The organism is Streptomyces sp. NPDC048191, assembly GCF_040652655.1.
In the GTDB taxonomy this organism is placed as follows: domain Bacteria; phylum Actinomycetota; class Actinomycetes; order Streptomycetales; family Streptomycetaceae; genus Streptomyces.
Genome location: NZ_JBEZMO010000013.1, coordinates 123539 through 181209, shown reverse-complemented (window position 1 = coordinate 181209; position 57671 = coordinate 123539). Strand labels below are relative to the sequence as shown.

At 70.2% G+C, this 57671-nt stretch carries 51 protein-coding genes (1 of these 51 cut by a window edge); 14 read left to right on the top strand and 37 right to left on the bottom strand.

Annotation, left to right across the window (positions count from 1 at the left end; translation table 11 throughout):
* Positions 1-992 carry the 5' portion of an ABC transporter permease/substrate binding protein gene (locus AB0D93_RS22255; RefSeq protein WP_362121826.1) on the bottom strand. Its footprint begins 823 nt before the window's first position, so 992 of the gene's 1815 nt are visible here — the first part of the coding sequence; its start codon is at positions 990-992; its stop codon lies beyond the left edge, outside the window.
* Positions 985-2061 carry a glycine betaine/L-proline ABC transporter ATP-binding protein gene (locus tag AB0D93_RS22250; protein WP_362121824.1) on the bottom strand — a complete coding sequence of 359 codons (1077 nt, stop codon included), beginning with the start codon at positions 2059-2061 and terminating at the stop codon, positions 985-987. Before AB0D93_RS22250 ends, AB0D93_RS22255 begins: the two co-directional genes overlap by 8 nt.
* A 122-nt stretch (positions 2062-2183) precedes the next feature.
* On the opposite strand from AB0D93_RS22250, the gene AB0D93_RS22245 reads away from it, so the two are divergent.
* On the top strand, positions 2184-3113 hold the full coding sequence (locus AB0D93_RS22245) for a 5'-3' exonuclease (RefSeq protein ID WP_362121822.1): 930 nt from the start codon (positions 2184-2186) through the stop codon (positions 3111-3113).
* Between the two features lie 112 nt (positions 3114-3225).
* Positions 3226-4071, top strand: coding sequence for a siderophore-interacting protein (locus tag AB0D93_RS22240; RefSeq protein ID WP_362121820.1), 846 nt, complete (start codon positions 3226-3228; stop codon positions 4069-4071).
* Between the two features lie 35 nt (positions 4072-4106).
* Here AB0D93_RS22240 and AB0D93_RS22235 read toward each other — a convergent pair whose 3' ends face one another.
* Positions 4107-5045: a 5'-nucleotidase gene (locus tag AB0D93_RS22235; RefSeq protein ID WP_362121818.1), complete on the bottom strand. Its 939-nt coding sequence runs from the start codon at positions 5043-5045 to the stop codon at positions 4107-4109.
* A 93-nt stretch (positions 5046-5138) separates the two neighbouring features.
* Positions 5139-5720, bottom strand: coding sequence for a GNAT family N-acetyltransferase (locus AB0D93_RS22230; protein ID WP_362121816.1), 582 nt, complete (start codon positions 5718-5720; stop codon positions 5139-5141).
* A gap of 66 nt (positions 5721-5786) precedes the next feature.
* On the opposite strand from AB0D93_RS22230, the gene AB0D93_RS22225 reads away from it, so the two are divergent.
* A complete protein-coding gene (locus tag AB0D93_RS22225) occupies positions 5787-6737 on the top strand; it encodes a pseudouridine synthase (protein ID WP_362121814.1) in 951 nt (316 codons plus the stop codon).
* 74 nt (positions 6738-6811) lie between these two features.
* Here the strand turns inward: AB0D93_RS22225 and AB0D93_RS22220 are convergent, their stop codons facing one another.
* The 16 genes from AB0D93_RS22220 to AB0D93_RS22145 form a co-directional block, all read right to left on the bottom strand.
* The gene (locus AB0D93_RS22220) at positions 6812-8302 is read right to left on the bottom strand and encodes a cytochrome P450 (RefSeq protein WP_362121812.1); all 1491 of its coding nucleotides are present in this window, start codon (positions 8300-8302) and stop codon (positions 6812-6814) included.
* A gap of 46 nt (positions 8303-8348) precedes the next feature.
* A complete protein-coding gene (locus tag AB0D93_RS22215) occupies positions 8349-8969 on the bottom strand; it encodes an ATP/GTP-binding protein (protein WP_362121810.1) in 621 nt (206 codons plus the stop codon).
* Complete coding sequence (locus AB0D93_RS22210; protein ID WP_362121808.1) at positions 8950-9378, bottom strand: DUF742 domain-containing protein; 429 nt, start codon at positions 9376-9378, stop codon at positions 8950-8952. Before AB0D93_RS22210 ends, AB0D93_RS22215 begins: the two co-directional genes overlap by 20 nt.
* Positions 9375-9779, bottom strand: a complete 405-nt coding sequence (locus AB0D93_RS22205; protein ID WP_362121806.1) for a roadblock/LC7 domain-containing protein — start codon at positions 9777-9779, stop codon at positions 9375-9377. The genes AB0D93_RS22210 and AB0D93_RS22205 overlap by 4 nt, the downstream gene beginning before the upstream one ends.
* Positions 9776-11446 carry an ATP-binding protein gene (locus AB0D93_RS22200; protein WP_362121804.1) on the bottom strand — a complete coding sequence of 557 codons (1671 nt, stop codon included), beginning with the start codon at positions 11444-11446 and terminating at the stop codon, positions 9776-9778. The genes AB0D93_RS22205 and AB0D93_RS22200 overlap by 4 nt, the downstream gene beginning before the upstream one ends.
* Before the next feature lie 428 nt (positions 11447-11874).
* On the bottom strand, positions 11875-14727 hold the full coding sequence (locus AB0D93_RS22195) for a DEAD/DEAH box helicase (RefSeq protein WP_362121802.1): 2853 nt from the start codon (positions 14725-14727) through the stop codon (positions 11875-11877).
* Positions 14728-14812: 85 nt separating this feature from the next.
* The gene (gene tatC / locus AB0D93_RS22190) at positions 14813-15766 is read right to left on the bottom strand and encodes a twin-arginine translocase subunit TatC (RefSeq protein ID WP_362121800.1); all 954 of its coding nucleotides are present in this window, start codon (positions 15764-15766) and stop codon (positions 14813-14815) included.
* A 47-nt stretch (positions 15767-15813) separates the two neighbouring features.
* Positions 15814-16092, bottom strand: a complete 279-nt coding sequence (gene tatA, locus AB0D93_RS22185) for a Sec-independent protein translocase subunit TatA (protein WP_362121798.1) — start codon at positions 16090-16092, stop codon at positions 15814-15816.
* A gap of 260 nt (positions 16093-16352) precedes the next feature.
* Entirely contained in the window at positions 16353-16547 is a 195-nt protein-coding gene (locus AB0D93_RS22180; RefSeq protein ID WP_362121796.1) for a hypothetical protein, read from the bottom strand.
* Between the two features lie 10 nt (positions 16548-16557).
* Positions 16558-16851, bottom strand: coding sequence for a hypothetical protein (locus AB0D93_RS22175; protein ID WP_362121794.1), 294 nt, complete (start codon positions 16849-16851; stop codon positions 16558-16560).
* A gap of 68 nt (positions 16852-16919) precedes the next feature.
* Positions 16920-17912 (bottom strand): WYL domain-containing protein, encoded by a 993-nt coding sequence (locus tag AB0D93_RS22170; RefSeq protein WP_362121793.1) that lies wholly within the window; start codon positions 17910-17912, stop codon positions 16920-16922.
* Positions 17913-17926: 14 nt separating this feature from the next.
* Entirely contained in the window at positions 17927-18880 is a 954-nt protein-coding gene (locus AB0D93_RS22165) for a WYL domain-containing protein (RefSeq protein ID WP_362121791.1), read from the bottom strand.
* Positions 18881-19048: 168 nt separating this feature from the next.
* Complete coding sequence (locus AB0D93_RS22160; RefSeq protein WP_362121789.1) at positions 19049-19420, bottom strand: FKBP-type peptidyl-prolyl cis-trans isomerase; 372 nt, start codon at positions 19418-19420, stop codon at positions 19049-19051.
* A gap of 85 nt (positions 19421-19505) precedes the next feature.
* A complete protein-coding gene (locus tag AB0D93_RS22155) occupies positions 19506-20510 on the bottom strand; it encodes an FKBP-type peptidyl-prolyl cis-trans isomerase (RefSeq protein WP_362121787.1) in 1005 nt (334 codons plus the stop codon).
* Positions 20511-20653: 143 nt separating this feature from the next.
* Complete coding sequence (pafA, locus tag AB0D93_RS22150; protein ID WP_361250545.1) at positions 20654-22015, bottom strand: Pup--protein ligase; 1362 nt, start codon at positions 22013-22015, stop codon at positions 20654-20656.
* Positions 22016-22024: 9 nt separating this feature from the next.
* Positions 22025-23284, bottom strand: coding sequence for an MFS transporter (locus AB0D93_RS22145; RefSeq protein ID WP_362121785.1), 1260 nt, complete (start codon positions 23282-23284; stop codon positions 22025-22027).
* 120 nt (positions 23285-23404) lie between these two features.
* Between AB0D93_RS22145 and AB0D93_RS22140 the strand changes: the two genes are divergently transcribed.
* Complete coding sequence (locus AB0D93_RS22140) at positions 23405-24430, top strand: LacI family DNA-binding transcriptional regulator (protein WP_362121783.1); 1026 nt, start codon at positions 23405-23407, stop codon at positions 24428-24430.
* Between the two features lie 85 nt (positions 24431-24515).
* On the opposite strand, the gene prcA is transcribed toward AB0D93_RS22140, so the two are convergent.
* The 6 genes from prcA to arc all read right to left on the bottom strand — a co-directional run bounded on the left by prcA (position 24516) and on the right by arc (position 30657).
* Positions 24516-25268 carry a proteasome subunit alpha gene (gene prcA, locus AB0D93_RS22135; RefSeq protein ID WP_362121781.1) on the bottom strand — a complete coding sequence of 251 codons (753 nt, stop codon included), beginning with the start codon at positions 25266-25268 and terminating at the stop codon, positions 24516-24518.
* Between the two features lie 63 nt (positions 25269-25331).
* Entirely contained in the window at positions 25332-26177 is an 846-nt protein-coding gene (gene prcB / locus AB0D93_RS22130; protein WP_362121779.1) for a proteasome subunit beta, read from the bottom strand.
* A complete protein-coding gene (locus AB0D93_RS22125; protein WP_362121777.1) occupies positions 26129-26641 on the bottom strand; it encodes an endonuclease VII domain-containing protein in 513 nt (170 codons plus the stop codon). Before AB0D93_RS22125 ends, prcB begins: the two co-directional genes overlap by 49 nt.
* A 113-nt stretch (positions 26642-26754) precedes the next feature.
* Positions 26755-26973, bottom strand: coding sequence for a ubiquitin-like protein Pup (locus AB0D93_RS22120; RefSeq protein ID WP_362121776.1), 219 nt, complete (start codon positions 26971-26973; stop codon positions 26755-26757).
* A gap of 173 nt (positions 26974-27146) precedes the next feature.
* Positions 27147-28658: a depupylase/deamidase Dop gene (gene dop / locus AB0D93_RS22115; RefSeq protein ID WP_362121774.1), complete on the bottom strand. Its 1512-nt coding sequence runs from the start codon at positions 28656-28658 to the stop codon at positions 27147-27149.
* A gap of 232 nt (positions 28659-28890) precedes the next feature.
* Positions 28891-30657: a proteasome ATPase gene (gene arc / locus AB0D93_RS22110; protein WP_362121772.1), complete on the bottom strand. Its 1767-nt coding sequence runs from the start codon at positions 30655-30657 to the stop codon at positions 28891-28893.
* 522 nt (positions 30658-31179) lie between these two features.
* Here arc and AB0D93_RS22105 point away from each other — a divergent pair.
* On the top strand, positions 31180-31482 hold the full coding sequence (locus AB0D93_RS22105; protein WP_362121770.1) for a ferredoxin: 303 nt from the start codon (positions 31180-31182) through the stop codon (positions 31480-31482).
* A 39-nt stretch (positions 31483-31521) separates the two neighbouring features.
* Here the strand turns inward: AB0D93_RS22105 and AB0D93_RS22100 are convergent, their stop codons facing one another.
* The 3 genes from AB0D93_RS22100 to AB0D93_RS22090 form a co-directional block, all read right to left on the bottom strand.
* Positions 31522-32097, bottom strand: coding sequence for a hypothetical protein (locus AB0D93_RS22100; protein ID WP_362121768.1), 576 nt, complete (start codon positions 32095-32097; stop codon positions 31522-31524).
* Positions 32098-32340: 243 nt separating this feature from the next.
* Positions 32341-33243, bottom strand: coding sequence for a tRNA (adenine-N1)-methyltransferase (locus AB0D93_RS22095; RefSeq protein ID WP_184971000.1), 903 nt, complete (start codon positions 33241-33243; stop codon positions 32341-32343).
* An 80-nt stretch (positions 33244-33323) separates the two neighbouring features.
* Positions 33324-35444, bottom strand: a complete 2121-nt coding sequence (locus AB0D93_RS22090) for a site-2 protease family protein (RefSeq protein ID WP_362121766.1) — start codon at positions 35442-35444, stop codon at positions 33324-33326.
* Positions 35445-35786: 342 nt separating this feature from the next.
* On the opposite strand from AB0D93_RS22090, the gene AB0D93_RS22085 reads away from it, so the two are divergent.
* Both AB0D93_RS22085 and AB0D93_RS22080 read left to right on the top strand, forming a co-directional pair.
* On the top strand, positions 35787-36593 hold the full coding sequence (locus AB0D93_RS22085) for a PD-(D/E)XK nuclease family protein (protein WP_362121935.1): 807 nt from the start codon (positions 35787-35789) through the stop codon (positions 36591-36593).
* A 14-nt stretch (positions 36594-36607) separates the two neighbouring features.
* Positions 36608-37279 carry a response regulator transcription factor gene (locus AB0D93_RS22080; protein ID WP_228618649.1) on the top strand — a complete coding sequence of 224 codons (672 nt, stop codon included), beginning with the start codon at positions 36608-36610 and terminating at the stop codon, positions 37277-37279.
* A 78-nt stretch (positions 37280-37357) separates the two neighbouring features.
* On the opposite strand, the gene AB0D93_RS22075 is transcribed toward AB0D93_RS22080, so the two are convergent.
* The 4 genes from AB0D93_RS22075 to metH all read right to left on the bottom strand — a co-directional run bounded on the left by AB0D93_RS22075 (position 37358) and on the right by metH (position 45456).
* Positions 37358-38938 (bottom strand): ABC transporter substrate-binding protein, encoded by a 1581-nt coding sequence (locus AB0D93_RS22075; protein ID WP_362121763.1) that lies wholly within the window; start codon positions 38936-38938, stop codon positions 37358-37360.
* Between the two features lie 93 nt (positions 38939-39031).
* The gene (locus tag AB0D93_RS22070; protein WP_362121761.1) at positions 39032-40636 is read right to left on the bottom strand and encodes an ABC transporter substrate-binding protein; all 1605 of its coding nucleotides are present in this window, start codon (positions 40634-40636) and stop codon (positions 39032-39034) included.
* Positions 40637-41068: 432 nt separating this feature from the next.
* On the bottom strand, positions 41069-41770 hold the full coding sequence (locus AB0D93_RS22065; protein WP_362121759.1) for an HAD family phosphatase: 702 nt from the start codon (positions 41768-41770) through the stop codon (positions 41069-41071).
* A 170-nt stretch (positions 41771-41940) separates the two neighbouring features.
* The gene (metH, locus tag AB0D93_RS22060) at positions 41941-45456 is read right to left on the bottom strand and encodes a methionine synthase (protein ID WP_362121757.1); all 3516 of its coding nucleotides are present in this window, start codon (positions 45454-45456) and stop codon (positions 41941-41943) included.
* A gap of 282 nt (positions 45457-45738) precedes the next feature.
* Here metH and AB0D93_RS22055 point away from each other — a divergent pair, with 282 nt between their 5' ends.
* The 6 genes from AB0D93_RS22055 to AB0D93_RS22030 all read left to right on the top strand — a co-directional run bounded on the left by AB0D93_RS22055 (position 45739) and on the right by AB0D93_RS22030 (position 53001).
* Positions 45739-46503 carry an IclR family transcriptional regulator gene (locus tag AB0D93_RS22055; protein WP_362121755.1) on the top strand — a complete coding sequence of 255 codons (765 nt, stop codon included), beginning with the start codon at positions 45739-45741 and terminating at the stop codon, positions 46501-46503.
* 370 nt (positions 46504-46873) lie between these two features.
* Positions 46874-47668 (top strand): MIP/aquaporin family protein, encoded by a 795-nt coding sequence (locus AB0D93_RS22050; protein ID WP_362121753.1) that lies wholly within the window; start codon positions 46874-46876, stop codon positions 47666-47668.
* A gap of 63 nt (positions 47669-47731) precedes the next feature.
* Positions 47732-49270, top strand: coding sequence for a glycerol kinase GlpK (gene glpK, locus AB0D93_RS22045; protein WP_362121751.1), 1539 nt, complete (start codon positions 47732-47734; stop codon positions 49268-49270).
* Between the two features lie 49 nt (positions 49271-49319).
* Positions 49320-50936, top strand: a complete 1617-nt coding sequence (locus tag AB0D93_RS22040; RefSeq protein ID WP_362121749.1) for a glycerol-3-phosphate dehydrogenase/oxidase — start codon at positions 49320-49322, stop codon at positions 50934-50936.
* Between the two features lie 243 nt (positions 50937-51179).
* Entirely contained in the window at positions 51180-51851 is a 672-nt protein-coding gene (locus AB0D93_RS22035) for a FadR/GntR family transcriptional regulator (protein WP_362121747.1), read from the top strand.
* A 166-nt stretch (positions 51852-52017) separates the two neighbouring features.
* Complete coding sequence (locus AB0D93_RS22030) at positions 52018-53001, top strand: PAC2 family protein (RefSeq protein ID WP_362121745.1); 984 nt, start codon at positions 52018-52020, stop codon at positions 52999-53001.
* A gap of 68 nt (positions 53002-53069) precedes the next feature.
* On the opposite strand, the gene mshC is transcribed toward AB0D93_RS22030, so the two are convergent.
* From mshC to AB0D93_RS22010, 4 genes are all read right to left on the bottom strand, one after another.
* Positions 53070-54299: a cysteine--1-D-myo-inosityl 2-amino-2-deoxy-alpha-D-glucopyranoside ligase gene (gene mshC / locus AB0D93_RS22025; protein ID WP_362121743.1), complete on the bottom strand. Its 1230-nt coding sequence runs from the start codon at positions 54297-54299 to the stop codon at positions 53070-53072.
* Between the two features lie 102 nt (positions 54300-54401).
* Entirely contained in the window at positions 54402-55226 is an 825-nt protein-coding gene (locus AB0D93_RS22020; protein WP_362121741.1) for an SCO1664 family protein, read from the bottom strand.
* Positions 55190-55780 (bottom strand): DUF3090 domain-containing protein, encoded by a 591-nt coding sequence (locus tag AB0D93_RS22015; protein ID WP_362121738.1) that lies wholly within the window; start codon positions 55778-55780, stop codon positions 55190-55192. Before AB0D93_RS22015 ends, AB0D93_RS22020 begins: the two co-directional genes overlap by 37 nt.
* 108 nt (positions 55781-55888) lie before the next feature.
* Positions 55889-56575 carry a histidine phosphatase family protein gene (locus AB0D93_RS22010; protein ID WP_362121736.1) on the bottom strand — a complete coding sequence of 229 codons (687 nt, stop codon included), beginning with the start codon at positions 56573-56575 and terminating at the stop codon, positions 55889-55891.
* A gap of 62 nt (positions 56576-56637) precedes the next feature.
* On the opposite strand from AB0D93_RS22010, the gene corA reads away from it, so the two are divergent.
* Positions 56638-57630, top strand: coding sequence for a magnesium/cobalt transporter CorA (gene corA / locus AB0D93_RS22005; protein WP_362121933.1), 993 nt, complete (start codon positions 56638-56640; stop codon positions 57628-57630).
* The last annotated feature ends 41 nt before the right edge of the window (positions 57631-57671 follow it).

Below are 57671 nucleotides of genomic sequence, written 5' to 3'. Positions count from 1 at the left end.
TTGCCGACGTCCGTGCCGGAGGCCTCGGAGGTGCCGGTGGAGGAGCCGAAGACCCCCATTCCGCCCGCGACGAGTGCGAGGACGACCACGCCGACGACGGCGACGGCCGGGCGCGGGCGGTGGGTCCACGCGCGCGTGGGCGCCTTGGCGGCGGCCCGGCGGCCCAGCGGGGAGAGCTGGGTGCCGAGCGCTCCGGTGACGCGGTCCAGGTAGATGGCGAGCACGACGATGCCGACGCCGGCCTCGAAGCCGTACCCGATGTCGAGCTGGCCGATGGCCTCGTTCACGGCACCGCCGAGGCCGCCGGTGCCGACCATGCCGGCGATGACGACCATGGACAGGCCCAGCATGATCACCTGGTTGACGCCGGCCATGATGGTCGGCAGGGCGAGCGGCAGCTGGACGCGCCACAGGATGTCGCGCGGGGTGGTGCCGAACGCCTCCGCGGCCTCGACCAGTTCGGCGTCGACCTGGCGGATGCCCAGCTCGGTCATGCGGACACCGGGGGCGAGCGCGAAGATCAGGGTGGCGACGACGCCGGCGGCGGTGCCGAGGCCGAAGAAGAGCATGGCCGGGATCAGCAGGACCATCGACGGCATGGTCTGGAGCAGGTCCAGGACCGGCCGTACGGCCGCGCTGACCGCCTTGGAGCGGGCCGCCCAGATGCCCAGCGGGACCGAGATCACCAGCGCGATCACGGTCGCCACGAGGACCAGGGCGAGCGTGGACATGGCCCGGTCCCACAGGTCCAGGGAGTCGACCAGCGCGAATCCGGCGAAGGCGAGGACGCCGGCGAGCAGTCCGCGCAGCCACCAGGCGATGACGGCGAGGATGCCCGCCATCAGCAGCGGGGCGGGCGCGCCGAGGACGGCGTCGATGCCGTTGTACATGCCCTCCATGACCGCCTTGACGGCGTCGAAGAGCCAGGAGAGGTGGCCGACCAGCCAGTTGACGCCCGAGTCGACCCAGTCGCCGAGATGGATCCTAGGCACGGCTGGTCACCTTTCCGTCCGGGTTGTCACAGGATGCGGGACCGGCCGTCTCGTCGCCGAGGAAGCCGACCAGCCGCTGCCTCGGCACGACACCGATGACCCGGTTCGCCTCGTCCACCACGGAGACGCGGTGCGACAACCGGGCGCTGATCGCGCAGAGTTCCACGAACGGCGTCTCGCGGGTCGCGGTCTCGCAGCCGCACAGGGGGGCGTCGCCGGTGACGGAGGTGTCCATCAGGGCGCCCGCCGTCAGCACGCGGGAGCGGTCGACGTCCTGGATGAAGGAGGCGACGTAGTCGTTCTCCGGACGCAGCAGGATGTCCTCGGCGGTGCCGGTCTGCACGATCCGGCCGTCGCGCATCACCGCGATGCGGTCGCCGAGGCGCATGGCCTCGTTGAGGTCGTGGGTGATGAAGACGATGGTCTTCTTCAGGGTCTTCTGCAGTTCGAGGAGCTGGTCCTGCATGTCGCGGCGGATCAGCGGGTCCAGGGCGCTGAAGGACTCGTCCATCAGGAGCAGGTCGGCGTCGGTGGCGAGGGCGCGGGCGAGGCCGACGCGCTGCTGCATGCCGCCGGACAGTTCGTCGGGCCAGGAGCCCTCCCAGCCGGCCAGGCCGCACAGGGCGAGCGCCTCGTCGGCGCGGCGCTCGCGCTCGGCGCGGGGCACGCCCTGCACTTCCAGGCCGTAGGCGGCGTTGTCGCGGACGCTGCGGTGCGGGAACAGCGCGAAGTGCTGGAACACCATGCTGATCTTCCTGGAGCGCAGCTCGCGCAGGTCGCGGGCGCTGAGCGCGGTGAGATCCTGGCCGTCGAAGCGGACGCTGCCCGCGGTCGGCTCCAGCAGGCCGTTGAGCATGCGCAGCAGGGTGGACTTGCCTGAGCCGGACAGGCCCATGACGACGAAGATCTCGCCCGCCTCGACACGGAAGGAGGCGTCGATGACGGCGGCGGTGGTGCCGTCGGCGCGCAGCTCCTCCCGGTCGGCGCCCTGCCGCAGGCGTTCCGCCGCTTGCTCCGGTCGTCTGCCGAACACCTTGAACAGGTGCTCGGCCTCAAGCCTCGGTTGCACGCGTGCCTCTCGTCTCGGGGACATGACAGAGGCGGCGCCTCCCCGGGATCGACATGGTCAAACTTTTAAGTGGTTCACCTCACATCACCGTGGCTGTCAGTGCCGTACGGCATGATGCGAGCGTGACCGGACGACTCATGCTCCTCGACACCGCATCGCTGTACTTCCGCGCCTACTTCGGCGTCCCGGACTCCGTGAAGGCGCCGGACGGCACCCCCGTGAACGCCGTGCGCGGGCTGCTGGACTTCATCGACCGGCTGGTCAAGGACCACCGGCCGCAGCAACTGGTGGCGTGCATGGACGCGGACTGGCGGCCGCAGTGGCGGGTGGACCTCATCCCCACCTACAAGGCGCACCGGGTCGCCGAGGAGCACGAGGGCGCGCCGGACGAGGAGGAGGTGCCCGACACCCTCTCCCCGCAGGTGCCGGTCATCGAGGAGGTGCTGGACGCGCTCGGGATCGCCCGGGTCGGCGTCGCGCGGTACGAGGCGGACGACGTGATCGGCACGTTCACCGCGCGCGCCGTGGGGCCGGTCGACATCGTCACCGGCGACCGCGACCTGTACCAGCTGGTGGACGACACACGCGGGATCCGGGTGCTGTACCCACTGAAGGGCGTCGGCACGCTGCAGCTGACCGACGAGGCGGTGCTGCGCGAGAAGTATGGCGTCGACGGGCGAGGGTACGCGGATCTGGCGCTGCTGCGCGGCGACCCGAGCGACGGCCTGCCGGGCGTGGCCGGGATCGGTGAGAAGACGGCCGCGAAGCTGCTGGCCGAGTTCGGCGACCTGGCCGGGATCATGGCCGCGGTGGACGACCCGCGGGCCAGGCTCACGCCGTCGCAGCGCAAGCGGCTCACCGAGGCCCGTCCGTATGTCGCGGTCGCGCCGAAGGTGGTGCGGGTGGCCGACGACGTGCCCCTGCCGGACGTGGACACGACCCTCCCGCACACCCCGCGCGACGCGGCCGCGCTGGAGCAGCTGGCCAAGCGGTGGGGGCTGGGCGGCTCCCTGCAGCGGCTGCTGACCACCCTCGCCGGGGGAACCGGGTGACGTCGAGCGGAATTTTCCGGCAAAGGGCTCTCATCCAGGAGCCGGGAAAGAGGTGTTGCACAGGAGCGAGGTGCTAACTTAGGTAAACCTAACCATTTTGCAGGAGGTCGTGATGGCAGAGCGTCCGGGACGGAAGCCGCGCAAGCCCCGCACCGCTCAGGTGGTCCGCACCGAGCGGCTGAGCCCGCACATGCAGCGGGTGGTGCTCGGCGGGGAGGGCCTGGCCGACTTCGCGGCGGACACCTGCACCGACCACTATGTGAAGCTTCTCTTCGGCCCCGACGGCGTGAGCTACCCGGAGCCCTTCGATCTGGAGCGGATCCGTGCGGAGTTCCCGCGGGAGCAGTGGCCGGTGACGCGGACGTACACCGTGCGCGCCTGGGACCCGCAACACCGCGAGCTGACCCTGGACTTCGTGGTCCACGGCGACGAGGGCCTGGCCGGACCGTGGGCGACGCGGGTGCGCCCGGGTGAGACCGTGCGCTTCATGGGCCCCGGCGGCGCCTACGCCCCCGACCCGGCGGCCGACTGGCATCTGCTCGCCGGTGACGAGAGCGCGCTGCCCGCGATCGCGCGGGCCCTGGAGACGCTTCCCGCCGGCGCCCGTGCGCACGCCTTCGTGGAGGTGTCCGGCCCCGGCGAGGAGCAGAAGATCGACTCCGACGCGAAGGTCGTCTGGCTGCACCGCGGGGACCGGCCGGTCGGCGAGGCGCTGGTGGAGGCCGTACGGGGGCTCGAGTTCCCCGAGGGCCGGGTGCAGGCGTTCGTGCACGGCGAGGCGGGCTTCGTGAAGGAGCTGCGCCGGCTGCTGCGGGTCGAGCTCCAGATCCCGCGCGAGGACCTGTCGATCTCCGGCTACTGGCGCCTGGGTCACGACGAGGACGGCTGGCAGGCCTCCAAGCGGGAGTGGAACGCCCGTATCGAGGTCGAGCAGGAGGGCGGCGCGGCGGCGGCCTGAGGGGTGGCCCGAGCGGTGGTCCGAGGGGGCCGCTCTCAGCGGGCCGTCTCGTTGATCCTGCCGAACGGGATGTGCACGCTCGGCGTGGTCAGGGACGTGCTCCGCAGGTGGGTCACCTGGTCGTCGAAGAAGATGTGCGGCCGGAGCACCTTCATCACCGCGCCTTTCTCGATGCCCCCGAGGAAGAAGGCACCGTTGACCGTCACGCCCCACTGCTTCAGGCTGCGCACGGCCCGCTCGTGCGCCGGCGCGGCACGCGCGGTCACGAGGGAGACGTGGACCCGGCTCGGGTAGTCCGGGTCGGTCCTGCGCCGCTCCTCCTCCCGGCGCTGTATCCGGTTCACCCCGGCGAGGAAGTCCCGCAGCGGGCCCGGGTCGTGCGGGGTCGCCGCGTTGCGGGTCTCGTGCGCGCGGAACTCCTCCAGGCCGCCGGACTGGTACACCTGCTCGGCGGCATCACTGGCGAGCACCCCGTCGAAGTCGAACGCGATCCGCAGTTCCCGGTCCGCCGGGTCGTCCGCGTACGCCGATCCGAGCACATGCCCGGCCGGCAGGCCGGCCGCGACCGCCTCCCGTACGTCGTCGCCGTTCGCGGACAGGAACAGGGACATGTTCAGCGCGGTCATGAACGCGTAGGGCGCCCTGCCCTGCATGAACACGGCGCGGCTGACCGGCAGTTCATGGGCCTCGATCGACCGCATGACCCGCAGGCCCGTGTCGGGGTCGTTGCGGGAGAGGATGATGACCTCGACGAGCGGATCGTCCGGCTCACCGAGGTCGTTCAGCGACAGCAGCCTACGCAGGAACCCGAACGCGACGCCGGGCCGGAGCGTGTGGTCCACGTGCTGCTCCTGGTAGGCCCGGTAGGCCTCCTCGCCCTGCTCGCGGAAGACGGCGTCCGACTCCCGCAGGTCGAACAGGGCGCTGGAGGCGACTCCGACGACGAGTCGGTTCGCGAGGTCATAGGCCGGCATGCGCTCCATCTTCACAGGCAGCCGCGGGAAGGTGTCCGTGCCGAGGAAGGACTTCCGAGCAGGAGGGCGGCCGGCACGAGGACCGGGCACCGGTCAGTCGCCCCGCACGCGTGCGTGCAGGTGCATGTCGTGCCAGCCGTCGGGGTGGAGCAGGGCGCTGCGCCTGGTGCCCTCGACGGCGAAGCCCGCCTTCGCGGCGACCCGGCAGGAGGCCTCGTTGGCGGTGGCGTGCGAGAGTTCGAGGCGGTGCAGGCCGATCTCCTCGAACGCCCAGCGGGACAGGGTGGTGGTGGCCCGGACCGCGACCCCCCGGCCACGCGCCCGAGCCACCGTCCAGTAGGCGACCTCGGCGACGCCGTCGCCGAGCAGGATCTCGCGCAGCGCGACCCGGCCCAGCAGCTCGCCGGTGTCCGCGTCCGCCACGGCCCACTGGGCCTCCCGCTCGTGCTGCCAGCCCTCCTGCCAGCGCGCGATCCAGCCGGCGACCTCCTCCTCGGAGTCCGCGGCCCTGATGTGCCACTGGTGCATCAACGGGTCCTGGAAGGCGGCGTGCACGGCGGGCGCGTCCTCGGCCCGCCAGGGCCGCAGCCGCAGGCCGCCGCCGGCACAGAGGGTGGGCTGGGAGAGACGGGCGAGGGTTCCGGCCGGCACGACCGGGCTGGTGAGATACGGCATGATCCGCATCCTGCCGATCATCCGGCCGTCGTCGCACCCGGTTTCCGCCTCGTACCCTGGACCCCGATGAGACGTCGCACACCGCCCCCGCCCGCCCCGCTCCCCCAGCGCGACGGTGTCGATCCCGTGCGGGTGCGGCTGCCGCACCACGGGACGTGGGCCACCGTGCGGGAGCACCTGGTGGAACGGCTGACGGGGGCCGGGCCCGGCGTGGTGGCGTCGATGTTCGAGGCGGGGCTGATCGTCGGCGCCGACGGGCGGCCGGTCGCCCCGGACGCGCCGTACGAGCCGGGGATGTTCGTGTGGTTCCACCGCGAGCTGCCCGCCGAGGTGCCGGTGCCGTTCCCGGTGGAGGTCGTCCACCGGGACGCGCACATCGTCGTGGCCGACAAGCCGCACTTCCTGGCCACGACCCCGCGCGGCAGTCATGTGACGCAGACCGCGCTGGCCCGGCTGCGGCGCGAGCTGGGCATCCCGGCACTGAGCGCGGCGCACCGCCTGGACCGGCTGACCGCGGGGCTGGTGCTGTTCACGGTGCGGCCGCAGGAGCGCGGTGCGTACCAGACGCTGTTCCGGGACCGGCTGGTGCGCAAGGAGTACGAGGCGGTCGCGCCGTACGACCCCTTTCTGGCCCTGCCCCGGACCGTGCGCAGCCGGATCGTGAAGGAGCGCGGGGTACAGGCGGCCCGGGAGGTCGAGGGCGAGCCGAACGCCGAGACGTACGTGGAACTGGCCGGGCACCGAGGCGGGTTGGGCCGCTACCGGCTGTTCCCGGCGACGGGTCAGACCCATCAGCTGCGGGTGCATCTGAACGCGCTCGGCGTGCCCGTCCTCGGCGACCCGCTGTATCCGGAGGTGACCGGCCCGGTGCCGGCCGGTGACTTCCGGCGTCCGCTGCAACTGCTCGCGCGCAGGCTGGAGTTCACCGACCCGGTCACCGGCGCGGAGCACACGTTCGTCAGCTCACGCGTGCTCCAGGCCTGGGAGTCGTACGACAGCTGGGCCGGGCGGGCCTGAGGGGCCCGCCCCGGTCGCGGCGGTAGCCGCATCCCGGACACAGCCCCCCGGCCGGCGCCGCACCGACCGTCCGGTCACTCGCCGCGCCACCAGTGAAGGAACCGCTGCCAGACGCCCCGTGGGCGGGGTGCCGGTTCCGGAGCCGTGGGGTAGGGCTCGGGCAGGGCGGGGCGGGAGCCGGCGGTGCGCGGTTCGAGGGCCTGGGCCTGGTCGGGGCGCGGGCCGGCGGCCTGCCGGGTGGTGCGCTGCGGCGGGACGGCCATCGGCCTCGCCGGGACGTTGACGTCCTGCTGCGGCTTCGGCTCGAAGCGCACGGGCAGGGACACCAGGTGCCGGGAGGCGATGGACGAGCGCCAGCGCAACTGCTCTTCCGGGCAGTCGAGTTGGATGTCGGACAGCCGCACCAGCAGGGCGTCGACGCCGACGTCGGCGATGGCGCGGCCGATGTCCTGGCCGGGGCACTCGTGCGGGCCGCCGCCGAAGGCGAGGTGGGAGCGGTTGCCCTGCATGTTCGCGGACAGGTCGGGGCGGATGCGCGGGTCGAGGTTGCCCGGTGCGGGCGCGAAGAGCAGGCCGTCGCCCTTGCGGATGCGCTGCCCGCCCAGCTCGGTGTCCTGCTTGGCGTAGTAGCCGAAGACGGTGCTGAACGGCGGCTCGTCCCACAGGGACTGCTCGATCGCCTCCGGCACGGTCATCTGGCCGCCGCTGAGCTGGGCACGGAAGCCCGGCTCGGTGAGGACCATGCGCAGCGCGTTGGCGAGGAGGTTCGCGGTGGCCTCGTAGGCCGCGAAGAGGACGAGACGCAGGTGTTCGCGGACCTCGTCGTCGCTGAGTCCGGCCGGGTGGGTGACGAGGTGGCTGGTGAAGTCGTCCTCGGGCTGGGCGCGGCGCCGGCTGGTGAGCCGGCTCAGCGCGTCCATGACGTAGGTGTGGCTCTGGATGGCGGTCTCGGTGCCCTTCAGGGCGTCCCGCGCGGCGTGCACGATCCGGTCGTTGTACTCCTCGGGCATGCCGAGGATCTCGCACATGACGGCCATCGGCAGATGCTCGGCGAACTGGGAGACCAGGTCGGCCCGGCCGCGTTCGCAGAAGCTGTTGACCAGGCCCTGGGTGTAGCGGCCGATGTGGCGGCGCAGGGTGCGGTGGTCCATGGTGGACATGGCCGCGGTGACCGCCGCGCGCAGCCGCTGGTGCTCGTCGCCCTCGGCGTGCGAGCAGATCGGCTGCCAGGCGATGTGCGGCATGAGCGGGTGGTCGGGCTTGACCGAGCCCTCCGCCAGCGGGCTCCAGATCCGGCTGTCGCGGGTGTACAGCGAGGGGCTGCGCACCAGATGCAGGTTCTCGGCGTGCCCGAGGACCACCCACATCGGTACGTCCTCGTGCAGCAGCACGGGTGCCACGGAGCCGTACTGCTCGCGCAGCCGCTCGTAGAGGTCGCCCAGGTCCGCGGCGTCGGGGCCGTAGAGCCGGTGCAGCCCGCCGGGGCCGAGGCCGTGCGCGGGGCAGCCCGGCGGCGGGCCGGGGGTGGTGTCGGTGTCGGTCGGCGAGGAGTGTTCAGACGTCACGGTGTCGCTCCGGAACGAAATGGTGTGGGGGCGGATCGGCTGCGGATCAGGCGAGGGCGCGGGACAGGGCGATCGAGTGCAGGAAGCGCATCAGCGTCATCAGCACGTCCTTGCTGGAGGCCCGGCGGCGTACGTCGCAGTCCATGATCGGGATCTCCGGGGTCAGGTCGAGCGCGGTGCGCAGTTCCTCGATCGGGTAACGGGGCGCGTCGGGGAAGGAGTTGACGGCGACGACGAAGGGCACGCCGCGTTCCTCCAGCCGGCCCATGACGTCGAAGCTGACCTCCAGGCGGCGGGTGTCGACGAGGACGACCGCGCCGAGCGCGCCTTCGAACAGCCCGTTCCACAGGAACCAGAAGCGCTCCTGGCCGGGGGTGCCGAAGAGGTAGAGCACCAGCTTGTCGGTGATGCTGATGCGGCCGAAGTCCATGGCCACGGTGGTGGCCGTCTTGGACTCGGAGCCGTAGTTGTCGTCCACGCCGATGCCGGCCTGGGTCATGGTCTCCTCGGTGGTCAGCGGCCTGATGTCGCTGACGGAACCGACCATGGTGGTCTTGCCGACGCCGAAACCGCCCACGATCACGATCTTGACCGCGGTCTCGGCCGTGTGCGGGAGATGGTCCTCGGTGCGCGGGCCGGGGATGGTGTCAGAGCCGTTGAAGTCCATGCATCACCGCTTCGAGGAGTGAACGGTCGGGGACCGCCTGGCGGACGACCGGGGCGCGCACCTGTACCAGTTCGGCCGTGATCAGCTCGGTGATCAGGACGGTCATCGCGCTGAACGGCAGGTTCAGATAGGCCGAGAGCTCGGCCACGGACAGGGGGTTGGCACACAGCCGCAGCACCGCGGCCTGCTCCGGTGAGGCGGGCGGCTGGGGCGCGTCGCGCGCCACGATCAGGGTCACGAGGTCGAGTTCGGCGCGTGCGCCGTCCTCGGATCCGGCTACGGTGTAGAGCCGTTCGGGGTTCTTCGGCTCGGGCTCGCCGTCCGCCGGCCCGGGCTCCGGCGGCTGGGGGCGCGGCTGCGGGGGCTGCGGGGGTTTCGGCTCTCGCCGTTTGCGTCGTGGAGGAGTCATACGCTCTGCCCGTTCCGCCGGGGCGGACTGGAGAGATGGGCGCCGATCCGGACGACCAGGTCGCGCATCATGCCGCTCATCCGGCCCGGCTCGCAGGTCACGTCGGCCAGCACGGCGAGGTAGGCGTTGTCGCCGGCGTTCATGAGGTAGAAGTAGCCGCCGTCGATCTCGAAGACCACGACCTGCATGTCTCCGGCGCCGGGGAGTTCCTTGATGATGGCGCCGGCCAGGCTCTGCACGCCCGCGCAGGCGGCGGCGACCCGGTCGCACGCGTCGGGGTCGCTGCCGTAGCGGGCGATGCGGAGTCCGTCCGCGGAGAGGACCACGATCATCTCGATGCCGGGCACGCCGTCGTTCAGCTGCTTCAGCATCCAGTCGATGTTGCCTCGCTGCTGGATCACTTGAGGTCCCCCTCGTCGTCGGCCTCGGTGGTGCCCTCGACGGGCGCGTCCGCGTAGTCGTTGAGCAGGTGCACGTACTTTTCCGGGTGCCTCGTGAAGTCGGTCAGTTCCGGCCCGGTGGCGCCCTCGGGCATGCCCTTGCGCAGGCCGTTCCAGAAGTCCTCGATCCCCTGGCCGATCGGCCGCTCCATGAGCTTCTTGCGCTGGGGGTCGATCTCGGGTTCGGGTTCGGGCTTCGGCTGCGACCAGACGGTGGGCCTGCCCTCGCGCTCGGCCTGTTCGATCTCGGCCTTCTCGGCGAAGCGCTGGCTGATCGGGGTCTTCATCCGGCTGCGGCGCTGCGGCAGCCCGCCCGCCGTCCACTCGGTGACCACCGGGACGTCGTCCTCCATGGAGATCCCGGCCGGGATCTTCGGGCTGGTGGGGCGGCGGCGCTTCGGCGGGCGCTTGGGGCCCTCGACGGCTCCGAGCGCGGGGATCGGGGTACCGGTGGCGCCGATGCCGTGGGCGGCGCCGACTCCGGGCTCGGTGGTGGTCATCACGCGCGGCACGATCAGGATCGCGCGGACACCTCCGTAGGCGGAGGCCCGCAGCGAGACCTCCATGTCGAACATCTTGCACAGGCGGCCGACGACGGCGAGGCCGAGGCGCGGGTTCTCACCGAGGTTGTGGGCGTCGTCGCCGTTCTTCGCGTCCTCGATCATCTTCTCGATGCGGGCGCGGGACTCCTCGCTGAGGCTGACGCCGGCGTCCTCGATCTCGATGACGACGCCGGTCTGCACCTCGGCCGCCGTGACGTGCACCTTCGTCGACGGCGGCGAGTAGCGGGTGGCGTTGTCGAGGAGTTCGGCGGCGGCGTGGATGACCGGCTCGACGGAGGTGCCCTTGATGTTGATGTTGACGATCGAGTTCAGCTGGATGCGGCGGTACTCCAGGATGCGCGACATGGCGCCACGCAGCGTGCTGTAGAGGGAGACCGGCAGGGGCCACTGACGGCCGGGGCGGCCGCCGCCGAGGACGGAGATGGTGTCGGCGAGACGACCGATCAGCGAGGTGCCGTGGTCGATGCGCAGCAGGTCGTCGAAGACCTCGGGGTTGCGGCCGTGATCCTCCTCCATCTCCCGCAGTTCGTTGGACTGCTGGTGGACGATGGCCTGGACGCGGCGGGCGATGCTCACGAAGGACTGCTCGGTGGCGTCGCGCATGCTGATCTCGTACTCGGCCCCGCGCATCGCGGCGCGGAACAGCTGGCGGTACGAGTCCGGCAGGCTGCGCAGTTCGGGGTCGACGTCGTAGCCCTTGAGCATCACGTCGCGCAGCGGCTCTCCGACGCGCAGCCGCAGCAGGCCGTGGGGGATGACGTCGGTGGCGAAGCGCTCGATGAGCTCGTCGTGGGCGGCGATCCGGTGCTCCAGATACGCGCTGTGACGGGCGTGCTCGGCCTGTTCCTCGCGGAGCCTGCGGCCCCGGCGGGCGGCCTCCCCGCCCGTGGCGAGGACCAGCAGCAGGCCCAGCGCCCCGACCGCGCCGACGGCGATCCGGGCCGAGGGGGACGACACCAGGGCGACAGCGGCCCCGGTCGCGGCGGCCATCACTATGGCCGGGGGCAACAGCACGCGCGCATACGGACGTTCACGGCGACCGGGAGGCTTCTGAACACTCACCATGGATGCCTTCTGAGACGAATCGGCTGGGTGTCGGGAGAGCTTTTGGGGGGAAGATTCATGGAACTGTCGGGATCTGTCGCATGTTTGGGAACAGGCGCACGAATTCACCTCAACTCGGTGCGCCGCGGGCGAGCTTAGTCCGACCGGATCATCGCCGTGTCATATTCGGCAAGCACCTGAAATCGCCGGTATGACAGGAGTACCCTCGGCCCCATTTACACGCTGGGCTGCCATTCGAACACGTTCGGTCACGGCGTACGGGCATGCGAAAGTGACTCACCGTGATGAGTGAAAGCGAAGAGGGAAGCCGCCCTTTGGGGCACCGGGCAGCCGCAACTCCCTGAAGGGGCGCGGGGCTGTGTATATATGCGGCTCCGCCGGCGCGGGCGCGACCCGCCACAGTTCACCCGCGCCCGCGAATCCTCAGGTCACCCCACGGACGAGTAGGCGACCACGCCCCGCAGCAACTGATCAACAGCCTTGCGCGCGGCCTTCGCCACGGTCGAGCCCTCCACGGGGGAAGCCGCTGAGATCTGGCCCAGCACGTCGATGACCTGCTTGCACCAGCGCACGAAGTCCCCCGCGGGCATCTCCGCCTCGCGCAGCACCTCGTCGAGCCCCTTGCCCGAGGCCCACATGTACGCGGCCCAGGCGAAGCCGAGATCCGGCTCGCGTTGACCGACGCCCTCGGTCTGGTTGATCCGGAACTCCTCCTCCAGAGCGTCCAGCCGGCCCCAGATCCGCACCATCTCCCCGAGCGCGGCCTTCGCCCTGCCCGAGGGCAGCTTGGGTGCCATCGCGTCGTCGCCGACCCGCGCCTCGTACACCAACGCCGAGACGCACGCCGCGAGTTCGGCCGGGCCGAGGCCCTCCCAGACCCGCTCGCGCAGGCACTCGCTGGCCAGCAGGTCCAGTTCGCCGTACAGCCGGGCGAGCCGTTTGCCGTGCTCGGTGACCTCGTCGGCGCGCAGGTAGTCCAGCTCGGTCAGCAGCGCCACGATCCGGTCGAAGGTGCGCGCGATCGTGTTCGTACGGCCCTCGATACGGCGCTCCAGCTGCGAGGTGTCGCGCAGCAGCCGGTGGTAGCGCTCGGCCCAACGGGCGTGGTCCTCACGGTCGTTGCAGCCATGGCAGGGGTGCGCGCGGATGGCGGTGCGCAGGCGGGCGATCTCGCGGTCGTCCGCGGCCTGGGAGCGCTTCTTGCGGGCCCGCTCCGGCGGGATGTGCCCGGCCTTGGTGCGCAGCGCGGAGGCGAGGTCCCGGCGGGACTGCGGGGAACGCGGGTTGAAGGATTTCGGGATCCGCATCCGGTCCAGCGGCTCGACCGGCACCGGGAAGTCCATCGACGCCAGCCGTTTGACCTGCCGTTCGGCGGTGAGCACCAGGGGGCGCGGGCCGTCGTGGTGGTCGAAGCCGCGGTGGCCGGTGGAGCGGCCGGCGGGCAGGCCCGGGTCCAGCACCAGGGCCAGGCCCGCGTACTTGCCCGTGGGGACGTGGATGACGTCGCCCGGCTTGAGCCTCTCCAGGGCCACGGCCGCCTCGGCGCGCCGCTGGTTGGCGCCCTGCCGGGCCAGCTCGGTCTCGCGGTCCTTCAGTTCGCGGCGCAGGCGCGCGTACTCCTCGAAGTCGCCGAGGTGGCAGGTCATGGAGGCCTTGTAGCCCTCCAGGCCCTCCTCGTTGCGCTGCACCTGCCGGGAGATGCCGACGACCGACTTGTCGGCCTGGAACTGCGCGAAGGAGGTCTCCAGCAGCTCGCGCGAGCGGTGCCGGCCGAACTGCTCGACCAGGTTGACCGCCATGTTGTACGACGGCTTGAAGCTGGAGCGCAGCGGGTACGTGCGCGTGCCCGCGAGGCCGGCGAGGTGCTCGGGGCTCATGCCGCGCTGCCACAGCACGACCGCGTGGCCCTCGACGTCGATGCCCCGGCGGCCGGCGCGGCCGGTCAGCTGGGTGTACTCGCCGGGGGTGATGTCGGCGTGCTGCTCGCCGTTCCACTTGACGAGTTTCTCCAGCACCACCGAACGCGCGGGCATGTTGATGCCGAGCGCGAGGGTCTCGGTGGCGAACACCGCCTTGACCAGGCCGCGTACGAACAGCTCCTCCACGACCTCCTTGAAGGTCGGCAGCATGCCCGCGTGGTGGGCGGCGATGCCGCGCTCCAGGCCCTCCAGCCATTCGTAGTAGCCGAGGACGTGCAGGTCCTCGGGCGGGATGGCGGCGGTGCGCTCCTCGACCAGGGCGCGGACCTGTTCCCGCGCCTCCTCGTCGTTGAGTCTCAGGCCCGCGTACAGGCACTGCTGGACGGCGGCCTCGCAGGCGGCGCGGCTGAAGATGAAGGTGATGGCCGGGAGCAGGCCCTCGGAGTCCAGACGCTCGATGACCTCGGGCCGGCCCGGTGTCCACACGCGCGAGCGCTGTCTGCGCTCGCGCTCCCGGTCGGCCTCGCGCATCGCCCGGCCGCGGCGGCGGTCCTGGTACGAGGGTCTGGTGGCCTCCATGCGGGCCAGACGGACCAGGTCGGGGTTGACGGCCTTCTTGTGGCCCTCCCCCTCCTCGAACAGGTCGTACATCCGGCGCCCGGCGAGGACGTGCTGGAACAGCGGCACGGGCCGGTGCTCGGCGACGATCACCTCGGTGTCGCCACGGACGGTGTCCAGCCAGTCACCGAACTCCTCGGCGTTGGAGACCGTCGCCGACAGCGACACCAGGGTCACCGACTCGGGCAGGTGGATGATCACCTCTTCCCAGACGGCGCCGCGGAAGCGGTCGGAGAGGTAGTGCACCTCGTCCATGACCACGTAGCCGAGGCCGAGGAGGGTCTGGGAGCCGGCGTAGAGCATGTTCCGCAGGACCTCGGTGGTCATCACGACCACCGGGGCGTCGGAGTTCACGCTGTTGTCGCCGGTGAGGAGGCCGACCTTGCCGGTGCCGTAGCGACGGCACAGGTCGGCGTACTTCTGGTTCGACAGCGCCTTGATGGGTGTCGTGTAGAAGCACTTCTTGCCCTGCCCGAGGGCGAGGTGGACGGCGAACTCGCCCACGATCGTCTTGCCCGAGCCGGTGGGGGCGGCCACCAGTACGCCCTTCCCCGCTTCGAGTGCCTCGCAGGCCTCGATCTGGAAGGGGTCGAGGCCGAAGTCGTACATCTCGCGGAAGGACGCGAGCGCGGTGGCCTGCTCGGCTGCCCGCCTGCGGGCTGCCGCGTACCGCTCGGCCGGTGAGAGGTCCTCTGTCATCGTGCTTTCGAGCGTACCGGGACCCACTGACAACAGGACGATCATTATCCCGATCATTTGCCTCGCGACACGCGCGACGCCCCCGTCCACCAGGGCGGGGGCGTCGCGCGTGGCTCGGTGAGGCGCGGGGTCAGGTCACGTCGTCGTAGCCGTTGACCCGGTCCGGGCCGGCCGGCTGCTCGGGCAGGGCCCGGCTGGCCGGGACGGGCTCGACCGCGCCGATGTCCTCGGGGGTGAGGTCCAGCTCGGAGGCCTCGTCGTCGTCGGGCCCCTCCGCCTCGCGGCGGCGCTTGCGCTTGTCGTTCGCCAGGGAGAACAGCACCGCGCCGAAGTACAGCACCCAGATCGGTCCGGCGAGGGCCAGCATCGACAGCGGGTCGGTGCTGGGCGTGGCCACGGCCGCGAAGACAGTGATGCCCAGGATCATGCCGCGCCACCAGCCGAGCATGCGGCTGCCGGTCAGGATCCCGGTGAGATTGAGCATGATCAGCAGCAGCGGCAGCTCGAAGGAGAGACCGAAGACGATCACCATGCGCGTGACCAGCTGGAGCAGGTCGTCCAGCGGCAGCAGGTTCTTGATGTTGCCGTTCGGCGTGAAGTCGATCAGCACCTTCGCCGTGGTGGGCAGCACCTTGTACGCGAAGAACGCGCCGGCGAAGAACAGCGGGGCCCCGGTGAAGACGAAGGCGTAGGCGTACTTCTTCTCGTGCCGGTGCAGTCCCGGCGCGACGAACGCCCACAGCTGGTACAGCCAGATCGGCGACGCGGCCACCACGCCCGCCATCAGCGAGACCTGGAGGGCCAGCGTGAACGGGGCGAGGAGCCCGTTGATGGTGATCTCCGCACACTGGTGATTGCTCTTGGCCTTCGCCAGTTGTTCGAAGGTCTCCGCGCAACCGACCGAGTCGAGGATCGGCTTGGTCAGGAAGTTGATGATGTCGTTGTAGAAGAAGGCGGCGACGATCGTCACGACGACGATGGCCAGCAGCGCCTTCGCGAGCCGGTTGCGGAGCTCACGGAGGTGATCCGCAAGAGGCATCCGCCCCTCGGGATCCTTCTCCTTCTTGCGGGCAGACTTGAGCAACCCACGTCCTCATCTCGTGCGGGAGGCCGGGGACTTCCGGCCCTGCGTCAGCGCTGGGTGGTGTCCGTGGGCTCGTTGACCGGCCGCGAGCTGGTCACGTCGCCGGGGGCCGCCTGGATGGTGCGCTGCGACGGAGGCTGCTCGTTGGAGGCGGGCGCCTGGGCGGAGGTGTTGGACTCCTCCTTCATCGCCTTGGCCTCGCTCTTCAGGATCCGCGCGGACTTGCCGAGCGAGCGGGCCATGTCCGGAAGCTTCTTCGCGCCGAACAGCAGGACGATGACGACGAGGATGAGAATGATCTCGGGGGCTCCGAGCCTTCCGAACATAAGTCTTTACCTTCTCACCGAGGCGGCTGGGGTGGGGTGCTGTCCGACCGGTCGGACATGTGTCCGATGGTCGTGCTCGCAGCGATCGTAACGCTCAGGGGTAAACGTGAGGCAATCCCCGTGCGTACTCCCGGTCCACGATGCGGGCCTCGTTCTCCGCACCGCGACAAGCAGCCTACCTGTCCCCATGGGCGGCGTGACAGGGCGAAGTGACGCAAAGCGCTTGCGTCGCGGGACTCACAGAGGCCCCCCGGCCACGCTCACAGGGCGTCCACGGCACGGGCCGCGCTGCCTGCCGCCCGCTCCAGGTCCTCGGCCGCCCTGTTGATACGGCGCGCGGAGTCCGTGACCTGCTGCCCGAGGCGCCGGGCCTCCAGGAAGACCCGGACGGCGAGCACCCCCAGCACCGCGAGACCCAGGAAACCCACCGCTACCGCGCACATCGGCCAGAACATGACGTCGAGACTAGACGGTGGTGTGCAGCCGCAGGGTGCGGACCCCGCCGCCGGTGAGCAGCTCGACGATGCGTTCCCCGGCGGGCTTGCGGACGGCGGCACCGCACTCGGGGCAGGTGAACGAGTAGAACGTCGTCCGCCTGCTGGCACCGATGGCGAGACGCAGCGCGCTCGCGGTGAGCTCGAAGCGGCCCCGGCAGTCCGGGCAGCCCGCCCTGAACATCACGGGGACCACTCTTCTCATCCCGGCGAAGGCGGCCGCCACCGTCATCTCATCCGCACCGGACACCGGAGACTCGCTCACAGGCCTCGCTCCTCTTCTCTGGTCGTCCACCAGCGATGCGCCGCGTTCGCCCGGGGCGCCGCAGTGGCTCACCGCGGCCCCGCCGTGTCGTACGCCGCGAGGGCCTCCGCCGCCGCGCTGCGGGCGCTCGCGGCCAGCTCGGGCGGGGAGACGATCCGGCCGTCGGCACCGAGCCGCAGCGCCAGGCGCCGCAGGGAGGCCGGATCGGGGGTGCGCAGAGTGATACGCAGCCCGCCGTCGGGAAGCTCATCGGCGCTGTCGTGCGGGTAGTACTCGGCCACCCAGCGGCCGCCCGGGCCGACCTCGACCACGACCTCCGGGTCCTCGGCGGCCGGCTGCACCAGCCCCTCGGAGAGGTCGCGCAGCTCTATCTCGGGCGGCGCGGACGGCTCGTCCAGGATCCTGATCTCGGCGACCCGGTCGAGCCGGAAGGTGCGCCGGGCCTCGGAGCGGCGGCACCAGGCCTCGACATAGGTGTGGCCGACGCTGACCAGGCGGATGGGGTCGATCTCCCGCTCGGTGACCTCGTCACGGGCCGGCGAGTAGTAGCGGATCCACAGCCGGCGGCGCTCGGAGATCGCCCGGTCGACGTCGGCGAAGACCCCGCCCTCGGACTCGAACGTCACCGACAGCCGGGAACTGGCACCGGCGGCCTCCCCGGCGGCGGCCTCCACCTTGGCCGTGGCCCGCAGCAGGGCCTGGCGGTCGCCCTCGCGCAGGCCCGGCAGGGTCGAGACCGCGCGGGCGGCCACCAGCAGCGCGGTGGCCTCGTCGGCGGCCAGCCGCAGCGGCTCGGCGGCCTCCTCGCCCAGCGCGGCCGGGTTGTGCCACCAGATGCGCTCGCCGTCGGTGTCGATGTCCAGCAGGTCACCGCCGCGGAAGCTGGTACCGCACATCGGCAGCAGATCCAGGTCGGCGACCAGTTCGTCCTCGGTGATGCCGAAGGCACGCGCGACGTCGGCGATCCGCGCGCCGGGGCGCTCGCGCAGATACGTCACCAGGGAGAGCATCCGCCGGGTCTGGTCGATGGCGTTCACGGGCCTGACCGGTTTGCCTGCCACAGTCCTGCTCCCCCTCAGCCCTTGGCCACGGCACGCAGCCGGTCCACCACGTCCGCGCGCAGCTCGGGCGGCTCCAGGACCACCACGTCCGGCCCGAACTCCACCAGCCAGGCGTCCAGGCCGTGCCCGTACGGAATCTCCAACTCGTCCCAGCCGTCGCCGAGTTCCCGCACCTGGGACGCCTTCGCCCGAAGGGGGTAACCGGCACCGGAACGCAGCCGGATCAGCGCCGTGCCGTCGGCGATCTCGCCCGCCCAGCTCGCGACGGTCTCGCGCACGGTGACCACGTCGGGCACGGGAGCGGTGAAGCCGGTGCCGCGCGAACGGACCCGGCCGGTGATCCGGGACAGCCGGAAGACCCGCTCGGCACCCCGGTCCCGGTCGAAACCGGCCAGGTACCAGTGCCCGCGCCAGCACTCCAGCGCCCACGGCTCCACGTGCCGGGGCTCGGGACGGGCGGCGGAGGCCTTGCGGTAGTCGAAGAGGACCGGGCGGCGGTCGCGGCAGGCCAGCATCAGCGGCTCGAACGCGGCCTCGTGCACCGGGATGCGCGGTTCCAGGGCGCCGTGCGCCTCGTACGGGTCGACGTCCTCGGGGAGCCCCGCGGCGCGCAGCTTCTGCAGGGCACCGCTGGCGGCGCCGGCGAGGCGGGCCTGCTGCCACACCTTCGCGGCGAGACCGAGCGCCGCCGCCTCCTCGGCGTCCAGGGTGATGGGCGGCAGGCGGTTGCTGTCGCGGCGGGCCAGATAGCCGACCTCGCCGTCGAGGTTCTCCACCGTCTCGATGACCAGACCCAGCTCGCGCAGGTCGTCCTTGTCCCGCTCGAACATCCTGTTGAAGGAGTCGTCCGAGCCCGCCTCGAGGTAGGCCTCGACGGACGTACGCAGCTCGCGCTTGCTGAGTGGCCGCCGTGTGCCGAGCAGACACAGCGCGAGGTTCATCAGCCGCTCGGCCTTGGCAATGGCCATCGACGCCCTTCGCCTTCCCTATGGTGCTTCCGACCGATGACCGTACCGCTCCTCAGCACGGTGACAAAAGCCGAGGGCCCATGCCCGGACAGGCATGGGCCCCAGGTGATCGGTTCCGGTCGGATACGGCCGGCCGATCAGGTGTGGATCAGGTGGACCCGGCGGGGATCAGACACCCAGCAGGTCCACCACGAAGATCAGCGTCTCGCCCGGCTTGATCGCCGGAGTCGGGCTCTGGTTGCCGTAGGCGAGGTGGGCGGGGATGGTCAGCTGGCGGCGGCCACCGACCTTCATGCCCTGCACGCCCCGGTCCCAGCCCGCGATGACACGGCCCCCGCCCAGCGGGAAGCGGAACGGCGTGCCCCGGTTCCAGCTGGCGTCGAACTCCTCACCCGTGCTGAAGGCGACACCCACGTAGTGCACGGTGACGTTCTGGCCCGCCTGCGCGACCGGACCGTCACCCTCCCAGATGTCCTTGATCTCCAGGTCCGCCGGGGGCTCGCCACCCGGAAAGTCGATCTCGGGCTTGTCGATGCTCACGTCAAAAGCTCCTGCTTGTGTACGACACGAAACGCCGACAGTCTTTCATCTCCGCACCCCCGCCGCCCGCAACGGACACCACCGGCTACATCGCCGCCAGGATGTCCACCGTGAACACGAGCGTCGAACCCTTCTTGATCACACCACCGCTCGGCGGCGTGTTGCCGTACCCCAGCTCCGGCGGCACGACGATCAGCACCCGGCTGCCCACCTTCTTGCCGGTCAGACCCTGCGCCAGACCCTTCACGGCCTGCTGCATCTGCTCCAGCGCGAACTCGCTGAGCCGGCCCGAGCCGTACGTCCGCTGGAACGTCTTCCCGCCGTCCCAGACCAGCCCCTGGAACTGGCACAGCACCGTCTGATCGGACTTCAGCTCGGGACCGTCACCCTCCAGGACGTAGGCCGACACGAGCTTCTTCGGCGGCGCCGCCTTCGGGATGGTCACCTTGGGGACGGCGCCGTCGGTGTTGGTGGCGACCTTGGGCAGCGCGGCGTCGGTCTGCGCCACCGGCTTGCCCCGCGCCGAGCTCTTCGAGTTGAACGACTCGATCAGATCGATGACGAACACCAGCGTGTCCGTGCCCTTGATCCCCGCCTGCGCATTCCCCGACGTGCCATAACCCCAGGTCGGCGGCACCGCCATCAGAACCCGGCTGCCCGTCTTGCGACCCGCGAGGCCATACCGCCAGCCGTCGATGATGCTGCCCTGGGCCAACTGCATCACCAGCGGACGCTTGCGGTCGTAGGAGTTGTCGAAGACCTTGCCGCTGGTCCAGATCTGGCCCAGGTAGTTCGCCTGGATGAAGTCGTTCTCCGCGACCGTACGGCCACTGCCCGCGATGACCGTCTTCACCGCCAGGTTCTTCGACGGCTCACCCGGCCCCTTGGCCACCGTCGGCTTCTCACCGAACTTCGCGCCCGCCGTGATCGCCGGCAACGGGCCGTCCACGATCTTCGGCGGAGGAACCGTCGACACCGAGGGCGACGGCGAGGCACTGGCCTTGCTGGAGGAGGACTTGCCGTCACCGCAACCGGCTAGCGTGACCAGACCTGCGGGTACAGCGGCGAGGAGGACTGAACGTCGGCGCACGGAAGAGCCTCGTAATCGGTCGATCTTGTGGTTGGCGTGCGCGCAACTCTACGACGTGAGGAGGGCGCCGTACGTGAAACGTACGACGCCCGTGTGGCGCTCCGGCATTTCACGCCCGAAACGCTTGACTCACCAGCTTTTCGCTACATTCCGGCGATCAGCTTCTCCACCCGGTCGTCCACCGAACGGAACGGGTCCTTGCACAACACCGTCCGCTGCGCCTGGTCGTTCAGCTTCAGGTGCACCCAGTCGACCGTGAAGTCCCTGCGCTGCTCCTGTGCCCGCCGGATGAAGTCACCGCGCAACCGCGCCCGAGTGGTCTGCGGCGGAACCGACTTGCCCTCGAAGATCTTCAAGTCGTTGCAGACCCGGGCGGCCTGACCCTTCTTCTCCAGCAGGTAGTACAGGCCACGACGACGGTGGATGTCGTGGTAGGCGAGGTCTATCTGAGCGACCCGCGGATGCGACATGGTCATGTTGTGCTTGGCCCGGTACCGCTCGATGAGCTTGTACTTCATCACCCAGTCGATCTCGGTGGCGATCCGGTCCAGCTCCTCGGTCTCGATCGCGTCCAGCGTACGGCCCCACAGCTCCAGCACCTGCGCGACCGTACCCGTGCGGATCCCGCGGCGGTCGCAGAAGTCCACCGCCTTGTCGAAGTACTCCCGCTGCACCTCCAGCGCCGAGGCCTCCCGGCCGCTCGCCAGCCGCACCTTGCGCCGGCCGGTGATGTCATGGCTGACCTCACGGATCGCCCGGATCGGGTTCTCCAGCGTCAGATCCCGCATCACCGTGCCCGCCTCGATCATGCGCAGCACCAGGTCCGTGGCACCGACCTTCAGCAGCATCGTCGTCTCGGACATGTTCGAGTCACCGACGATGACGTGCAGCCGGCGGTAACGCTCCGCATCCGCGTGCGGCTCGTCACGCGTGTTGATGATGGGCCTCGAACGGGTCGTCGCCGAGGACACGCCCTCCCAGATGTGCTCCGCGCGCTGGCTCACGCAGTACACCGCACCACGCGGCGTCTGCAGCACCTTCCCCGCCCCGCACAGCAACTGCCTGGTGACCAGGAACGGGATGAGGATGTCCGCGAGCCGGGAGAACTCCCCGTGCCGCGCCACCAGATAGTTCTCGTGGCAACCGTACGAGTTGCCCGCCGAGTCGGTGTTGTTCTTGAACAGGTAGACGTCGCCCGCGATTCCCTCCTCGTGCAGGCGTCGTTCCGCGTCCACCAGGAGTCCTTCGAGAATGCGCTCGCCGGCCTTGTCGTGGGTGACCAGTTCGATCACGTTGTCACATTCGGGTGTCGCGTATTCCGGATGTGAGCCCACGTCGAGATAGAGCCGGGCGCCGTTTCGCAGAAAGACATTGCTGCTGCGGCCCCATGACACGACACGGCGGAAGAGGTACCGCGCCACCTCGTCAGGAGACAGGCGCCGCTGTCCCCTGAACGTGCACGTGACGCCGTACTCGTTCTCCAGCCCGAAAATGCGGCGGTCCATGACTGAACATTACGCCCGATCCCCTGAGCTGAAACGGGGTTCGACAGCACGATTTGGATCATTTTCCGATGAAGACGCAACGACCCCGCCCCGCGCGGGAGCTGCGAGGACCCGCCCCGTGGCCAGCAACACCAGCAACGACACCGCCCCCGCCGCACCCGGAACCGCGAAACCCCACACCGTGCCACCCGCCTGGACCACCGGACCCGCCACACCCGTCCCCACCGACGCACCCACGGTGAACGTCGTCACAAGCCACGAGAACGCCTCGGTGACCGTCCCGCTCGGCGCATGCCGGTCCACGATGATGAACGCACAGGCGATGCAGGGCGCCAGGAAGACCCCCGAGACCACCGAGAGCACCACCATGGCCACCGCACCCGGCGTCAGCATCAACGGCAGATAACACACCGCCAGAAGCGCCACCAGCACCCGCAGTCGCCGCTCCGCCGAACCCGCCCACCGACGAGCCCCGTACACCGTGCCCCCGACCAGCGCCCCCAGCCCCAGCCCCGCCATCATCCAGCCGTACACCGCGTCACCGCCGTGACCATCGGCGTACGACACCGACGCCACCGTGATCGAGCCCAGCGCGATACCCACGAACAGGAACGCGCCGAGCAGCGCGAGCAGCCCCGCGGAGCGCAGCGCCCCCAGCCAGTGCGCCTCGCGCGGAGCCGACCGCCACGCACGCGAGGGCGGCGAGACCACCACCGACAGCGCCCCCAGCACACCGAGCACGTTCAGCACCAGAAGGGCCGCGCGCTCGTCCCACAGCGACACGCACAGCGTCACCAGCAGCGGCCCCACCGTGAACATGATCTCCTGCGCGATCGCGTCCATCGCGTACGCCGTGTGCACCTGCTCCTCACGGCCCAGCACCGACGGCCACAGGGCCCGCAGACCCCCCTCCAGCGGAGGCGTGAACAGGCCCGCCGCCGCCACGGCCGCGTACGCCAACGGCAGCGGATCCGTGCCCGAGAACGCGAAGACCGTCATGCACAGCGCCGCGAGGACGGCCGCGGGCAACTGGACACGCGGCTGACCGTGCAGGTCCACCAGCCGACCCAGGACCGGCTGGCCGACGGCGTTGGCGACGCCGTAGACCGCCGCCAGCGCACCCGCGAGGCTGTAGGTGCCGCCCTCGGCACGGACGAAGAGCACCAGGGCGATCGCGGCCGTGGCGTTCGGCAACCGCCCCACAAGAGTGCCGGTGAGCAGCCGCAGCGCATGCCTCGCCCGGAGTATCTCCAGATAGCCCGTGGCCATGTGCTGCCCTCCAGCGGCTCCACCGGACCGGCGCGACGACCCGACGTTTTACGTATAACTAGCTCTCCCATACGTACCATGTGCGCTGTTCACACGTCCAGACGAAGGAGCAGCCCGACGGTGGCACGCAGCAGCACGCGCCCGACCAGCCGGGACGTCGCCCAGGCGGCCGGGGTCTCCCAGGCCGCCGTCTCCCTCGTCCTCGGCGACAAATGGCGCGGCAGGGTCTCCGAAGCCACCGCCGAACGCGTCCGCGACGCCGCCCGCGAACTGGGCTACCGCCCCAACCTCGCCGCCCGCAACCTCCGCCTCGGCCACACCCGCACCGTCCTGCTGGTCGTCCCCGCCCTGACCACCGAATTCTTCGCAGGCGTCTACACCGGCGCCGCCCGCGTCGCCGCCGACAACGGCTTCGGCGTCGTCCTCTACCCCTCCCCCGAAGGCATCGGCCCCGCCCGCGACCCCTTCGCCTCCGCACAAACCGCCCTCGACGGCGTTCTCGCCTCCTCCATGGCCGCCGACGCCCTCACCGCCATCCGCGGCGACCAGCTCCCCCTCGTCATGCTCGACAGCGACCCCGAGGGCAGCCTGGGCGCCGCCACCGTCAACCTCGACATCACCGACGGCATCCGCCAGGTCACCCAACACCTCCTGGACCTCGGCCACCGCCGCATCCTGCACCTCGCCGCCGACGTCCCCTCCTGGACCTTCCACGTACGCGCACGTGAACTGGCGACCCGCATGGCAGCCGCCCCCGGCACCCGCATACACACCGCCCGGGCCCCCATCTCCATCGAGGGAGCACTGGCCGCCACCGAGGCCGCGCTCACCACACCCGGCCCCCGGCCCACCGCCGTCGTCTGCGACGACGACAAACTCGCCGCCGGCGCCTACAAAGCACTACGGCGCCTCGGCCTGCGCGTACCCGACGACGTGTCCGTCACCGGCGTCGACGACCTCGGCCTCGCCACCGCCATCGACCCCGAGCTGACGACCGTACGACTCGACGCCGAACTCTTCGGCGAACGCGGCATGCAGGCCCTCCTGGCCGTCCTGGAGGGCCGCGAACCAGCAGGCGGGGACATCCCGGTCCACCTGGTCGTACGCGGCTCCACGGCCCCACCACGGACCGCATGGACCCCGTGATGCCCGGTGACTGAACGCCGTGTGCCCCGGCCGGGAAAACCGGCCGGGGCACACGAAACAGGCGATCTGGAGCGACCAGGGCGGGTCACTCCTCCTCGGAGCCGTCCTCCTCGGCACTCTCCGCCTCCGAGACCGCACCGTCCGCCGCCAGCAGACGCGACAGCTGACGACCCACGATGCGCTTGAACTTCCGCTTCTGCGGACGCGTACGGTCCAGCACCGCCACCTCCAGCCGCTCCGCGGGAATCTCCCGCTCACTCCCGTTCGTGTCCCGGGACAGAGCCTGCACCGCCAGCTTGAGCGCCTCCGCCAGGCTCATACCGTCCTGGTGACGCTGGTCCAGGAAGCCACTGATCTGCTCGGCATTGCCACCCACCGCGACCGAGCCGTGCTCGTCCACGATCGAACCGTCGTGCGGCAGCCGGTAGATCTGGTCGCCCTCCGGGGTCTCCCCCACCTCCGCCACGACCAGCTCCACCTCGTACGGCTTCTCAGCCGCCGAGGAGAAGATCGTGCCGAGCGTCTGGGCGTACACGTTCGCCAGACCACGGGCGGTCACATCATCACGGTCATAGGTGTAACCACGCAGGTCGGCGTAGCGGACACCACCGATGCGCAGGTTCTCGTACTCGTTGTACTTACCGGCGGCCGCAAAACCGATCCGGTCGTAGATCTCGCTGAACTTGTGCAGCGCACGGGACGGGTTCTCACCGACGAACACGATGCCGTCGGCAAACTGCATGACCACCAGACTGCGGCCACGGGCAATGCCCTTCCGGGCGTACTCCGCCCGGTCGGCCATCGCCTGCTGGGGGGAGACATAGAACGGCGTCGACACCGGTTATCCGTCCCTTTCTGTCATGGTCACTGGATCACCTTGATAAGAAACCGGGGCCCGCACTCAGAGCAGGGCGGCCTTCGGACCGTCCGGCTCCTCCAGACGCCTCTGGAGCACCGCACGAGCGACGTCGGAGGACTCCTCCTCCGACAGCCGGCGGAAACCGTCCTCGGTGATCACGGTGATGATCGGGTAGATCCGGCGGGCGACATCGGGACCACCGGTCGCCGAGTCGTCGTCAGCCGCGTCATAGAGGGCCTGCACCACCAGCGTGGTCGCCTGCGCCTCGCTCAGGTCGTCACGGAACAACTTCTTCATCGCACCGCGAGCGAAGATCGAGCCCGAGCCCGTCGCCGCGAAGTTCTGCTCCTCGCTGCGGCCACCCGTGACGTCGTAGGAGAAGATGCGGCCCTTCTCCCGGTCCAGGTCGTACCCCGCGAAGAGCGGCACCACGGCCAGACCCTGCATGGCCATGCCCAGGTTGGACCTGATCATCGTCGACAACCGGTTCGCCTTGCCCTCCAGCGACAGCTGCGCACCCTCGACCTTCTCGAAGTGCTCCAGCTCCAACTGGAAGAGCTTGACCATCTCCACCGCGAGACCGGCGGTGCCGGCGATACCGACGGCCGAGTACTCGTCCGCCGGGAACACCTTCTCGATGTCCCGCTGGGCGATCACATTCCCCATGGTCGCCCGACGGTCACCGGCGAGCACCACGCCCCCCGGGAAGGTCACCGCCACGATGGTCGTGCCGTGCGGCGCCTCGATCACCCCCTGCGTGGGCGGCAGCTGCCGGTTGCCGGGCAGCATCTCGGGCTGGTGCTCGGACAGGAAGTCCATGAAGGAGGAGGACCCTGGCGTCAGGAAGGCAGCTGGTAGACGCCCGGTGCCACGAGAGTTGGCTTCCACAAGTTTCCTTCCAGATAGGCGGCGGCTCGGCGTGCGGCCACGGGGTCGTCACGCAACTTGCCGATGGCCGAATTGCAGTTGAAGCACAGTACGCCTCGGACCCTACCCGTCTTGTGGCAGTGATCCACATGCGCGGGCGGTGCTTCCAGGCAGATCGCGCACAGGCCTCGCTGGGAAGCGACCATCGCGTCACGCTGGGCTTCGGTGAGGCCGTAGTTTCGCTTGAGATGGTGCTGCCGACCCTTTAGCGCCTTGCACGCCTTGCAGAGGGTTGCCAGACCGTCTGAGGCGCTGCTGTTTCGCGTCCACTCCCTGTGCGGTTTGATCTCGCCGCAGGTACGGCAGTACTTGTGCTCCGGGGGCACATCCACTCTTGGACGAACGTTGCGTCCCCTGGCCACCTGACGCTGCTGGTGGTATTCCGATGCGCACTCTCGGCAATAGGCCTGGAGCCCGTCACGCATCGCCTTGTTTCGCGCGAACGCCGCCCGCGGCTTGTGCTGCCTACACCGCGAGCAGCGCTTCACGCCTTCTTCGCTCCCCAAGCCAGATCCCCCTGCAACCTTCGATTCGAAGGCTACTGGCCGCCTTTCTGAACGAAGCTTCGAACGAAGTCCTCTGCGTTCTCCTCGAGTACGTCATCGATTTCGTCCAGGACGGAGTCCACGTCGTCCGACAGCTTCTCCTGCCGCTCCTTGAGGTCCCCCTGGGCCTGCGCGTCCTGCGCCTGCTCCTCGACCTCTTCGGTGTCGCGTGTGGCCTTCTGCTGTCCGCCGCCGGTGTCCTTGGTTGCCATATCCCTCACCCCGCTCAGTTCGCCTGCCGATCGGTGATGATCAGACCCTACAAGCCGGGTCCGACATCGGCCCCGCAGTTTCTCCAACGTACGGGGGCCACCTCGATGATTCCCGGACGGCGGGATTTCCACCCTGCCCGCCCGGGCCGCACCGAGTACCCCCCTTGGCCCACTCAGCCGCCTGACAGGACCCTGACCAGGTCTTCCGCGGTGCGGCAGCGGTCCAGCAGTTCCTTGACGTGATTTCGCGTTCCGCGTAGTGGTTCCAGGGTTGGGACGCGCTGCAGCGAATCGCGGCCGGGGAGGTCGAAAATCACCGAGTCCCAGCTCGCGGCCGCGACGTCGTCGGCGTACTGCTCCAGGCAGCGGCCCCGGAAGTAGGCGCGGGTGTCCTCCGGTGGCTTGGTGCGGGCCTTGTCGACCTCGGACTCGTCCAGGAGGCGCTTCATGCGGCCGCGGGCCGCGAGGCGGTTGTAGAGGCCCTTCTCGGCCCTTACGTCGGCGTACTGGAGGTCGACGAGGTGGAGGCGGGCGGCGTCCCAGTCGAGGCTGTCGCGCCGGCGGTAGCCCTCCATGAGTTCACGCTTGGCCACCCAGTCCAGTTCGCCGGCGAGGCTCATGGGGTCGTGCTCGAGCCGGGTGAGGGTGTCCTCCCAGCGGGCGAGGACGTCCTTGGTCTGGTCGTCGGCGTCCGCGCCGTAGCGCTCCTCCACGTACTTGCGCGACAGCTCGTAGTACTCCATCTGGAGCTGGACGGCGGTCAGGGTGCGGCCGCTGCGGAGGGTGATCAGGCGCTTCAGCGACGGGTCGTGCGAGACCTGGTGGAGTGTGCGGACGGGCTGGTCGACCGCGAGGTCCACCGCGATGAAGCCGTCCTCGATCATGGACAGGACCAGGGAGGTCGTGCCCAGTTTGAGGTAGGTGGAGATCTCGGAGAGGTTGGCGTCGCCGATGATCACGTGGAGGCGGCGGTATTTCTCCGCGTCCGCATGGGGTTCGTCGCGGGTGTTGATGATGGGCCGCTTCAGCGTCGTCTCGAGGCCCACCTCGACTTCGAAGTAGTCGGCGCGCTGGCTGATCTGGAAGCCGTGTTCGTGGCCGTCCTGGCCGATGCCGACGCGGCCGGCGCCTGCGAAGACCTGGCGGGAGACGAAGAAGGGGGTCAGGTGGCGCACGATGTCGGAGAAGGGGGTTTCCCGCTTCATCAGGTAGTTCTCGTGCGTGCCGTAGCTGGCGCCCTTGTTGTCGGTGTTGTTCTTGTAGAGGTGGATGGGCTGGGCGCCGGGGAGCTGGGCGGCTCGTTCGGCGGCCTCGGCCATGATGCGTTCGCCGGCCTTGTCCCAGAGGACGGCGTCGCGGGGGTTGGTGACCTCCGGTGCGCTGTATTCGGGGTGGGCGTGGTCGACGTAGAGGCGCGCGCCGTTGGTGAGGATGACGTTGGCGAGGCCGATGTCCTCGTCGGTGAGCTGGCTGGCGTCGGCGGCTTCTCGGGCGAGGTCGAAGCCTCGTGCGTCCCGTAGCGGGTTCTCTTCCTCGAAGTCCCAGCGGGCCCGTCGGGCCCGGTGCATCGCCGCCGCGTAGGCGTTGACGATCTGGGACGAGGTGAGCATGGCATTGGCGTTGGGGTGGCCGGGGACGGAGATCCCGTACTCCGTCTCGATGCCCATTACTCGCCGTACGGTCATGCGGCCCTCCTTGCCCGGCGGCACCCTCGGTCGTGGGCGCCGCTCACGTACCGCTGGCGCTCCGGTGCGTGTGCGGTGCCCGTCCCCGCACTGCGCGACTCGGCGGTAGGAACGAGCCTAGAACGCCTTTGCGCTGGTGGGGAGATCATTTGCGTCATTGCGTGCTCCGGTCGTGGCCTGAAAACGCGAGGGCTGCGGGTACCCGGTGAGGGCACCCGCAGCCGCCCTGGTGTTACAGGTACTGACCGGTGTTCGCCACCGTGTCGATGGAGCGTCCGGTGTCCGCGCCCTGCTTTCCGGTGATGAGGGTACGGATGTAGACGATCCGTTCGCCCTTCTTTCCGGAGATGCGGGCCCAGTCGTCGGGGTTGGTGGTGTTGGGCAGGTCCTCGTTCTCCTTGAACTCGTCCACGCAGGCCTGGAGGAGGTGGGAGACGCGGAGACCCTTCTGGTTCTTTTCGAGGAAGTCCTTGATCGCCATTTTCTTGGCGCGTCCGACGATGTTCTCGATCATGGCGCCGGAGTTGAAGTCCTTGAAGTAGAGGACTTCCTTGTCGCCGTTGGCGTAGGTGACTTCCAGGAAGCGGTTTTCCTCGGATTCGGCGTACATCTGCTCGACCGCCGTCTGGATCATGCTCTGGACGGTGGTTTCCTTGCTGCCGCCGTGCTCGCTGAGGTCGTCGGCGTGCAGGGGGAGGCGCTCGGTGAGGTACTTGCCGAAGATGTCCTTGGCGGCCTCGGCGTCGGGACGCTCGATCTTGATCTTCACGTCGAGCCGGCCGGGGCGGAGGATGGCGGGGTCGATCATGTCCTCGCGGTTGGAGGCGCCGATGACGACCACGTTCTGGAGGCCTTCCACGCCGTCGATCTCGGCGAGCAGCTGGGGGACGATGGTGTTTTCCACGTCGGAGCTGACGCCGGAGCCGCGGGTGCGGAAGAGGGATTCCATTTCGTCGAAGAAGACGATGACGGGGGTGCCCTCGCTGGCCTTCTCGCGGGCACGCTGGAAGACGAGGCGGATCTGCCGCTCGGTCTCGCCGACGTACTTGTTGAGGAGCTCGGGGCCCTTGATGTTGAGGAAGAAGCTCTTGCCGGCGGCCTGTCCGGTGACCTCGGCGACCTTCTTGGCGAGTGAGTTCGCGACGGCCTTGGCGATGAGTGTCTTGCCGCAGCCGGGGGGGCCGTAGAGCAGGACGCCCTTGGGCGGGCGCAGCTCGTGCTCCTTGAAGAGGTCGGGGTAGAGGTACGGCAGCTCGACCGCGTCGCGGATGGCTTCGATCTGGTTGCCGAGCCCGCCGATCTGCTCGTAGCCGATGTCGGGGACCTCTTCGAGGACGAGTTCTTCGACCTCGCTCTTGGGGACGACCTCGTAGACGTAGCCGGAGCGGGGTTCGAGCAGGAGGGCGTCGCCGGGGCGGATGGTGACGTCCAGCAGCGGCTCGGCGAGCCGTACCACCCGCTCCTCGTCGGTGTGGCCCAGTACGAGGGCGCGCTCGCCGTCCTCGAGGATCTCCTTGAGGGTGACGATGTCGCCGACGCGCTCGAACTCCATGGCGTCGACCACGTTGAGCGCTTCGTTGAGCATGACTTCCTGGCCGCGCCGCATGTCGTCGAGGTCGACGCTGGGGCTGACGTTCACCCGGAGTTTGCGGCCGCCGGTGAAGATGTCGGCGGTGCCGTCCTCGTTGGCCTGCAGGAAGACTCCGAAGCCGGCCGGCGGCTGGGCGAGCCGGTCGACTTCTTCCTTGAGGGCCACGATCTGGTCGCGGGCCTCGCGGAGGGTGTTGGCCAGCCGTTCGTTCTGGGCGGACACGCCGGCCAGGTTGGTCTGCAGCTCGACGATCCGCTCTTCGAGAATCCTCGTGTGTCGCGGAGAGTCGGCGAGCTTGCGTCGCAGGACGGCGATCTCCTGCTCAAGGTAGGCGATCTGCCCGGCCGGGTCGTCGGACCCTCGTCCCGGGCGGATGCCGCGGTTCATGTCGTCGTCGTGGGCTGCCACGGTCCTCACCTCCTCCAAGGGGAGCTGGACGCTTCCAGACCCTACCTGGGTGGGTGTCGATTGAAACCCCTAGATCACAATGACTGTCAAGGTGTGTCGTCGGTCACCCGTTGCGCTCTCCCTCGCACGGAGGGGATACCCACTCAACGTGATGTGGAAGCAGCTTGTTCCGGGCATCGGATGGTCAAAACCCTTCAGGAGTGGCCGGAGTTGTCCCTTCCGGGGCTGTTCGGCCGGAAGTCGGGCAGTACGAAGGGCGCTCGCGCGGTCATCACGCAGAGCGACGGTGCGGGCGTCGGATGTCACGGCGGGCCCGGCTTGAAGTCGTCGTCGCCGTGGCGGGGATGTGTCGGTTCTGGTCGGTCGCTGCTACCCGAGGGTACGGGAGCGGAAACCCTGTGCCGGTGGACGGCCGTCCGGAATGGGCGCGGGGGTAGGGTCGGGGGTGTTCAACAGCCGCTGGCGCGGACCCGGCTGGCCCTGGTGGTGCCGGCTCGCGCCGGTGTACCGACGGCAGGAGAGGTGACCGTGCAGCAGGAGGCTCCGGGCGGAGAGGCGCTGGAGGTCTGGATCGACCAGGACCTGTGTACCGGCGACGGGATCTGTGCCCAGTACGCCCCTGAGGTGTTCGAGCTGGACATCGACGGGCTGGCCTATGTGAAGGGCGCGGACGACGAGCTGCTGCAGGCCGCGGGTGCGACGACGCCGGTGCCGCTGCCGCTGCTGACGGATGTGGTGGACTCGGCGAGGGAGTGTCCCGGGGAGTGCATTCATGTGCGCCGGGTTTCGGACAGGGTGGAGGTGTACGGGCCCGGCGCGGAGTGAGTGCGGCCCTGGGCCCCGGCTAGGGGGCCGGGCCGGGTGTCAGACGCTGTGGGCGTCGGCGGGGGTGGAGCGGACGAACGCGTTGCCGTTCCACCGCCACTTGGTCGGGGTCTTCACGTCGGGGCAGCAGTTGGGGACGGCGTCGGAGGAGTAGCCGAGGAGGGTGGCGCCGACCGTGCCCGCGTGCAGCGAGAGGTGGGTGACGGTGAGCCGGTCCTTGGGGTCGACGAGGGTGGCGACGACGCGGGGTGTGCCGTTGTCCGCGGAGCGGGTGAGGACGTAGACGCCGTCGGGCGGGGTGCCCATGGCGGAGTCGCAGTGGACGACGGCGACGGTTTCCGGTCTGCCGTCTCCGTCGAGGTCGCCGGTGGTCTTCTTGGCGACGACGGCTTTCACGGGTCCGCATTGCAGCGGGAAGTCGACGCCGGTGGTGGCGGGCGGTGCGACGGCCGCGGGCTTGTGCGGTGTGCCGGTGGTGGGCTGGGCGGCCGTGGCCGATCCGGGCTGCACGAAGGAGGAGAGGGCTACGACGCCGGCGACGGCTGTGGCGGTGGCGACCCAGTGGATGGGCCGGGTGTGGGTGTGGGCGAGCTCCGGAACGGCGGATTGCTGCACTAGGAGTGTCTCCTGTGAGGGCTGTGCCGGTGGGGGTGGCCAGCATGGTGCCACACGTCACAGTGCGGGGGAACGGCGGGGTCCGGGATTTCCGCAGGCGGGGCGTCCACGGGTGGGGCGGGCGTTCGTTCGTGGGCTTGGGAGTCCTGGTGTGCTGTCAACGGACGGGCGCCGTACCCGAGTTCCCGCCGGTCGGTGGGAACTCGGGCACGGCGCCCTGGCGTTGTGGGGTGTGCGGGGTGGTCAGCGGCCGGCGCCGCCGTCGGCGTTGGGTCCGGCGTAGTCCTCGCCGTAGGCGCCCTTGGCGGGGCGGCGGCGGCGCATGGGCGGCTCGACGCCGTCGGCGAGGCGGCGGGCGGTGAGCAGGAAGCCGGTGTGACCGATCATGCGGTGGTCGGGCCGGACGGCCAGGCCCTCGATGTGCCAGTTGCGGATCATGGTTTCCCAGGCGGTCGGCTCGTTGAAGCAGCCGATCTCGCGGATGGACTCCACGGTCCGGGCGAGCTGGGTGGTGGTGGCGACGTAGCAGCACAGGATGCCGCCGGGGACGAGTGCCTTGGAGACGGCCTCCAGGCATTCCCAGGGGGCGAGCATGTCGAGGATGACGCGGTCGACGTCGGTGTCGGACAGGTTGTCCTGGAGGTCGCCGACGGTGAGCTGCCAGGCGGGGTGGGGGCCGCCGAAGTAGCGCTCGACGTTCGCCTGGGCGATCTCGGCGAAGTCCTCTCGGCGCTCGTAGGAGTGCAGCATGCCCTGGTCGCCGATGGCGCGCAGCAGGAAGCTGCTGAGCGAGCCGGAGCCGACGCCGGCCTCGACGACGCGTGCGCCGGGGAAGATGTCGGCGAAGGCGAGGATCTGCCCCGCGTCCTTGGGGTAGACGACGGCTGCCCCGCGGGGCATGGACAGGACGTAGTCGGGGAGCAGGGGGCGCAGCGCGAGGTAGGCGACGTTGCCGGTGGTGCGGACAACGCTGCCCTCGGGAGCGCCGATCAGTTCGTCGTGCGGGAAGGAGCCCTTGTGGGTGTGGAAGTTCTTCCCGGCTTCGAGCGTGAACGTGTAGTGGCGACCCTTGGGGTCGGTCAGCTGTACCTGGTCCCCGACCTTGAAGGGCCCGCGCCTGCGGGCGGCACCGGTCGGTTCGGACATGTGACCAGCGTACCGGTTCCCGTGCGGGGGTTTGGCCGACGGAGGGGGTGGGGCGATCGTGGGCGGTGCGGGTGGGGGCGCTATACGGCGGGCCGTGCCATGGCCCTGACGAAGGCCCGCTCCACGTCGGCTGCTGACAGGACGCCGTAGATCTCGCCGGTCTCCTCGACCACGAGGTATTCGGTGGCGGGGGTGGCCCGCAGGACGTCCAGAAGCTCTTCCCCGGCGAGTTCGGCGGAGACGCGCATGCCGTCGGTGAGGTCCTGGGCGAGGCCGCTGACGGCGACCCAGGGGCGGCGGTGTTCGGGGACGCCGACGATGGCGGACTCGCGGACCAGGGAGAGGGGGTTGCCGTGGGCGTCGACGACGACGAGGGCGCGGGCGCCAGCGGCGTTGGCGCGGCGCAGGGCTTCGGAGAGCGGTGTGTCGGTCTGGACGGGTACGGCGCGGCGGGTGAGGGTGCGGGCGCGGAGTTCGGGGAGGTGTTCGCGCAGGCGGGCCATGCGCAGGCTGTTGCCGGCGCCGGTCCAGATGATCGCGGCGAGGATGGCGGCGAGCAGGGCGTCGGTGACGGTGTCCATGCCGCCCACGTCCTCGTTGTTGCCGCCGAGGGCGCCGGACTGGTTGAGCAGGGGCAGGCCGATCAGGACGGCGACGGCGAGGGCACGGCCGACCCAGGCGGCGGCGACGGTGCCGCTCATGGGTTTGCCGGTGATCTTCCAGACGACGGCGCGGAGCATACGGCCGCCGTCCAGGGGCAGGCCGGGCAGGAGGTTGAAGATCGCCACGATGAGGTTGGAGATCATCAGGCCGGCCAGCAGGACGCCGGGGACGGTGCCGGGCTGGACGGGCTTCATGGCGAGGTAGAACACCCCGGCGAGGACCAGCGAGAGCAGGGGACCGACGAAGGCCAGGACGAACTCGCGTCCGGGGGTCTCGGCTTCCTTCTCGATCTCGGAGACGCCGCCGAAGAACTGCAGCTGGATGCGGCGGACGGGGAGTTTGAAGCGGATCGCGGCGACGGTGTGGGCGAGCTCGTGGACCAGGACGGAGGCGTAGAAGGCGACGGCGAAGAACAGGGAGACCAGGTAGCGGGCGGCCCCGAGACCGGGCAGCACGCGGTCGAGCTGGCCGCCGAAGACCCAGGTGATCAGCGCGGCGACGAGGAACCAGCTCGGCGCGACGTACACGGGCACGCCGAACGGCCGGCCCATCAGGATTCCCCCGCCGGGCTCCTTGGGCCGCGGCTGCGGTGGCTCGCCCTTGGCGATACCGGAGTGCGCGAGGGCCCGATGCTCGTGCCGCGCCTCGCGCCCGGCGCCGGGGGATCCGGCGTCCTCGGGCCCGGTGGGGTGGGACGGTGCGTCTTCGGGCGGGGTGGCGCTGCCGGTGTCGGTCGTGTCCCGGGTCGGGCCGCCGGCACCGGGGGGCTGCGGCTCCGTGCCGCGGGTGTCACCTGCGGTGCCGGTGTCCTGTCGGCCGGCGACAGGACCCTCAGAGGCCGGGCCGTTGGTTACGCCGGTGCCGCCCGGAGCCCCGCTCGTGCCCGGCGTGGCTTCGGAGCCCGTGGTCCCGGCGGCGCCGGCGGTGTCCGCGCGGCCGGCGGTTCCGCCGGTGTCCGGGCCGCCGGCGTCGGACCGTGCGCCGCTCGTGCCGGGCTCGGCCGCGGCGTCGGTGGCCCCGTCGCCGTCGGCACCGGTGGCCTCCTGAGCGTCACCGGAGGCGTCGGCGCTGGTGGGCTGTGGGTCGGCCGGGGGGCGGCCGGGCTCCGGGGAGGCGTCCGTGGATACCTGCACGTCGCCAGGGGCGTCGGCGCCGGTGGGCTGTGGGCCGGTCGGGGGCCGGCCGGGCTCCCGGCCCGCCTCCGTGGATTCCTGCGCGTCGCCGGGGGCGTCGGCGTCGGTGGGCCGTGGGTCGGCCGGGGGGCGGCCGGGCTCCGGGGCGGCGTCCGTGTCGTTGGGGGTGTCGGTGGTGGGACGGGGGGCGTCGTTGCTGTCGGAGGGGGCCGGGGGGCGGTTGGGGGCGGCGGGGGTCTTCGGGGGGCGGCCCTTCGTGTCCTGTGCGGCGGTGTCGGACGGCGGGCTTCCCTGAGGCTCCGAGCCGCCGCTGGGGTCGGTCGCCGGGGCCGTTGGACCTGCGGGGTGCTGGGTCGGCTCGTCGTTGCCGGACCGCGGCTGCCCGCTCCCGCCGCTCACGTCCACGATTTCCCCTCGTTCGAAGCGTCTTCCGTACCTGCCGGACGGAAGGGTCTCTGGTCGATGGTATGCGGCCGTGGTGGCGCGTTTCGCCCCGGCACCCCTTGTGTTTGCCCCGCGGTCGCGTGGCCGAACGCGCTGTGGCTGGGTCACTGTCAGTGCTGGGCCGTAAGGTCTGTGGACATGGACAGCAGCATGGAGGACGCGGGAGCCCGCGAGGGCGGCGCCGAGCAGTCGGATCCGGCCGTGGAGCCGCTCCCCACGCCCCCGACGGCCCCGCCGGAGGCCGGTGCCGAGCGTGTCGCCATCGCGCCCACCTCGCTCTCCCCGTCCCGGGCCGGCGATTTCATGCAGTGCCCGCTGCTGTACCGGTTCCGGGTGATCGACCGGCTGCCGGAGAAGCCGAGCGCGGCGGCGACCCGGGGCACGCTGGTGCACGCGGTGCTGGAGCGGCTGTTCGACGCGCCCGCGGCGGAGCGGACGGCGCCCAGGGCCAAGGCGCTGATCCCCGGCCAGTGGGACCGGCTGCGGGAGAGCAGGCCGGAGGTCACGGAGCTGTTCGCCGACGATCCGGACGGGGAGCGGCTGGCGGGGTGGCTCCAGGAGGCCGAGCGGCTGGTCGAGCGCTGGTTCACGCTGGAGGATCCGACGCGGCTGGAGCCGGCCGAGCGGGAGCTGTTCGTGGAGGCCGAGCTGGAGTCGGGGCTGCGGCTGCGCGGGATCATCGACCGGGTGGACGTGGCACCGACGGGCGAGGTGCGGATCGTCGACTACAAGACGGGGAAGGCGCCGAGGCCGGAGTACTCCGAGGGCGCGCTGTTCCAGATGAAGTTCTACGCCCTGGTGGTGTGGCGGTTGAAGCGGGTGGTGCCGCGCCGGCTGCAGCTGGTCTATCTGGGCAGTGGGGACGTGCTGACGTACGACCCGGTCCTCGCCGATCTGGAGCGGGTCGAGCGCAAGCTGCACGCGCTGTGGGAGGCCATCCGCCGGGCCACGGAGACCGGGGAGTGGCGGCCGCGTCCGACCAAGCTGTGCGGCTGGTGCGACCACCAGGCCCACTGCCCCGAGTTCGGTGGCACTCCCCCGCCGTATCCGTTGCCGTTGAGGGCGCCCGAGTCGGGGCCGGTGGCGCAGGGCAGAATGGGCCCGGACTAGCGAAGGAGTGTCAGGTGGCCATCCGTGTCCTACTGGTCGACGACCAGCCCCTGCTGCGTACGGGTTTCCGGATGATCCTGGAGGCCGAGCAGGACATCGCGGTCGTGGGCGAGGCCGGTGACGGTCTGCAGGCCCTCGATCAGGTACGGGCCCTGCAGCCGGACGTGGTGCTGATGGACATCCGTATGCCGCGGATGGACGGGGTGGAGGCGACCCGGCAGATCACCGGGCCCGACCGGTCCGGCCCGGCGAAGGTGCTGGTGCTGACCACGTTCGATCTGGACGAGTACGTGGTGGAGGCGCTGCGGGCGGGTGCCAGCGGCTTTCTGCTGAAGGACGCGCCGGCCAATGAGCTGGTGCAGGCGATCCGGGTGGTGGCGGCCGGTGAGGCGATGCTGGCGCCGAGCATCACGCGTCGGCTGCTGGACAAGTACGCCACGCATCTGCCGTCCGGTGAGGAGCCGGTGCCGGACACGTTGAACACCCTCACCGACCGCGAGGTGGAGGTGCTGAAGCTGGTGGCGCGGGGGCTGTCCAACGCGGAGATCGCGGCCGATCTGTTCGTCAGCGAGACGACGGTGAAGACCCATGTGGGGCATGTGCTGACCAAGCTGGGTCTCAGGGACCGGGTGCAGGCGGCGGTGTACGCGTACGAGAGCGGACTGGTGCGCCCCGGCGCGCAGTAGCTCCCCGGGCCTGTCCGATACGACGGCGAAGGGCGCTCCTCCCCCGTGGGGAAGGGGCGCCCTTCGCGTCAACGGGCGTCAGCTCTTGCTGAGTTCCCAGAACCGGAACACCGTGGAGGCGTCGAGGCAGTACTCCAGGCCGTAGACGCCGTCGCGGACGACCGCGTACTGCTTGGCCTGCCACAGGGGCAGGACGGGCAGTTCGGCGGCGACGATGTCCTGCAGCTGCCCGAAGTCCTTGTCGGTGGCGGCGCGGTCGCTCTGTGCGGCGGTGCCGGGGATGAGCGTGCCGGTGATGGTGCGGTTGGTGTAGTTGTTGTCCAGGACGTTGCCCTTGCCGAAGAACGGCGCGGTGAAGTTGTCGGGGTCGGGGTAGTCGGGCACCCAGCCCTTGACGTACACGGCGTACTTGCCGGCCGCGATGTCCTTCTCGTACTGGTCGAAGGCGACGGACTTGACGTCGGCGTCGAAGAGGCCGCTGGCGTTGAGCTGGCCGGCGATGGCCTTCAGTTCCTCGTCGGTGGCGGGGCCGTAGCGCGACGGCGTGGACCACAGGGTGAGCTTGACCTTGCCGGTGATGCCGGCGGCGCGCAGTGCGGCGGCGGCCTTGGCCCGGGAGGGGCGGGCGCCGTAGGTGTCGAAGAAGGCCGTGTTGTGGGCGGTGATGCCCGCCGGGATGACCGAGTACAGCGAGTTGGCGGTGCCCTGGTAGACGTTCTTCATGAGGGCGTCGCGGTCGACGAGGTAGGCCATGGCCTTGCGGACGCCGAGCTTGCCGGCGACCGGGTCCTTCATGTTGAAGACCAGGTGCTGGACTTCGGCGCTGGTGCCGTCGATGACGTCGACGCCCTTGCTGCCGCCCTGCTGGTCGAGGCCGGCGATGTCGGAGGCGGACAGGCCACGGTAGGCGATGTCGACGTCGCCGTCGAGGAGGGCGCTCTTGAGGGCGGCGCGGTCGCCGTGGAAGAACTTCAGGGTGACGCCGGAGTTCTTGACCTTGGCGGTGCCCCGGTAGTTTCCGTTGACCGAGAAGACCGCCTTGTCCTTGTCGAAGGAGTCCAGCTGGTAGGGGCCGGAGCCGACCGCCTTGTGGTCGGTGCGCAGGTGGCCGGCGGCGTACTGGCGGTGGTCCACGATGGAGCCGGCGCCGGAGGCTATCTTGCTGGGGAAGGTGGCGTCGGAGGACTTCAGGTGGAAGACCACGGTCTTCGCGTCCGGGGTGTCGACGCTGCCGAGCATCGGGAACATGACCGCGGGCCCCGAGGGGTCGTTGATCTTCAGCGTGCGGTCGAAGGAGAACTTGACGTCCTCCGAGGTGAGCGGGTCGCCGTTGCTGAATTTCAGGCCGCTCTTGAGGGTGCACCGGTAGACCGTGGCCTGGGAGTCGGTGAAGGAGCAGGCCTTCGCCAGTTCCGGCTGGGGTTCGGTCTGTCCCTTGGGGAAGCTCAGCAGCGACTGGAAGACGTTGTCGAACAACAGCCAGGAGCCGGGGTCGTAGCCGGAGGCCGGGTCCGTGGCGAGGACGTCGTCGGACATCCCCATCACCACGGAGGAGCCGGTACCCCCGGAATCACCGGTCTCCGAGCCGCAGCCGGTCAACAGGCCGGAGGCCAGCCCCGCCACGATGGGCAGGACCGGCCACTGGTTGCGCATGTTCACTTGCGTGTGCCTTGTCGTCGGTTCGTCAGCCCGGGGCCACCGTCCCGGCCCCGGGTCACCGGACCAACCGTACCTGGCCCCGGTTGAGAGCCGTCAGCCGCTCACACCGCGGCCGAGCTCCCACAGCTGAAGCGTCGAGGAGGAGTTGAGGGCGTAGGCGACGCCCGTGATGTCGTCCCGTGCGGCGACGTACTGCTTGCCCTGCCACAGCGGGAGGACCGGAACGTCCTCGGCGACCGTGTCCTGGATCTGCTGCAGGCTCTTGGCGGCGTTGAGGCGGTCGGCCTCGCGGCGGGACTGCGGGATCAGGGTGCGCTGGATGGTGGTGTTGGAGTACGGCGAGCCGAGGAAGTTGTCCTTGTCGAGGAAGGGCGCGAGGAAGTTGTCGGCGTCGGGGAAGTCGGGGAACCAGCCCATGCCGTAGACGTCGTACTGGCCCTTCTGCTCGGCGGGCCGGAAGGTCTCCCAGGGGTGGCCCTGGATGGAGGCGTCGAACAGGCCGCTGTTGTTGAGCTGCTTCTGCAGGATCTGGAACTCCTGCTTGGTGGCCGAGCCGTAGTGGTCGGTGGTGTAGTGCAGGGTCAGCTTGACCGGGGTGGTGATGCCGGCCTTGGTGAGCAGGTCCTTGGCCTTGGCGGTGCTCGGGTTGCCGTACTTGTTGAAGAACGAGTTGGAGTGGCCGGTGAGGGTGGCCGGGACGAGCGAGTACAGCGGCTCGGCCTGGGTGCCGTAGACCTTGCCGACCAGTTCGGCGCGGTTGATGAGCTGGGCCATGGCCTGGCGTACGGCCTTGGACTTCACGCTGGAGGCGTCGGTGTTGAAGGCCAGGTAGCGGATTTCCAGGCCGGGCATGTCGACGAGGTCGACCTTGTCGTCGCTGCCGGCGTCCAGCTTCTGGATCTGGGCGGGCGACATGGTGCGGGTCATGACGTCGATGTCACCCTTGTCGATCGCGGCGCCCATGGCGTCGGCGTCGGTGAAGGAGCGCAGTTCGACCTTGTCGTTGTTCACCTTCACGGCGCCCTTGTAGCCGGGGTTCTTGGTGAAGGTGGCGGCGGTGATCGCGTTGCCGTTGACGTCGGCGTGGAAGCTGTACGGGCCGGAGCCGTCGACGTCGAAGCCGTTGCGCAGCTTGTCCTTTTCGTAGTCCTTCGGGTTGATGATGCCCGCGACCGGGGTGGACAGCTTGTACGGGAAGGTGGCGTCGGCGGTCTTGAGGTGGAAGATGACCTCGCGGTCGCCCTGCGTCTCGACGGTGTCGATGGTGTTCAGCAGGGAGGACACGCCGCTGCTCGATTTGATGCGCAGGGCCCGCTCGATGGAGAACTTGACGTCCTTGGCGGTCACCGGGTCGCCGCTCGCGAACTTCAGTCCGTCGCGGAGCTTGCAGGCGTAGCGCTCGCTGCCGCTGTCGGTGAAGGAGCAGCTCTCGGCGGCGTCCGGGATGGGGTCGCCCTCGCCCTTGGGCTGTGCCATCAGGGTCTGCACGGTCTGGCGCAGGATGTTCCAGGTGCCGACGTCGTAGGCGTAGGCGGGGTCGAGGGGCGCCGGCGCGTCGCTGGTGGCGGTGAACCGGTCCGTGGTACCGACGACGATGGCGTCGCCGCCCTTGCTCCCGCTGTCGGATCCGCCGCACGCGGCGAGAACCGGGGTGAGCAGGCCGGCGACGGCCGGCAGCACCAAAGTCTTGCGGTTCATGCGGGAGTTTCTCCAGAGCTGTTCGGGTCCGTGTATCCGGCATGCATGGTGGTGCGGCGGATCACGGGGGGTTGCGGCGATGTTCTCGCGATGAGATTAGTCCGCGCCCGCAGGAGGGTTCACGGCCGCGTGAGTTGACCCCCCATCACGCAGTGAAACCGGGTGCGGACACACCGAAAACCCGACAGCGGCAGGATTAGTGCAGCTTTCCATCAATCGGGACACAAGGACTCGCCGATCCGGGCCCGCAGGGGCCGTTCGGCACACCCGGCACGGCCTGTCGAGGGCTGCCGGGGTGGTGAACGTCACACTTTCTACTGTGTGGTGAGTCAGCGGAATTCGGCCGGGCGGCCGGCCGGGAATTCCACCGGGGTGTACTTCCCCGGAAATTTGTCCAACCGGGCCAATGGACTTTTCACACTGGGTGAACGGCTAGCGCATTTCCGTCATCAGGCCCCGCAGAAATGCCAGGTCGACCTCTTCCAGGGAGGTCACCACGGTGCGTCCGGCGGCGGGGGTGATGGGAGCCACGGAGGGTACGGCGACCACGCGGCAGCCCGCGGCCTCGGCGGCGGCGACACCGGTCGCGGTGTCCTCGACCACGGCGCATCTCTCCGGCAGCGCGTCGAGGCCCGCCGCGGCGAGCAGGTAGGGGTCGGGGAAGGGCTTGGTGCGGGAGACCTCGTCGCCGGCGACGGACAGGGCGAAGTGGTGCGGGCCGAGCACGCTCAGCACACGGTCGATGATGCGCCGGTGGGAGGCCGAGACCAGGGCCGTGGGGACGGCCTGCTCGTGGAGTTCGGCGAGCAGGCGGGCGGCGCCCGGCATCAGCGGCAGGGCACGGTCGATCCGGTCCTCGAAGCCCTCGTTGAGCAGCGTGGTGAGTTCGGCGAGGGTGATGTCGGCGCCGGTGGCCTCGATGAGGAACCCGGCGCTGCGGGTCATGGGTCCGCCGACCACGACGTGCCGCCAGGAGTCGTCCAGGGCGTGGCCGAGAGCGGCGAAGACCTCGACCTCGACGTCCCACCAGAAACCCTCCGTGTCCACCAGGGTGCCGTCCATGTCGAGGAGCACCGCCTGCAGGGCGGAGCCTTCGGCCGTAAGGGTTCCTAGCGCAGGGACCGTGCTGGTCATCCGGGCGCACCTCCTTGAGGGACGATCAGGCCGGTTCCCGGAGGGGGAACCGGCCTGCGGTGGACCGACAAGTGTACGTCTCCGGTGCCGGAAGCGCCTCGTTTAACCGGCGTGTCCCGGGGCACACCATGCTTACGCCGGGGGTGCCTCTGACGTGCGCCTATGACCCGTCAGCGGGCGTTGAAGTACTTCGCCTCCGGGTGATGGATCACGATCGCGTCGGTGGACTGCTCGGGGTGCAGCTGGAACTCCTCGGACAGGTGGACGCCGATCCGCTCCGGCCGGAGCAGGTCCGCGATCTTGGCGCGGTCCTCCAGGTCGGGGCAGGCGCCGTAGCCGAGGGAGAAGCGGGCGCCCCGGTACTTCAGGGCGAACATGTCCTCGATGTCGGCCGGGTCCTCGCCGGCGAAGCCGAGTTCGGAGCGGACCCGGGCGTGCCAGTACTCGGCGAGTGCCTCGGCCAACTGCACGGACAGGCCGTGCAGTTCGAGGTAGTCGCGGTAGGAGTTGGCCTCGAAGAGCTTCGCGGTCTCCTCGCCGATGCGCGAGCCGACGGTGACGACCTGGAAGCCGACGACGTCGGTCTCGCCCGACTCCTCCGGGCGGAAGAAGTCGGCCAGGCACAGGCGGCGGCCGCGGCGCTGGCGCGGGAAGGTGAACCGGGTGCGTTCGTTGCCCCGCTCGTCCAGGACGATCAGGTCGTCGTCCTTGGACACGCACGGGAAGTAGCCGTAGACGACGGCCGCTTCCAGCAGGTTCTCGGTCTGGAGCCGGTCCAGCAGGCCGCGGAGCCGGGGACGGCCCTCGGTCTCCACCAGGTCCTCGTACGACGGTCCCTCACCGGTGCGGGCCTGCTTCAGCCCCCACTGGCCCTTGAAGAGCGCGCCCTCGTCGAGCCAGCTCGCGTAGTCCTTGAGCGGGATGCCCTTGACGATCCGGGTGTCCCAGAACGGCGGGGCCGGCACGGGGTTGTCGGTGGCGACGTCGGAGCGGACGTGCCCCTCCTGGGGCCGTTCCTCGGCCTGAGCGGTGGCCGTGGCCCGGACCCGGCGCTGCTTCAGCTCGGGCAGCTTCGCGCCGGGCACGCCGCGCTTGACGCCGATGAGGGCGTCCATCAGGCGCAGGCCCTCGAAGGCGTCGCGGGCGTAGCGGACCTCGCCCTCGTAGATCTCGTGCAGGTCCTGTTCGACGTAGGCGCGGGTGAGGGCGGCGCCGCCGAGGATGACCGGGAAGCGGGCGCCGAGGCCGCGCTGGTTGAGCTCCTCCAGGTTCTCCTTCATGATCACCGTGGACTTCACCAGCAGCCCGGACATGCCGATGACGTCGGCCCGGTGCTCCTCGGCCGCCTCCAGGATCGCGGAGACGGGCTGCTTGATGCCCAGGTTGACGACGTTGTAGCCGTTGTTGGACAGGATGATGTCGACCAGGTTCTTGCCGATGTCGTGGACGTCGCCACGCACGGTGGCCAGCACGATGGTGCCCTTGCCCTCGGCGTCCGACTTCTCCATGTGCGGCTCGAGGTAGGCGACGGCGGCCTTCATCACCTCGGCGGACTGCAGGACGAACGGCAGCTGCATCTGGCCGGAGCCGAACAGCTCGCCGACGACCTTCATGCCGTCCAGCAGGGTCTCGTTGACGATGTCGAGCGCCGGACGGTCCCGCAGGGCGTCGTCCAGGTCGGCCTCCAGGCCGTTGCGCTCGCCGTCGATGATGCGGCGCTTGAGGCGCTCCTCCAGCGGGAGCGCGGCGAGCTCCTCGGCCTTGCCGGCCTTCAGGGACTTGGCCGTGGCGCCCTCGAAGAGCTGCATGAGCTTCTGGAGGGGGTCGTAGCCCTCGCCGCGGCGGTCGTGGATCAGGTCGAGGGCCGTGCTGACCTCTTCCTCGGTGAACCGTGCGATCGGCAGGATCTTGGACGCGTGCACGATGGCCGAGTCCAGGCCCGCCTTGACGCACTCGTCGAGGAAGACCGAGTTCAGCAGGATGCGGGCGGCCGGATTGAGGCCGAAGGAGATGTTCGACAGGCCCAGCGTGGTCTGCACGTCGGGATGGCGCCGCTTCAGCTCGCGGATCGCCTCGATGGTGGCGAGGCCGTCCTTGCGGGACTCCTCCTGACCGGTGCAGATGGTGAAGGTCAGGGTGTCGATGAGGATGTCCTCCTCGCGGATGCCCCAGTTCCCGGTCAGGTCGGCGATCAGCCGTTCGGCGATCTCGACCTTCTTCTCGGGGGTGCGGGCCTGGCCCTCCTCGTCGATGGTGAGCGCGATCAGCGCGGCGCCGTGCTCCTGGGCCAGCCGGGTGACCTTCGCGAAGCGCGAGTCGGGGCCGGCGCCGTCCTCGTAGTTCACGGAGTTGATCACCGCGCGGCCGCCGAGCTTCTCCAGGCCGGCCCGGATGACGTCGACCTCGGTGGAGTCCAGCACGATCGGCAGGGTGGAGGCGGTGGCGAAGCGGCCGGCCAGCTCCTCCATGTCGGCGACGCCGTCGCGCCCGACGTAGTCCACGCACAGGTCGAGCATGTGCGCGCCCTCGCGGATCTGCTCCCGCGCCATCTCCACGCAGTCGTCCCAGCGGCCCTGGAGCATGGCCTCGCGGAACTTCTTGGAGCCGTTGGCGTTGGTGCGCTCGCCGATGGCCAGGTACGAGGTGTCCTGCCGGAAGGGCACCGTCTGGTAGAGGGAGGCGGCTCCGGGTTCGGGGCGCGGGTCGCGGTCGGCCGGGGTGAGGCTTTGGACGCGCTCGACGACCTGACGCAGGTGCTCGGGGGTGGTGCCGCAGCAGCCGCCGACCAGGGAGAGGCCGTACTCGCGGACGAAGGTCTCCTGGGCGTCGGCCAGCTCCGGCGCGGTCAGCGGGTAGTGGGCGCCGTCCTTGCCGAGGACCGGCAGGCCCGCGTTGGGCATGCAGGACAGCGGGATGCGGGCGTTGCGGGCGAGGTAGCGGAGGTGCTCGCTCATCTCGGCCGGGCCGGTGGCGCAGTTCAGGCCGATCATGTCGATGCCGAGCGGCTCCAGCGCGGTGAGCGCGGCACCGATCTCGGAGCCGAGGAGCATGGTGCCGGTGGTCTCGACAGTCACCGAGACGATCACCGGCAGGTCCAGGCCGAGGGCGTCGAGACCGCGGCGGGCGCCGAGGACGGCGGCCTTGGTCTGCAGCAGGTCCTGGGTGGTCTCCACGAGCAGCGCGTCGGCGCCGCCGGCGACCAGGCCCTCGGCGTTGCGCTGGTAGGCGTCGCGCAGGGTGGTGTACGGGGCGTGGCCCAGGGTGGGCAGCTTGGTGCCGGGGCCCATGGAGCCGAGCACCCAGCGGGCGCGGCCGTCCCGGGCGGTGAAGTCGTCGGCGACCTCGCGGGCCACCCGGGCGCCGGCCTCGGACAGCTCGTACACGCGGCCGGAGATGTCGTACTCGCCGAGGGCGGAGTGGTTGGCCCCGAAGGTGTTGGTCTCGACGCAGTCGACGCCCACGGCGAAGTACGCCTCGTGGACGGAACGGACGATGTCGGGGCGGGTGAGGTTGAGGATCTCGTTGCAGCCCTCGAGCTGCTGGAAGTCCTCGAGCGTGGGGTCCTGGGCCTGGAGCATGGTGCCCATGGCTCCGTCGGCGACCACCACACGCGTGGCGAGCGCCTCTCGGAGCGCGGACGCGCGGGTCCGGCTGTCGGCGGAAGGGGACGGTGGCGACGAGGCCATGAAGGGGCTCCCTAGATGCGACGGCTGTCGGCTTTGCGGTGTCCCGGTCAGGCGGGGATGCCGCACGGCGCCAGGGTAACCGGGAGTCGGCTTGGATGGGCAGCGGCGTCCACGGGGCGGACGCCGGGTGGCGGGTGCGCCACTCGGGGGCCACGTGTGGTGTAACAAGTGCCGACCGACCATTGGCGGGAGGTCGGCACGGACCGGTAGTGTTCGGCATTGCCGAACGGTGTGGTCTCGATGCACCTGAGGGCAGTCGATGGGGACGGAGGCAGTACGGCGATGGCACGGAACATCCAGTCGCTCGAAAGGGCGGCCGCGATGCTGCGGTTGCTGGCGGGCGGCGAGCGGCGGCTCGGCCTGTCGGACATCGCCTCGTCACTGGGTCTCGCCAAGGGCACCGCCCACGGCATCCTGCGCACCCTCCAGCAGGAGGGTTTCGTGGAGCAGGACGACGCCTCCGGGCGTTACCAGCTGGGCGCGGAGCTGCTGCGCCTGGGCACCACGTATCTGGACGTGCACGAGTTGCGGGCCAGGGCCCTGGTGTGGACGGACGATCTGGCCCGCTCCAGCGGGGAGAGCGTCTACCTGGGGGTCCTGCACCAGCAGGGCGTGCTGATCGTGCACCACGTCTTCCGGCCGGACGACAGCCGGCAGGTGCTGGAGATCGGCGCCATGCAGCCGCTGCACTCCACCGCGCTCGGCAAGGTCCTCTCGGCCTACGACCCGGTGGCGCACAGCGAGGCGATGGAGACGGAGCGGAAGCCGTTCACCGACCGCACCGTGTACGACGCCGTGGACTTCGAGAACCTCCTCGACATCACGCGCGCCCGGGGATACGCGGCCGACGTGGAGGAGACCTGGGAAGGGGTGGCGTCCATCGCCGCACCCATCCACGACCGGCGCCGCATGCCCGTGGGCGCGGTCGGCATCACCGGCGCCGTGGAACGGCTGCGCCGGGACGGCGAACTGCGCTCCGAGCTGATCGCCGCGGTGCGCGACTGCGCCCGTGCGGTGTCCCGGGACCTGGGCGCCGGACGGTTCTGAGCGCCGCGCGCTCCTCCCGGGGCACACCCGGGGACTTTCTGCGGGGTACGACCGGAACGCCGGGTGGCGTTCCGGCCCTCGCTCTACCCTGAAACCGGCAAATCGGGCGAGTGCCTACGTCAGTGCGCGAACAGTGATAGTCGGCAGCGATCAATAACGATCCTGTTTTCGATAACAGAACCCTTGACGCATGCGTGACGCCGAAGCAAGACTCCCGTCCATCGGTCGGCATTGTCGAACACCTACCGGCAATACGCGCTAGAGTGTGACAACGCCAAGGGCCGGCATCGCTCTCACCCCCGAGGGCGCCAGAACCCCGGCGGGACCCGGGGTTCGGCTTTCCCTGGCACGAAGGACAAAGGAGTCGCGGGTGTCCAGCTCCGACATCTTCATCGGCGAGACCATCGGTACCGCCATACTCATCCTGCTCGGCGGCGGCGTCTGTGCTGCCGTCACGCTGAAGGCCTCCAAGGCCCGTAACGCCGGTTGGCTCGCCATCGCCTTCGGGTGGGGCTTCGCCGTCATGACGGCCGTGTACATCTCCGGACCTCTCTCCGGTGCACACCTCAACCCGGCCGTCACCGTCGCACTCGCCATCAAGAACAGCGACTGGACCAACGTTCCGGTCTACTTCGCCGGTCAGCTGCTCGGCGCGATGATCGGCGCGACCCTCGTGTGGGTCACCTACTACGGCCAGTTCCACGCCCACCTCACCGACAAGGAGATCGTCGGCGGTCCGGGCGCGCAGGCCACCACGGCCAAGGCGGTCGAAGCCCAGGAGAAGGGCGCCGGCCCGGTCCTCGGCATCTTCTCCACCGGTCCGGAGATCCGGAACGCGGTGCAGAACCTCGCCACGGAGATCATCGGCACCGTGGTGCTGATCCTCGCGGTCCTCACCCAGGGCCTGAACGACAAGGGCAACGGCCTCGGCATCCTCGGCGGTCTGATCACCGCGTTCGTGGTGGTGTCGATCGGTCTCTCCCTCGGCGGCCCGACGGGCTACGCGATCAACCCGGCCCGTGACCTGGGCCCGCGCATCGTGCACGCCCTGCTGCCGCTGCCCAACAAGGGCGGTTCCGACTGGGCCTACGCCTGGGTCCCGGTGGTCGGTCCGCTGATCGGCGGCGCGATCGCTGCGGGCATATACAACGTCGCATTCGCTTAGACCACGCCTCCGAGCACGCGCCGTACGTACGCCCCCTTCACACGGATCTTTCAGGAGCACACAGTGACCGACGCCCACACCGCTGGCCCCTTCATCGCCGCGATCGACCAGGGCACCACCTCCAGCCGCTGCATCGTCTTCGACCGGGACGGGCGGATCGTCTCCGTCGACCAGAAGGAGCACGAGCAGATCTTCCCCAAGCCGGGCTGGGTCGAGCACAACGCCAACGAGATCTGGACCAACGTCCAGGAAGTCGTCGCCGGAGCCATCGCCAAGGCCGGCATCACCCGTGACGACATCAAGGCCATCGGCATCACCAACCAGCGCGAGACCACCGTGCTGTGGGACAAGAACACCGGTGAACCCGTCTACAACGCCCTCGTCTGGCAGGACACCCGCACCGACGCCCTGTGCCGGGAGCTGGGCCGCAACGTCGGCCAGGACCGCTTCCGCCGCGAGACCGGACTCCCGCTGGCCTCGTACTTCTCCGGGCCCAAGGCCCGCTGGCTGCTCGACAACGTCGACGGTCTGAAGGAGCGCGCCGAGGCCGGGGACATCCTCTTCGGCACCATGGACACCTGGGTCATCTGGAACCTGACCGGCGGTGTCAACGGCGGCAAGCACGTCACCGACGTAACCAACGCCTCCCGCACCATGCTCATGAACCTGCACACCATGGAGTGGGACGAGAAGATCGCCGAGTCCATCGGCGTACCGCTGCAGATCCTGCCCGAGATCCGCTCCTCCGCCGAGGTCTACGGCGAGGTCACCGGCGGCAAGCTCGGCGACGTGCTCGGCGGCATCCCGGTCGCCTCCGCGCTCGGCGACCAGCAGGCGGCCCTGTTCGGCCAGACCTGCTTCTCCGAGGGCGAGACCAAGTCCACCTACGGCACCGGCACGTTCATGGTGATGAACACCGGTGACAAGATCATCAACTCCTACGCCGGTCTGCTGACCACGGTCGGTTACAAGATCGGCGACCAGCCGACGGTCTACGCCCTGGAGGGCTCGATCGCCGTCACCGGCTCGCTGGTGCAGTGGATGCGCGACCAGATGGGCCTGATCTCCACCGCCGCCGAGATCGAGACGCTCGCGCTCTCGGTCGAGGACAACGGCGGCGCCTACTTCGTGCCGGCCTTCTCCGGTCTGTTCGCCCCGCACTGGCGCTCCGACGCCCGCGGTGTGATCGCCGGCCTGACCCGGTACGTCACCAAGGCGCACCTCGCGCGCGCCGTCCTGGAGGCCACCGCCTGGCAGACCCGGGAGATCGCCGACGCCATGGTGAAGGACTCCGGCGACGAGCTGGTGACCCTCAAGGTCGACGGCGGCATGACCTCCAACAACCTGCTGATGCAGACCCTCGCCGACGTTCTGGACGCACCGGTGGTGCGCCCGATGGTCGCCGAGACCACCTGCCTCGGCGCCGCCTACGCCGCCGGCCTCGCCGTCGGCTTCTGGTCCAGCACCGACGAACTGCGCGCCAACTGGCGCCGGGCCGCCGAGTGGACCCCCCAGATGGACGCGGACACCCGCGACCGTGAGTACAAGAACTGGCTCAAGGCCGTCGACCGGACCATGGGCTGGATCGAGGACGAGAGCTGAGCTGCCCACACACAGCTCGGACATCTCTGACGAGGAGTAAGTACCCGACATGACCAGTCAGTCCACCCTGAGTTCCGTGCCTGCCCTGGGGACGCACCCGGCCTCCGGCTCCAACCCGAGCCGGGCCGAGACCAGGGAGCAACTCTCCAAGGCGTCGTACGACCTTCTGGTGATCGGCGGCGGCATCCTGGGCATCTCCACCGCCTGGCACGCCGCGCAGTCCGGCCTGAGGGTGGCTCTGGTCGACGCCGGCGACTTCGCCGGCGCCACCTCCTCCGCCTCCTCCAAGCTGCTCCACGGCGGTCTGCGCTACCTGCAGACCGGCGCGGTGAAGCTGGTGGCGGAGAACCACTTCGAGCGCCGTGCGGTCTCCCGCCAGGTGGCCCCCCACCTGGCGAACCCGCTCACCTTCTACCTCCCCGTGTACAAGGGGGGGCCGCACGGCGCGGCGAAGCTCGGCGCGGGCGTCTTCGCCTACTCCGCGCTCTCCGCGTTCGGTGACGGCGTCGGCCACCTGCTCTCCCCCGCCAGGGCGGCGCAGGACGTGCCCGAGCTGCGCACCGAGAACCTCAAGGCCGTGGCCGTGTACGGCGACGACCAGATGAACGACGCGCGCATGGCGCTGATGACGGTCCGCGCGGCCGTCGAGTCGGGCGCCGTCGTCCTCAACCACGCCGAGGTCACGGGCCTGCGCTTCACCAACGGCCGGGTGACCGGTGCGGAACTGAGGGACCGCCTCTCGGGCGACGAGTTCGGCGTGAGCGCCCGTCTGGTGCTGAACGCGACCGGCCCCTGGGTCGACCACCTGCGCAGGATGGAGGACCCGAACGCGGCTCCGTCCATCCGCCTGTCCAAGGGTGCGCACCTGGTCCTGAAGCGCACCTCTCCCTGGAAGGCCGCGCTCGCGACCCCCATCGACAAGTACCGCATCACCTTCGCCCTCCCCTGGGAGGACATGCTGCTGCTCGGCACCACCGACGAGGAGTACGAGGGCGACCCGGCGGACGTGTCCGTCAACGACAAGGACATAGCCCAGATCCTGGACGAGGCCGCGTTCTCCGTCCGCGACCAGCAGCTCCAGCGGGACCTCATCACCTACGCCTTCGCCGGCCTGCGCGTGCTGCCGGGCGGCCCCGGTGACACCGCCAAGGCCAAGCGCGAGACGGTCGTGACCGAGGGCAAGGGCGGCATGCTGTCCGTCGCGGGCGGCAAGTGGACCACCTTCCGGCACATCGGCCGTACGGTCATGCAGAAGCTGGAGTCGCTGCCGGGCCACCCGCTCGGTGACGACTTCGAGCCGATCTCCTCGCTGCCGAAGAAGCTGCCGCTGCCCGGTGTCGCCAACCCGCGTGCCGTCGCGCACCGCTTGCTGGTGGACCACCCGGCGCCCGGTCCGCGCATGGCCGCCGACACCGCCAAGCACCTGGCCACTCACTACGGCTCCCTGGCCTTCGACATCGCCCGGCTGGCCAACGAGAACCCGGAGCTGGCCGAGCGCGTCCACCCCGACGCCCCGGAGATCTGGGCGCAGGTCGTGTGGGCCCGCGACCACGAGTGGGCCGAGACGGCGGACGACGTGCTGCGCCGCCGTACGACGCTGACGATCCGGGGTCTGGCCACGGACGAGGTCCGCGGGCGGGTCCAGGACGTGCTCGACAAGAAGTGAGCCTCGGCGGCGACCGGTCCGACTCCCCTGACCGGGACCGGCCGCCGCCGTAGTGCCGGACCCCGCCGCACCGGGTCCGGACCACCGGGAGGGGCGGCCCCACGCCGATGGGGCCGCCCCTCCCGCGTGCTGTCCCCGGACGGTCGCGTGATGCCGGACACCACGGACTCCGCCCGGTGAAGCCCGCATAATGTGCTCAGACATCCGATGTCTGAGCACTGCGCGGGCGACAGGAGGCCGGTCATGGCAGTCACCGACGAGGCGATCGAGAAGATCAAGGACATGATCGTCTCCGGTGCGCTGCGCCCCGGGGACCGGTTGCCCAAGGAGAGTGAGCTCGCCGCCGAGCTGGGGCTGTCCCGCAACTCGCTGCGCGAGGCCGTGCGCGCGCTGTCGCTGATCCGGATCCTGGACGTGCGGCAGGGCGACGGCACGTACGTCACCAGCCTCGATCCGCAGCTGCTGCTGGAGGCGATGAGCTTCGTGGTGGACTTCCACCGCGACGACACCGTGCTGGAGTTCCTCGCGGTGCGCCGGATCCTGGAGCCGGCCGCGACGGCGATGGCGGCCTTCCGGATCAGCGAGCAGCAACTGGACGCGCTGTCCGCGCAGTTGGACGCGCTGGGCGAGGGTCCCTCGGTGGAGGAACTGGTCGCCGCCGACCTGGAGTTCCACCGCGGCATCGTGCGCGGCGCCGGCAACTCGGTGCTGTGTTCGCTGCTGGACGGGCTGTCCGGGCCGACCACGCGGGCCCGGATCTGGCGGGGCCTCACCCAGGAGGACGCGGTCGGCCGCACCCTGCGCGAGCACCGGGCGATTCTGGCCGCGCTGCGCGACCGGGACGCGGAGGCGGCCCGCTCCTGGGCGACCGTGCACATCGCCAGCGTGGAGCAGTGGCTGCGCAGCACGCTGTGAAACGCCTGTACGGAACAGGCCGGTCTCCCGGTTGACGCGGGGTGTTCTACGCGGGCGAACGGGGCAGTGATCCGGTCACTGGCCCACGCGAGGGGGCTGCGGGCGCCCCCGCCGGACGCCGTAAGGTTGGTGAGTCAAGCGAGGGCACGTCGGAAGGAGGCACTGGGTGATCGAGCTGGAGGGGGTTCCCGAGCTGATCGACCCAGTCATGGTGGCCGCGTTCGAGGGCTGGAACGATGCCGGTGACGCCGCCTCCACGGCGGTCGCGCATCTGGAACGCGAGTGGAAGGGCGAGGTGTTCGCGGCGCTGGACGCCGAGGACTACTACGACTTCCAGGTGAACCGGCCCACGGTGTTCATGGAGGCCGGTGTGCGCAAGATCACCTGGCCGACGACACGGTTGTCGGTGGTCCGCGTCGGCGGCGAGAAGCCGCGCGACCTGGTGCTGGTCCGCGGCATCGAACCGTCCATGCGCTGGCGCTCGTTCTGCAACGAGCTGCTCGGCTTCGCGCACGAGCTGGGCGTGGAGCTGGTGGTCATCCTGGGCGCCCTGCTCGGAGACACCCCGCACACGCGTCCGGTGCCGGTCAGCGGGGTCACGTCCGACCCGGACCTGGCCCAGCGGATGGACCTGGAGGAGACCAAGTACGAGGGTCCGACGGGCATCGTCGGTGTCCTGCAGGAGGCGTGTACGCACGCCGGCGTCCCGGCGGTGTCGCTGTGGGCGGCCGTACCGCACTACGTCTCCCAGCCGCCCAACCCGAAGGCCACGCTGGCGCTGCTCAACCGGCTGGAGGACCTGCTGGACCTGCGCATCCCGCAGGGCGAGCTGCCCGAGGACGCGCGCGCCTGGCAGGTGGGCGTGGACCAGCTGGCCGCCGAGGACAGCGAGGTCGCCGAGTACGTGCAGACGCTGGAGGAGGCCCGGGACACCGCGGAGCTGCCCGAGGCGTCGGGTGAGGCGATCGCCCGCGAGTTCGAGCGGTATCTGCGGCGGCGGGACGTGGGCCCTCCGGGCGGTCACGCGACCGCCGACGGCGGGGACGGCGGCTCGTTCCGCAGGGACAACCCCGGCGGAAAGAACCGGCCGCCGAAACCGCCCAAGCCGGATGCGGCCGAGGGTGACGAGGAGGACGGTCCTCAGGAGTGAGGACACCGGAAAGGGGCGGTTCCCGATGAGGGAACCGCCCCTTTCCGCGTCTGCCGGAGCTGCCGGGGCTAGAGCGCCACGCCGAGCAGCGCGTCCACGGCCCGCGTGACCAGGCCCGGTGCGCCGGTGTCGGTGCCGCCCCGCTCCTCCTGCCGGGCCGCCCAGCGGTCCACCGCGGCGAGCGCGGCCGGGGCGTCGAGGTCGTTCGCGAGGGCCTCGCGGATCTCCTCGACGAGTGCGTCGGCGGACGGGCCGTCGGGGCGGGACACGGCCGCACGCCAGCGGCCGAGGCGGGCCACGGCGTCCCGCAGGACCTCGTCGGTCCACTCCCAGTCGGCGCGGTAGTGGTGGGCCAGCAGGGCGAGCCGGATGGCGGCCGGGTCGACGCCCTCGCGGCGCAGCGCCGAGACGAAGACGAGGTTGCCCTTGGACTTGGACATCTTCTCGCCGTGCAGCGCGACCATGCCGGCGTGGACGTACGCCTTGGCCATGGGGAACTCGCCGGTGAGCACCTGGGCGTGCGAGGCGCCCATCTCGTGGTGCGGGAAGGCGAGGTCGGAGCCGCCGCCCTGGACGTCGAAGCCCATGCCCAGATGGTCGAGGGCGATGGCGACGCACTCGATGTGCCAGCCGGGCCTGCCCCGGCCGAGGGAGGCCCCGTCCCAGCTGGGCTCGCCCTCACGGGCGGCCATCCACAGCATCGGGTCCACGGGGTTCTTCTTGCCCGGGCGGTCCGGGTCACCGCCGCGCTCGGCGGACAGCAGCCGCATGGCGGCCGCGTCGAGGCCCGAGACCTTGCCGAAGTTCGGGTCGGACTCGACGGAGAAGTAGATGTCGCCCTCCAGCTCGTAGGCCGCGCCGAGGTCGCGCAGCCGCTCCACGAGCGGGACGATGCCGGGTATCGCCTCCACGGCGCCTATGTAGTGCCGCGGCGGGAGCAACCTGAGGGCGGTCATGTCCTCGCGGAAGAGGGCGGTCTCCTTCTCGGCGAGGGCGACCCAGTCGACGCCGTCCCGTTCCGCGCGCTCCAGCAGCGGATCGTCGACGTCCGTGACGTTCTGGACGTAGTGGACCTGCCGCTTGGTGTCGAGCCACACGCGCTGAACGAGGTCGAACGCGTTGTAGGTCGCCGCGTGACCCATGTGGGTCGCGTCGTACGGGGTGATGCCGCAGACGTAGATACGGGCGACGGGACCGGGGTCGAGGGTGACGAGGCCGCCGGTCGCGGTGTCGTGGATCCTCAGGTCGCGGCCCTGACCAGGCAGGGCGGGGACCTCGGAAGCGGGCCAGGCATGCATGTACATGAGCCTAACCGGCCACGAGCTGCGTATACGAACGGGATCTCGCCGGATGGCCGGTTGGGCGCTCTTGTACATGGCGACCGGATGTGCTGAGCGGGCTCACACGGGGGGCCAGGGAATGGCCGGCCACTGGCCGTTCGGCTCCGGATGGACACCCGTGGTGAGCAGCGCGTCGACCCGCGCGCGTGTGGCGTCGATCTCGGCCGGGGTGATCAGTGCGGTCAGCCGCTCGCCCAGGGGCCCGACGAGGGCCTTGCGCAGTCCTTTGAGGACGTCGACGGCCTCGGTGGTCAGGGGCTCGCCGGCCCAGCCCCACAGCAGGGTGCGCAGCTTGTCGTCGACGTTGAAGGTGACGCCGTGGTCGATGCCGTAGAGCCGGCCGTCGGTGGTGGGCAGCAGATGGCCGCCCTTGCGGTCGGCGTTGTTGATCACGGCGTCGAGGACGGCGAGCCGGCGCAGCCGCTCGTCGTCGGCGTGCACGAGGAGCGCGGTGCGGCCCTCGCCGACCTCGGCCAGGCCGATCGCCTTCCAGCCCGGCTCCGGTTCCTCCGCGTCGACCAGGGCGAGCAGCTCGGCCTCAGCCTGCACGTCGATCCACAGCTGGCACATGCCCTCGCCGTACGGCCCGTCGCGCAGCACGGTCGGCGGGACGAGCCCCCAGCCGGTGGCCTCGGAGACCTCGTAGGCGGCCACCTCGCGGCCAGCCAGGGTGCCGTCGGGGAAGTCCCACAGGGGACGCTCCCCGGCCACCGGCTTGTAGATGCAGTCGGCTTCCCGGCCGTCGAGGGCGACGGTGCAGAACAGTGCGGCGTTGGAGGCCTCGCGGATCCGGCCGCGCACGCTCAGCTCACCCCGCGCGAGCAGCTCGGCGGGGCTGGAACGGGGCGTCACGCTCCGCGGCGGTATCCGTTCTGGCGCGGACATACGTGTCCTTCCGGATCGAGCGGGAGGCTGCACAGCGGACACGGCGGCCGCCCGGCGTTGACGACGTCGAGGGCGCGCTTGGCGAAGGCCCGGGCCTGCGCGCCGGTCAGCCGGACCCGCAGCATCGGGGGCCCGTTCTCCTCGTCCTGGAGGAGGCGCTCCTCGGCCTCGGCGAGGTCCTCCTCGGTGTCGGCGTCCAGCTCCACCAGGGCCTGCGCCTCGACGATCATGCGCTGTTCCTCGCCGTCCCAGGCCAGCGCCATGGTGCCGACGCGGAACTCCTCCTCGACGGGGGACTCCAGCGGGGCGGTGTCGGCGATCTCCGTGGGCGCCATGGCGGGGACGGCTGCGCTGCCGCCACTGCGCCGTACGACCTCGTCGAGCAGTTCGTCCATGCGCTCGGCGAGCGCGGCCACCTGGGTCTTCTCCAGTGCCACGCTGGTCACCCGGGAGCCTGCGGTGGCCTGGAGGAAGAACGTACGGCGTCCGGGCAGTCCGACCGTGCCGGCCACGAAGCGGTCCGGCGGGTCGTAGAGGAACACCTGACGGGACACGTCCTGTCTCCATTGAGAGTGAGTGCGGGGAGTGGGTTCGGGAGTTTCAGCGGTGCGGGCCACGGATTCGCGGCTGTGCGGACCGCTTCACCCTACTGCGGCCGACGATCACGGTGCGCCCGCACCGCCCCCGACCGGTGCGTCGCCCTCACCAGGTTCCTCACGCGGGGCCAGGGAAGCGAAATCGCCGGTGTCGCCGAGGCGGACGAGAAACGGCCGCAGACGGGTGTAGCGGATCGCGGTGACGGAACACGGTTCCACGGAGATCCGCTGGAAGAGGTCGAGATGGAGTCCGAGGGCGTCGGCGACGAGGGATTTGATGATGTCGCCGTGGGAGCACATGAGGTAGAGGGCGTCGGCTCCGTGGTCGCGTTCCACGCGCGCGTTCCACTCGCGGACGGCCTCGGCGGCGCGGGTCTGCATGGCGCGCATGGACTCGCCGCCGGGGAAGGCGGCGGCCGACGGGTGGGCCTGGACGACCTCCATCAGCGGTTCGTCCTTCAGCTCGGCGAGCTTGCGGCCGGACCAGTCGCCGTAGTGGCACTCCCCGATCCGTTCGTCGGTGTGGGCGCGCAGCTCCGGCCGGGCCTCCAGCAGCGGCCGTACGGTCTCCTGGCAGCGCTGCAGGGGGCTGGTGACGATCTCGGAGATCGGCAGTGCGGCGAGCCGGGCGGGCAGCGCGGCGGCCTGTGCGGCGCCGCGCTCGTCCAGCGCGACGCCTGGCGTCCAGCCGGCGAGGACACCGGAGGTGTTGGCGGTGGAGCGTCCGTGCCGGACGAGGATCAGCGTGGGCATGCCGCCCAGGGTAGGCGTATCAGCACATGCAAGGGTGATCGGATGAAGGGAGAGTGCGCTCTGTGATCGTCGACTGCGCCATCTACCGGCACGGGCACCGTACCGAGGGCCCGGAGGACCTGTCCGACGCGCTCACCGAGGCGCGGGCGGAGGGAGGGTTCGTGTGGATCGGTCTGCACGAGCCGTCCGAGCGGGAGTTCAACCTGGTCACGCAGGAGTTCGCGCTGCATCCGCTGGCGGTCGAGGACGCGTTGAAGGCGCATCAGCGGCCCAAGCTGGAGGTGTACGACGACTCGCTGTTCATGGTGCTGAAGCCGGTCGTGTACGACACGGAGCACGACACCGTCTCGGCCGGCGAGATCATGGCCTTCATCGGCGACGCCTTCGTGGTCACCGTCCGTCACGGCGAGAGCTCGCCGCTGGCCGCGGTGCGGCACCGGCTGGAGGAGGAGCCGGAGATGCTCGGCAAGGGCCCGAGCGCGGTGCTGTACGCGATCGCCGACGCCGTCGTCGACCACTATCTGGAGGTGGCGACGGAGCTCGGGACCGACCTGGAGGAGCTGGAGGCGGAGGTGTTCCGCCCCGAGGGCGGCTCGCGGGCCACCGCGTCGCGGATCTACGGCTTCAAACGGCAGATCCTGGAGTTCCGCAGGGCCACCGGCCCGCTGGCGCTGCCGCTGAGCCGGCTGGCGGGCACCGGACCGTTCGGCGGCACGGTGCCCTTCGTGCACGAGAAGGCGCGGCTGTTCTTCCGGGACGTGGGCGACCATCTGACGCGGGTGAACGAGTCCGTGGAGGGCCTGGACCGGCTGGTGTCGGACATCCTGTCGGCGCATCTGGCGCAGATGAGCGTGCGGCAGAACGACGACATGCGGAAGATCTCGGCGTGGGCGGCGATGGCCGCCGTCCCGACGATGATCGCGGGGATCTACGGCATGAACTTCGACCACATGCCGGAGCTGCACTGGCTGTGGTCGTATCCGGCGGTGATCCTGGTGATGGCCGCGCTGGAGGTCCTGCTGTACCAGCAGTTCAAGCGGCGCGGCTGGCTGTGACCGGCTGCTCGGGGCTCAGGCGAACTCGTGGGCGGGCGTCG

What these genes read in the sequence shown, in the direction of transcription:
- AB0D93_RS22240 (WP_362121820.1), top strand. Translation starts at nt 3,226, where the DNA reads ATGGCAGAGCGTCCGGGACGGAAGCCGCGCAAGCCCCGCACCGCTCAG.
- AB0D93_RS22235 (WP_362121818.1), bottom strand. Translation starts at nt 5,045, where the DNA reads ATGCCGGCCTATGACCTCGCGAACCGACTCGTCGTCGGAGTCGCCTCC.
- AB0D93_RS22230 (WP_362121816.1), bottom strand. Translation starts at nt 5,720, where the DNA reads ATGCCGTATCTCACCAGCCCGGTCGTGCCGGCCGGAACCCTCGCCCGT.
- AB0D93_RS22225 (WP_362121814.1), top strand. Translation starts at nt 5,787, where the DNA reads ATGAGACGTCGCACACCGCCCCCGCCCGCCCCGCTCCCCCAGCGCGAC.
- AB0D93_RS22215 (WP_362121810.1), bottom strand. Translation starts at nt 8,969, where the DNA reads ATGGACTTCAACGGCTCTGACACCATCCCCGGCCCGCGCACCGAGGAC.
- AB0D93_RS22210 (WP_362121808.1), bottom strand. Translation starts at nt 9,378, where the DNA reads ATGACTCCTCCACGACGCAAACGGCGAGAGCCGAAACCCCCGCAGCCC.
- AB0D93_RS22200 (WP_362121804.1), bottom strand. Translation starts at nt 11,446, where the DNA reads ATGGTGAGTGTTCAGAAGCCTCCCGGTCGCCGTGAACGTCCGTATGCG.
- AB0D93_RS22195 (WP_362121802.1), bottom strand. Translation starts at nt 14,727, where the DNA reads ATGATCGTCCTGTTGTCAGTGGGTCCCGGTACGCTCGAAAGCACGATG.
- tatA (WP_362121798.1), bottom strand. Translation starts at nt 16,092, where the DNA reads ATGTTCGGAAGGCTCGGAGCCCCCGAGATCATTCTCATCCTCGTCGTC.
- AB0D93_RS22180 (WP_362121796.1), bottom strand. Translation starts at nt 16,547, where the DNA reads ATGTTCTGGCCGATGTGCGCGGTAGCGGTGGGTTTCCTGGGTCTCGCG.
- AB0D93_RS22165 (WP_362121791.1), bottom strand. Translation starts at nt 18,880, where the DNA reads ATGGCCATTGCCAAGGCCGAGCGGCTGATGAACCTCGCGCTGTGTCTG.
- pafA (WP_361250545.1), bottom strand. Translation starts at nt 22,015, where the DNA reads ATGGACCGCCGCATTTTCGGGCTGGAGAACGAGTACGGCGTCACGTGC.
- AB0D93_RS22145 (WP_362121785.1), bottom strand. Translation starts at nt 23,284, where the DNA reads ATGGCCACGGGCTATCTGGAGATACTCCGGGCGAGGCATGCGCTGCGG.
- AB0D93_RS22125 (WP_362121777.1), bottom strand. Translation starts at nt 26,641, where the DNA reads ATGCGTGACGGGCTCCAGGCCTATTGCCGAGAGTGCGCATCGGAATAC.
- AB0D93_RS22120 (WP_362121776.1), bottom strand. Translation starts at nt 26,973, where the DNA reads ATGGCAACCAAGGACACCGGCGGCGGACAGCAGAAGGCCACACGCGAC.
- dop (WP_362121774.1), bottom strand. Translation starts at nt 28,658, where the DNA reads ATGACCGTACGGCGAGTAATGGGCATCGAGACGGAGTACGGGATCTCC.
- AB0D93_RS22095 (WP_184971000.1), bottom strand. Translation starts at nt 33,243, where the DNA reads ATGTCCGAACCGACCGGTGCCGCCCGCAGGCGCGGGCCCTTCAAGGTC.
- AB0D93_RS22085 (WP_362121935.1), top strand. Translation starts at nt 35,787, where the DNA reads ATGCAGTGCCCGCTGCTGTACCGGTTCCGGGTGATCGACCGGCTGCCG.
- AB0D93_RS22070 (WP_362121761.1), bottom strand. Translation starts at nt 40,636, where the DNA reads ATGAACCGCAAGACTTTGGTGCTGCCGGCCGTCGCCGGCCTGCTCACC.
- AB0D93_RS22065 (WP_362121759.1), bottom strand. Translation starts at nt 41,770, where the DNA reads ATGACCAGCACGGTCCCTGCGCTAGGAACCCTTACGGCCGAAGGCTCC.
- metH (WP_362121757.1), bottom strand. Translation starts at nt 45,456, where the DNA reads ATGGCCTCGTCGCCACCGTCCCCTTCCGCCGACAGCCGGACCCGCGCG.
- AB0D93_RS22055 (WP_362121755.1), top strand. Translation starts at nt 45,739, where the DNA reads ATGGCACGGAACATCCAGTCGCTCGAAAGGGCGGCCGCGATGCTGCGG.
- AB0D93_RS22040 (WP_362121749.1), top strand. Translation starts at nt 49,320, where the DNA reads ATGACCAGTCAGTCCACCCTGAGTTCCGTGCCTGCCCTGGGGACGCAC.
- AB0D93_RS22035 (WP_362121747.1), top strand. Translation starts at nt 51,180, where the DNA reads ATGGCAGTCACCGACGAGGCGATCGAGAAGATCAAGGACATGATCGTC.
- mshC (WP_362121743.1), bottom strand. Translation starts at nt 54,299, where the DNA reads ATGCATGCCTGGCCCGCTTCCGAGGTCCCCGCCCTGCCTGGTCAGGGC.
- AB0D93_RS22020 (WP_362121741.1), bottom strand. Translation starts at nt 55,226, where the DNA reads ATGTCCGCGCCAGAACGGATACCGCCGCGGAGCGTGACGCCCCGTTCC.
- AB0D93_RS22010 (WP_362121736.1), bottom strand. Translation starts at nt 56,575, where the DNA reads ATGCCCACGCTGATCCTCGTCCGGCACGGACGCTCCACCGCCAACACC.